The sequence below is a fragment of the Gordonia sp. 'Campus' genome (assembly GCF_022206305.1).
Taxonomy (GTDB): Bacteria; Actinomycetota; Actinomycetes; order Mycobacteriales; family Mycobacteriaceae; genus Gordonia.
In genome coordinates this window covers 1-53,185 of sequence record NZ_JAKOIW010000025.1, presented here as the reverse complement: position 1 = coordinate 53,185, position 53,185 = coordinate 1, and the positions used below count along the sequence as shown (strand labels likewise).

Below are 53,185 nucleotides of genomic sequence, written 5' to 3'. Positions count from 1 at the left end.
AGCTTTCCACCACAGAACATGCATCCCATGGTCATATCCGGTATTAGACCCAGTTTCCCAGGCTTATCCCAGAGTGCAGGGCAGATCACCCACGTGTTACTCACCCGTTCGCCACTCGAGTACCCAGCAAGCTGGGCCTTTCCGTTCGACTTGCATGTGTTAAGCACGCCGCCAGCGTTCGTCCTGAGCCAGGATCAAACTCTCCATGAAAAAATAGCGAAACAAAACCAGCCCCCGAAAGAGCCAGCGTTTCAACACAATCAGGAAAGCAAACCTGACCAAAATAAACCTAGCAAAAACATGTGACACCCAGACGAGGCCGAGCGCCACACAAAACAAACATCAACATCCACAAAATAGATGCTCGATGCCATCAATTGGCATCAGACAATTCATCATCACACTATCGAGTTCTCAAAGAACACACACCCACCAGCTACCCACCCCTTACAGGGCTCTCACCAGCAGACTTGCATGTCAACCTTCCGCGCCACCCCGTCTCCGGGGCAACTCTTCCAGCCTACCAGACCCCATCCGCAGCCCGCAACTCCGAAAAGTTCCGAACTCAAGGGACCCGGCAACCCCAACCACCCAGCCACGACATCAACATGTCCCAACCAAANCGCCACACAAAACAAACATCAACATCCACAAAATAGATGCTCGATGCCATCAATTGGCATCAGACAATTCATCATCACACTATCGAGTTCTCAAAGAACACACACCCACCAGCTACCCACCCCTTACAGGGCTCTCACCAGCAGACTTGCATGTCAACCTTCCGCGCCACCCCGTCTCCGGGGCAACTCTTCCAGCCTACCAGACCCCATCCGCAGCCCGCAACTCCGAAAAGTTCCGAACTCAAGGGACCCGGCAACCCCAACCACCCAGCCACGACATCAACATGTCCCAACCAAAACAATCAGGGGCGGCCAACGACAAACCCGGTCTCCAACTCCCCGCCATCAGACCCTCTCAGGCCCTCCGGGGCGGCGCCGTGGCTCGCTGACTTGAAGAAAGTTACGCAACCGGATCGCCAGGGTCAAATCGCCAGGTCGCCAACACCCGGTTGCGTCATCGCCCCAGGTCACCGACGCGGCGTTGCTCGTGAATACCGCTGCCACGCCTTCGGATCGGGCGAAGTCGCGAGTGTGACGTGCGCCGCAAACCGTCCGTTCGGACAGGCAGTGGCCACCTCTTGGTCAGTTATGCGCAGGTCAGCGAGTTCCTACGGTCGATGCATGACTGCAATCGAGAAGATCTCGGGGTCGGCTCGCCCCGCGACGCCGGCCGGACCCCCGGCGCCCGTGGTGCGCCGATCCTCGCTGGTGCCTTCGGGTTTCGTTCGGTGCGGTCTGCTCTCCTGGCGCGCCGTGGCCGGCGTTGTGCACATCGCCCATCCCTTCGACGAAGGCTCGGTGTCAGACGCAGGTGTCGTCGACGGGCTGGTGTCGCTCGTCGACGCAGGAGTTCTCTCGGGCCAGGAACAGTTCGAAGCCGCCGCCCTGGGGATCATCCACACATCTGCCGCGTCGGCCACCGATGCGTGGTCGGCGTTCTATCGGAACTCGCTTCGCGAATTACGTTGCGGCATATCGGCATTCGCCCCGGTTCACCAGCGCGCGCGTGCTCTGCTCCGAGGACGCAGTGTCCTGGAGGTCGGGTCCTGCTTCGGGTTCTTCGCGCTCGGATGCGCGATGGAGGGGTTCGACGTCTCCGCCTGCGACATCTCGCCGGGCGCGGTGTCGTTGTTGTCCGCGGCCGCCCGTCGGCAGGGTGTGTCGGTCGACGCCACGGTCGGAGACGCCACCGCGCTCCCCTACCCGGACGGCTTCGCCGACACGGTGACGCTCATCCACCTTCTCGAGCATCTCGATGCCTCCGCCGCTCTGACCGCGATCACCGAAGCGCTTCGGGTCGCGCGTCGTCGAGTCGTCGTCGGAGTGCCCTTCGAAGAGCAGCCCAGTCCCCACTTCGGCCACGTGTTGCGGCTTCGGGAGTCCGACCTGTACTCGTGGGCGCGGCAGGTGCCCCACGCCGGCGCCGAGGTGTTGGTCGACCACGGGGGCTGGCTCGTCCTGACCCCGCGCCGCGACGAGCTCAGATGAGTCCGCGCTTGCTCGCGATGTACACCGCGTCGGTGCGCTTGGACACCCCGAGTTTGCGAATGATGTTGCGAATGTGGAACTTCACGGTCGATTCGGAGATGTAGAGCGTTTCACCGATGCGCTTGTTGGACAGACCGTCCGCCAGGAGGCGCAACACCTCACGTTCGCGGTCACTGAGCGCCTCGGACGTGTCGCCCTCTCCGGAGACGGTCCGCAGCACGACGGCGGCGCTGCGTGGGTCGAACGCGCTACCTCCGGTCGACACCGCCTGAATGGCGCGTACGAGTTCGGTGGTGTCCACGTCCTTGACCACGTACCCGCGGGCTCCCGCACGTACCGCCCGGACCACCAGATCGTCGTCGAGGAAGGTCGTGAGCACCAGGGCCGCGACCCCGGGGTGGCGCTGCGCGATCTCTTTGATCAGTCGCAGACCCTCGTACTCGGTACCCGCGGACAGTTTCAGGTCGACGACCACGACATCGGGCCGGCACGCGTTCACCTCGGCCAGCGCCGCGTCGTGTGAACCCGCCTCACCCACCACCTCGACCACTCGGTCGCGTTCCAGCAACGAACGCATTCCCTCGCGCAACAGCGCGTGGTCGTCGACGAGCAGCGTTCTGATCGGGCGTGTGGTGTCGGTGCCGCTCAACCGGACTCCTTGATCGATATCGGTCCGTCCGCGATCGCGGAGGTGTGGAGGTCGGTCGTCGACGACGGTCGCACGGTGGGCAGGACCGCGCCGATCCGGATGCCGCCGAGGCGGGACCGACGGATCCGCAGCTCGCCGCCCAGCTCGGCCGCCCGCGACGACATGTTCGCCAGACCACGATGCCGACCCGCGGTGAGGTCACCCAGCGACGCGGTGCGCAGGACGCGACGCAGGTGGTCCGGGTCACCCACACCGTCGTCGTCGACGGACAGCCCGACCCGGTCCGGCCGGTAGGTCAGCGTCACCGCGACACGGCCGGCGTGAGAATGGATCGCGGCATTGAACAACCCTTCTCCCGCGATCCGCAGCAGCGCGTGCTGCACGTCGTCCGCGAGATCGCGGGCGCGTCCACGCACGTCGACCGACGTGTGCAGGTCGGGGGGCATGTGCAGGGAGCACAGCTCGGTCAGGACCTCGCGAACACTCGGCGAAGGGGCGTTCGTCGCGTTGTTCAGCGCGTAGATGAACGATCGCAGCTGCTCGACCGCCTCCTTGGTGAGGCGTCCGGCCATCTGCAGTCGATCCAGCGCCGGTCCGTCGACGAGGCCGCGGCACAGCTCGATCTGCACGCCCGCCGACAGAACCGACTGGGTCACCGAATCATGCAGCTCGCGCGCGATCCGCGCGCGCTCCTCGTTGAGAACGGTGGCCCGCATCGCCGCGGACAGCTCCCGCTGAGTCCGTTCGAGTTCGCTGTTCCGTTCTGCCAATTCCACTGCGTGCCTGTTGGTCTCGGAGAAGAGCTCGGCGTTGAGCAGCGCCACGATCGCCTGACTGGCGAGGATCCGCAAGACGACGACATCGGTGGGGTCCACGCCGCGGCCCGCGGGGGTCCACGCCGACAGGCCGCCGACGACACTGCCGTCGAGTTCCACCGGGACGTGCACGTGATCCTCCTCCAGGATCGGGCCGTGCAGCAGGGGCGCGTGGCCGCGCAGGATGTCGTTGAGCCGGTTGAGCACCGGATCGGGCAGGTCATCTGGGGCGGAGGCGTTCTGCGAACCCTCGAAGGCGAACAACCGACCGCCGCTCGCGCAGATCAGATGCCTCGGGGCCGACTGTTCGAGCCGGCCGTCGGCGAGCGCGAACACCACCCACTCCGCATCCAGGTGGTCGCGGGCCGCCTCCACGACGGAGGTGACGAGGGCTTCGGGGCCTTCAGCCGTGCGCACCAGAGCACGGGAGATGCGTTCGAGCGCACCGACCACCCGGCTCAGTCGGGCCTCGACCCCGCGCAATGCCGCATAGTGACTGCCCTTCACCGATCGCAGACCGACCAGGCTGTCGAGGTCGGCCTGTTCGGGGCGGACGCCCCGGTCCGGCGCGGGGTCGACCATCACAACGCCTCCGCGTACAGGTCGCGGATTCCGGCGGCCTCCGGGCGGCGCGGGTTGGTCATCATGCAGGAGTCGGCCAGGGCATGGACGGTCAGCTGGTCCAGGTCGACGGTCCGCACGCCGAGCGGGGCCAATGTCGACGGCATCCCCACCCGCTCACCCAGACCGGCGACCGCATCGGCCAGCCGGTCGGCCACCGCCCGTGCGTCGCCGCGGGTGTCCACACCGATGGCATCGGCGAGATCGACGAACCCGTCCGCGCACACGTGTGCGTTGTACCGGATCACATGCGGCAGCAACACCGAGTTGATGGCGCCGTGCGGCGCATCGCAATGGCCGCCGACCGGATGGCTCATGGCATGGGTCGCGCCGAGGATCGCGTTCGTGAACGCCATGCCCGCCCGCAGCGCCGCCAATGACATCTCCTCGGCCGCCACCTCATCCCGCGGGTCGTCGACGAGTCTCTCGAGGTGCGACCAGACACCTCTGATCGATTCCAGCGCAAGCGAATCCGTCAAACGCCCGTGCGCGAGGGACACATAGGCCTCGACGCAGTGGGTCAGTACGTCCATCCCCACCTGCGCGGTGACCTCCGCGGGCGCGGTGGTCAGCAGGGTCGGGTCGCTCACGGTGACGTCGGGCACCAGCGACCGCCCGATGATCGTCACCTTGGTGCGCCGCTCGGCGTCGTTGATGATGCAGAACTGGGAGACGTCGGCACCGCTGCCCGCCGTGGACGGGACCGCGACGAGTGGGGGCAGTGGACGGCGAGCTCGGTCGATCCCCTCGTATTCCAGGATGTGTCCGCCGTTCGACGCGAGCACGGCGACACCCTTGGCGGCGTCGATGACCGACCCCCCGCCGAGCGCTACCAGCCCGTCGGCGTCGTGCGCCTCGTAGGCGACGAACGCGGCCGCGACCTCGGCCGCCCGCGGGTTGGGAGACACGTCGAGATACGACTCGACGGCGAGACCCGCCCGCCGCAACCCGTCGCGCAACTGTGCGAACCACGGCGTCGCCTCCAGGCGGCGATCGCTCACCACGAAGGGCCGGCGCATCCCGAGACCGGCCGTGGCGACCGGGACCTCACCGAATGCGCCCGGTCCGAGGACGATCTCCGGCGCGTGGAACTTGGCGACCAGGCCCGACGACCTCTGACGGTGCGCGCCACCACCATGCATCCGACCTGCCTCCGATCCCTCTGACACCTCGTCGACGACGGTCGCCCGCCCCACCTGCCTGCGCCGGCTCGCCGGTACTCCGACGCTACTCACCTCACCTGAGCGCTGCACCCAACTCGTCACAGTGCGCGACCATCTCGGCCGCATCGCGAACGCTCACGACTCCGTCGCAGAACTCGGCGTAATCGGCCATCGCACATCCGGACTGGCTCCAGTAGCGCTCGGGTTCGGGGGTGATCCACGCGATGCGGTGCGCGCGGCGCGCGATCTCGGCCATCAGATCGACGCGTGGATCCGCGCCGTTGCTGCGGGCGTCCCCGACGACCAGCACGGACGTCCGCCGCCCGACGAGATCCCCGAACTCGCCGAGCATCCCGGCGAACACGCCGCCATAGTCGCTCGTCGCGGCGAGATCCAGACCGTCGGCGGCGAGGACCGCCGTCAGTGCCGCGTCGGCCGTCGCGGCACGAAGGGCGGTGGTCACCCGTACGGGGCGGTCGACGAAGGCGATCACCTCGCACCGGTCGCCGAGACGATGCAGGGTCTGGGCCAATCTCAGGATGAAGCCGGTGACCGGACGGACCGAGAGCGAGACGTCGACGAGCACGAGCATCCGCACCGGACCGGGCCGCAGGCGTCGACGCCACAGCTCGGCGGGCACACCGTCGGTGGCGACCGACGCACGCATCGTCGCCCTGATGTCGAGCGCCCCCCGGTCCACTGGGCGAACAACGCGGCGTGGTGCGCCGCGCATCCGCTGGACCAGCCGATGACAGGCACGGTCGATCTCCCCCTGATCGACATGACCGGTCGTCTCGGTGTGTTCCCCGACCGACCCGGCGAGACCCTCGGCTTCGAGGCGGGCCGCCAGCGCGTCGACGAACGCGTTCAACGCCTGCTCGAGGTCGGCTCGACGCCCCTCGCCGAGCTCATCGGTCCCATCCGTCCCGTACGCCCGGCGCGGATCGAAGGCATCGAGAGCAGCCAGTATCGCCGCGGCACCGTCCAGTCCGAGCGGCCGGCCGCGGACGCGCGCGGCCGCCGAGGTCAGTTCCCCGACCGTGGACGAGTCGGCCGTGTCGATCTCGACGGTGTAGGTCACTCCCCCGCCGGTGGCTCCCTCCTCGGTGTCGACCCCGAGCCGCTCGGCACCGGCGGAGACACTGAAGTCGTTCTCTTCCCGATGCGCGCTCTCTCCGTGCCGTTGCGCCGCATCGGGGTCGTCGGCCATCAGATGCCCGATCTCGTCGGTGTGTTCATCGGCTCCGATGCGGCGGCCGGCGCCGTCGAAATCCTCGTCCCACACCACATCGTCGGGGAGGTCCGCGGCCACACCCCGAGGTCGGGGCAGGCCGTCCGAGTCGCCACCGACCGGCGCCGCACCGAGAAAGAACACATCGAAGGCGATCTCGAAACTCGGTGCCTCATAGGCATATTTGACACAGACCGCGCGTAGTGCCGCGCGCAGCACGGTGGGCTCGCCGCCGCCGACGATGGACATCGCGCGCCGGATCTCGATCACCTCCGCGGGCGAGATCGCGACGCCGGCACCGCGGAGCACGCGCCCGAACGCGACCGCGAGCCGGTCGAGCACCTCCTCGCGGCGCGCCACGACCGGTGCGTGGGTCATCGACCCGCGCGGACACCCGCGGTGCGGGCGCGTCCGGCCCCGAACGCCCGGGCGGTCACCGATCCGATGGGGGTCGTGCCGTCCGATCCGACGGGCGCGCCGCCCTCGTCACCGCCGACCGATGCCAACGCACGCCTGGCCGTGTCGCCGTCGGACCCGAACTTCACCAACAGCGCGAGCAGCGCGCCCTGATGGTCGTCGACGGAACCGCCCGTACCGCCACCGACGCCGAGGTACGACGCCGCCCGCGCGGCGTCGATGACCTCGGCGATGGACGGACTCTTGCGCAACGGCAGGTCTCGCAGGCGGCGCGCGAGGTCGACCACCTCACCGATCACCGCGTCCTCCACCTCGGGGGCGCGGACACCGACGATCGCACGCTCGGTCTCCGAATCCGGATAGTCGACCTGGAAGTGCAGGCACCGGCGTTTCAGGGCGGGCGACAGTTCGCGGGTGTCGTTGGAGGTCAAGATGACCCACGGCGACGACCGTGCGACGAAGGTGCCCAGTTCGGGCACGGTGACCTGACGTTCGGCGAGCACTTCGAGCATCACCGCCTCCATCGCCTCGTCGGTGCGATCGATCTCGTCGACGAGCAGGACCGACGGTGAGGTCGACGTGATGGCGGCCAACAGCGGCCGCGCCACGAGGAAGTCCTCGGTGTACACCCCGACCTCGGCGCGGGCGAGTGCCGAACTCGCCGCCGAGAGGGTCGTCTCGGCAGCGAGTTCGGAACTGATCCGATCGCGCAGCATCTGCACGTGCAACAGCTGACGGGCGTAATCCCACTCGTACAGCGCACGCGACTCGTCGAGGCCCTCGTAGCACTGCAACCGCACGAGCTCTCGCCCCGACGCCGCGGCCAGCGCCTTGGCCAGCTCGGTCTTGCCGACCCCGGCCGGCCCCTCCAACAGCAGCGGCCGGTCGAGGAGCGTCGCCAGATGGACGACGACCGCCAGGTCCGGACCGATCAGATAACCCTGGGAACCCAGAGCCTCCGTCAGCTCCTCGACGGAACCGAAATGGGCGATGTCCTCGGACGGTGCCGGCGGGGCGCAGATGTCGGTCATCGGTGGTGTGACTCCTTGTCGGGGCTCGGTGGCGGGGCCGGTGGTCGGTTCAGTAGCTGCCGGTGAAGGCGTGCGCGACCATCGGGATGAGCGACTCGACGGTGCTCTCGCGCGGATTCCCGGGCGTGCACCAGTCGTCCATCATGTGCTCGGCGATCGCCCGGATCTGCTTGTCCGAGGTGTCCATGGTCTCGCCGCGGCCCTCGTACTTGCCCGTGTTCATCCGGTTCTTGTCATAGCTGGCCGTCGAGAGCTGGCCGAAGTTGTCCGGGATCCCGAGGTCCTTGGACAGCCGGATGGCCTCCTCGACCGCCGCGTCGGCTGCCTGCACCGTGGTCATCTTCGAGGTGTCCACGCCCAGCAGCGCCGCGATCTCGGCGTACCGCTCGAACCGCGCGGGCAGGTTGTACTCCCACACACGCGGCAGCGCGATCGCGTTGTTGAGCCCGTGGTGGCTGTCGTAGAAGGCGCTCACCGCGTGTGACAGCGAGTGCACCAGACCGAGGCCGCCCGAGTTGAACGCCTGCGCGGCGATGTACTGCGCGTGCATCATCCCGGTGCGGGCCTCCAGGTTGCGCGGGTCGTACACCGCTGTGCGCAGGTGATCCCGGATGAGTTCGATCGAGTACTTCGCGTTGCCGAGCGACGGCGCGAAATCCAGTCGCGAGACGTACGGCTCGCTCGCGTGGGCCAGCACGTCGAAGCCGCAGAACGCGGTGAAGTGTTCGGGGCAGGTGTAGTACAGCAGCGGATCGTCCATCGCGAGGTCGACGAGACACGTGTCGTCGAAGGCCACCCACTTGTGCGGCTTGTTCATGTCCGAGGTGTCGGTGATGACGTATGCCCAGGACGTCTCCGAACCCGTTCCGGCCGTGGTGGACACCGCGATGTGCTTCGGGTTCTCCTTGTTCGTGGCCTTGGAGAAGCCCTCGAACTCGTTGATGTTGCGACCGTCGTGCGCGATGACCATCCGCGCGCCCTTCGCGGCGTCGTGGCTCGAGCCGCCGCCCACCGAGATGATGCCATCGCACTTCTCCGACTGGTAGAGAGCCGCGGCGTCCATGCAGTTGTAGTCCTTGGGATTGGACTCCACCTGGTCGAACAGGACGACGTCGACGCCCTGGTACTCGATCTTGCCGATCAATTCCTCGATGATCCCCGACCCGCGCAGACCGGTGGTCATGAGCAACGCGCGGGTCATGCCCAGTTCTTTGGCCTCGACCCCGAGCATGTCGTGCGCGCCGACGCCGAGCTTCGCCTTCGGGAACGGGTGGAACTCCTTGATGGGGAAGTCCCAGATCTGGTTCAGCTCAATGGCCATGGTGGTGAACTCCTTGTGACGGTTGGGTCTGTCACAACGAGAATGTCGCCCAGATCACAACCGCGACAAGGGGTCCTGACCCTACTCGACGGGGATACACCCGCGGGGAGGGGCCGTTGCCTGCCCGATCGGACAGGTTCAGTCGCTCACGCGCTCGATCTCGCCGCCGAGGCTGCGCAGGATTTCCACGAAATGCGGGTAGCCACGGTCGATGTGCTCGACGTCGTGTACCTCGGTCACCCCGTCGGCGACGAGCCCGGCCAGGACCAGCCCGGCGCCGGCGCGGATGTCCGAACACCACACCGGAGCACTCGAGAGTCGTTCGATGCCGCGGATGACCGCATGGTGACCGTCGGTCCGCGCATCAGCACCGAGGCGCACCATCTCCTCGACGAACCGGAACCGAGCCTCGAAGACGTTCTCGGTGATGACCGACATGCCCTCGGAGATCGCGGCAAGACCGATCGCCATCGGTTGCAGGTCGGTGGGAAAACCCGGGAACGGCAGCGTGGACACGTTGACCGCTGTCGGACGGCGGTCGTGCCGGACCCGGAAGCCGTCGTCGAAGGTGTCGACGACGGCACCGGCGTCGACGAGCTTGTTCAGGACCAGCTGGAGATGCGCTGGTTTCACGCCACGTACCGTCACGTCGCCGCGGGTCATCGCGGCCGCGATCCCCCAGGTGGCGCCGACGATACGGTCGCCGACCACTCGATGTGTGGTCGGATGCAGCCGTTCCACCCCCACCACGGTCAGTGTCGACGTCCCGGCGCCCTCGATCTGCGCACCCATCTGCTGCAGCATCTCGCACAGATCGACGATCTCCGGCTCGCGCGCGGCATTGTCGATCGTCGTCTGCCCCTCGGCGAGCACCGCGGCCATCAGGATGTTCTCGGTCGCGCCGACCGACGGGAACTCGAGTGCGATCGGTGCGCCGATCAGCGCATCGGCCTCGGCAACCACACAACCGTGCTCGATCGAACTGGTCGCACCCAGTGCGCGCAAGCCGGCCTGGTGCATGTCGAGCGGCCGCGATCCGATCGCGTCCCCGCCCGGAAGTGCCACCACGGCCCGATGGCAGCGAGCCATCAGCGGACCGAGCACGCACACCGACGCGCGGAACTGGCGAACCGCCGCGAAATCGGCGTGGTATTTGGGTTCGGCCGGCGCGGTGATCGTGACCGTGTCGCCGTTCTGCTCGACGACGGCCCCGAGGCCGCGCAACACGTCGGCCATCAACGGCACATCGGCGATCTCCGGCGCATTGGTCAGCGTCGTCGTCCCTTCGGCGAGCAAGGCGGCGGCCATGAGTTTGAGAACGCTGTTCTTGGCGCCGCCCACCGACACCTCGCCCGACAGACGTGCCCCGCCCGACACCAGAAACCGATCGCTCACGAGTGCCACCTTAACCGCCCCCGTCCGACGTCCCACCGACGCAGTACATTCAACGCATGGCGGTACACCTGACGAGGATCTACACCCGGACCGGCGATGACGGTTCCACCGGACTCAGTGACTTCTCCCGTGTGCCGAAGACGGACCCGCGCGTCGTCGCCTACGCCGACTGCGACGAGGCGAACGCGGTCATCGGTGTGGCCCTCGCCCTGGGCGAGGACGTTCCCGAGGAGATCCGCGTCGTACTGCGCACCGTCCAGAACGACCTGTTCGACGCCGGGGCGGACCTCTCCACGCCGGTCATCGAGGACCCCGAGTACCCGCCGCTGCGGATCGCCCAGGATTACATCGATGCGCTCGAGACGTGGTGCGACCGGTTCGGGGCCGACCTTCCCGCGCTGGACTCGTTCATCCTGCCGGGCGGGACACCGCTGGCCGCTCTTCTCCACCAGGCGCGCACGGTCGTCCGCCGAGCCGAACGGTCGGCGTGGGCAGCCGTGGACGCACACCCGGACAACACCAGCGTGTTGCCGGCGAAATACCTCAACCGGCTGTCCGACCTGCTGTTCATCCTCTCGCGGGTGGCGAATCGCACCGCGCAGGGTTCGCCTGGCGACGTGAAGTGGGTGCCCGGCGGCAACCGAGAACGCCCCGCTCGCTGAACGGCGGCGTCTACGCGCTCTTGCGGCGCTGAGACCGCGAGGACTGACGCGACTCCAGCCACGACTGGAAGGCCGTGACCGCGCCCGGTCCCATGGCGAGTTCGTAATCGTTGTCCGGTTGGCCCGCGGTCTGCACCTGGAGGATCAGCATCCCGTCGAGGATCTCCGCCTCGGTCCCCTCGGGCCCACGACGCCCCGAGATCTCCAGACCCTGACGTGCGAACGTCACCGACGGACCCGGCCGCAGCGACGTGAGGCGGTAGTAGCGCAGCGAGTTGTCGCTGTAGTGAACGGTCCCGTGCCGCCACCCCTCGTCCACCGCCGCCGGAACCGACCGGAGCAGCACCGGGGTGCCTGCCCTGCGCAGCTGAACCAGGCGCGTCGCGAGCAGGACACAGACGACGACCGCAACAGCCAGCAGCACAATGAGCAACACGACCGGCAGCGACATCACCTACTCCTTTGGGCAGTCACCACGGATACGCGAAGGCGTCGAACCCGGTGGGGCTCAAGACGACGACGTGGGCTGCGTAAACCTGGGACGGGGCTGTGCCACAAGCATGCCAGACCATGCACGCGTGACGCGAACGACCTCGGCCGGTCATCGGTGACATCCCGATGACCGGCCGAGGTCGTGTGCATGAACTCACCGCTCGCGCGGCGTGAGCTACTTCGAAAGGTGTTGTGCCGCAGTCAGACGCGCGTGAGCACGGTGGTACTCGGGGGAATCCGGCTCGGCTTCGTCGAGCGCGGTCTTCTCCGCGTTGAGATCGACGTCGTCGGCCCAGTCGGCCGATTCCGCCAGCACCGTGACGGCCTCGCCGGTGACGGAGAGGAACCCGCCCTCGACTGCTGCCGCACGACGCTTGCCACCCTCCTCGACGATGACCACGAAGCCGCCCGGGACGAGCTGTCCCAGAAGCGGTTCGTGGTTGGCCAGGACACCCAGCTCGCCGACGGTCGTCTGCGCGATCAGGAACGTGGCCTCACCCGAGTACAAGCTCTGATCCGCGGAGACAACCTCCACGTGGAAGGACTTCTCAGCCATGGCGAACCGCTACTTTCCGCTGATCTTGGCGGCGGCGGCCTCCACGTCGTCGAGTCCACCGCAGCTGTTGAACGCCTGCTCGGGCAGGTGATCGAACTCGCCCTTGGCGACACGATCGAAGGCCTCGATGGTGTCGGCGAGCGGGACGACCGAGCCCTTCTGGCCGGTGAACTTCTCGGCGACGAGGAAGTTCTGGCCGAGGAACTTCTGGATACGGCGCGCACGCTGCACCGTGACCTTGTCCTCTTCGGAGAGCTCGTCCATACCGAGGATGGCGATGATGTCCTGCAGCTCCTTGTACTTCTGCAGGATGCGCTTGACCTCGTTGGCGACGCGGAAGTGCTCGTCGCCCACGATCGAGGCCTCGAGGATTCGCGAGGTCGACGTCAGCGGATCCACGGCCGGGTAGATACCCAGCTGCGAGATCGGACGCGAGAGCTCGGTGGTCGCATCGAGGTGCGCGAACGTGGTGGCCGGCGCCGGGTCGGTGTAGTCGTCGGCGGGGACGTAGATCGCCTGCAGCGAGGTGATCGAGCGACCCTTGGTCGAGGTGATGCGCTCCTGGAGCTCGCCCATCTCATCGGCCAGGGTCGGCTGGTAACCCACCGCGGACGGCATACGGCCGAGGAGGGTCGAGACCTCCGAGCCGGCCTGCGTGAAGCGGAAGATGTTGTCGATGAACAGCAGCACGTCCTGGTGCTTCACATCGCGGAAGTATTCCGCCATGGTCAGCGCCGACAGAGCCACGCGCATACGAGTGCCCGGCGGCTCATCCATCTGACCGAACACCAAGGCGGTGTCCTGGAGAACGCCCATCTCCTCCATCTCGAGGTGGAGGTCGGTGCCCTCACGGGTGCGCTCGCCGACGCCGGCGAACACCGACGTACCGGAGAACTCACGCGCGATACGGGTGATCATCTCCTGGATGAGGACGGTCTTGCCGACGCCCGCACCACCGAACAGACCGATCTTGCCGCCCTTGACGTACGGGGTCAGCAGGTCGATGACCTTGATACCGGTCTCGAGGATCTCGGTCTTGCCCTCGAGCTCGTCGAAGGCCGGGGGCTTGCGGTGGATGCTCCACTGCTCGCCGTCGCGACCGAGACCCGGGCTGTCGAGGCAGTCGCCGAGCGCGTTGAAGACGTGACCCTTGACCACGTCGCCGACCGGCACGACGATCGACTTGCCGGTGTCGGACACGGAGGCACCGCGCACCAGACCATCGGTCGGCTGCATCGAGATGGTGCGCACCAGGTTGTCACCGAGGTGCTGAGCGACCTCGAGCGTCAGGGTCTTCGCCACCGAGGGAAGGGCGACCTCGGCGTGCAGGGCGTTGAACAGCTCAGGGATCGAGCCCCGCGGGAACTCGACGTCGACCACGGGGCCGATGATGCGGACGACCCGCCCGTCGGCGGAACCCGCCGACTGCGCGGAGGGGGTTTCTACTGCTGCGGTCATGGTGCTTGGGTCACTTCCTCTTTATCGAAGTATGGGTCTCGTCGGGCCGGTGTCGATGGCAGCGCGGGCTAGTTGGCCAGTGCGCTCGAGCCGCCGACGATCTCGCTGATTTCCTGGGTGATCTGGGCCTGGCGGAGCTGGTTCGCCTCGCGTGACAGCGACTTGGACAGTTCCTCGGCGTTGTCGGTCGCGGCCTTCATCGCGGTACGGCGTGCCGCCGATTCCGATGCCGACGAGTCCAGCAGCGCCGCGTAGACCCGCGTCGCCACGTACTTCGGCAGCAGCGCGTCGAGCAGCGCCTCCGCACCCGGCTCGAAGGTGTAGTTGCGCGATGCGGTGTCGTCGGACGAGTCATCGTCTTCGGAGACGACCAGCGGGGCGACCCGCCGGACCTCGGGCACCTGGGCGAGCATCGACTGGAACCGGGTGTAGACCAGGTGCAGTTCGTCGACACCCTCGAGGGTGCCGTCGCCGCCCGGGCGCTCGACCTCGGTCCCCGAACCGGCCTGGAAGAGGTCCACGAGGAAGCTCGTCGCAGTCGCGGCGTCGGAGTACTGCGGCGACTCGGAGAAGCCCGTCCAGGAATCCGAGACCTCGAGGCCGCGGAAGCTGAAGAAGCCCACGCCCTTCCGGCCCATGACGAACAGCACCGCTTCTTTGCCCTCGTCGCGCAGGAGCGCGATGAGTTCGCGGGTCGCCTTCAGCACGTTGGCGTTGTAACCGCCGCACATGCCTCGGTCACTGGTCACGACCAGGATCGCCGCGCGCTTGGGATTCTCCCGCTCGTTGAGCAGCGGGTTGTCCAGTGATCCCGAGTTGCTCGCGAGCTCGGAGAGCACCGCGGTCATCTCCTGCGAGTACGGCTTGGCCGCGGCCACCCGTCCCTGCGCCTTGGTGATGCGCGAGGTCGCGATCAGCTCCTGCGCCTTGGTGATCTTCTTGGTCGACTGGACCGACCGGATGCGTGAGCGCAGCTCACGAATGCTGGCCATGAGCCCTCACCCCTTCCTTATCGCAATGTCCGTTGACGTCGAGATCACTTGCGGATCTTGATCTCTTCGTTCTCGACGTTGTCGGCATCCATCGCCTCGGCCTCGGCCTCGTTGACGACGCGTCGTCCGTCATGGGTGAGGTAGCCGTTCTTGAACTTGTTGGTCTCGGCGACGAGGGCCTCGGCCTGGTCGTCGGCGAGTGCCTTGCCGCCGGCGATCGAGTCGTAGACACCCTTGGCGTTGTGGTGGAGGTGGCTCAGCAGCTGGGTCTCGAAGTTGCGCACGTCGTCGACCGGGACCGAGTCGTAGTGGCCTTCACCGCAGAGGTAGATCGACACGATCTGATCCTCGACCGAGAACGGGCTGTACTGGTCCTGCTTCAGCATCTCGACCCAGCGCGCACCGCGCTCGAGCTGCGCCTTCGACGCATCGTCGAGGTCGGAGGCGAAGGCCGAGAAGGCCTCCAGCTCGCGGAACTGGGCCAGCTCCAGACGCAGCGAGCCCGACACCTTCTTGAGGCCCTTGGTCTGTGCGGCACCACCGACGCGCGACACCGAGGTACCGACGTTGATGGCGGGACGGACGCCCTTGTTGAAGAGGTCCGACTCCAGGAAGACCTGACCGTCGGTGATCGAGATGACGTTGGTCGGGATGAACGCCGAGACGTCGTTGGCCTTGGTCTCGATGATCGGCAGGCCGGTCATCGAACCGCCGCCGAGCTCGTCGGACAGCTTGGCGCAACGCTCCAGCAGACGCGAGTGCAAGTAGAAGACGTCACCGGGGTATGCCTCGCGGCCCGGCGGGCGACGCAGCAGCAGCGAGATCGCGCGGTAGGCCTCGGCCTGCTTGGTCAGGTCGTCGAACACGATGAGGACGTGCTTGCCCTGGTACATCCAGTGCTGACCGATGGCCGAACCGGTGTACGGGGCGAGCCACTTGAAGCCGGCCGAGTCGGAGGCGGGGGCCGCGACGATGGTGGTGTACTCCATCGCGCCGGCCTCTTCGAGTGCCGACTTGACGCCCGCGATGGTCGAACCCTTCTGACCGATCGCCACGTAGATGCAGCGGACCTGCTTGGTCGGGTCGCCGGTCTCCCAGTTGGCCTTCTGGTTCAGGATCGCGTCGATGCAGACCGCGGTCTTGCCGGTCTTGCGGTCGCCGATGACCAGCTGGCGCTGGCCACGGCCGATGGCGGTCATGGCGTCGATGGCCTTGATGCCGGTGGCGAGGGACTCCTCGACCGGCTGGCGCTCGAGCACCGAGGCGGCCTGCAGCTCGAGGACGCGCTGCTCCTCGGCCTCGATGTCGCCCTGGCCGTCGATCGGGGCGCCTAGCGGGTTGACGACGCGTCCGAGGAACGCGTCACCGACGGGCACCGAGAGCACGTCGCCGGTGCGGCTGACCTGCTGGCCCTCTTCCAGCGACTCGTAGTCACCCAGGATGACGGCGCCGATCTCGTCTTCGTCGAGGTTCAGCGCGACGCCGAGGACGCCGCCGGGGAACTCGAGGAGCTCGTTGGCCATCGCGCTCGGGAGGCCGCCGACGTGAGCGATGCCGTCCGAGGTATCGGTGATCACGCCGACCTCGTCACGCGACGCTTCGGCTTCGAACGACGAGACGTACTGCTCGATCGCTCCCTTAATCTCGTCTGGTGAGATCGTCAACTCCGCCATGGGTTCTCGTCTTTCCTTGTGGGCTCTGAGGCTCTGAGGCTCTGTGGTGTTCGGGTGTTCGTGGTGCTGGTCGTCAGCGCGGGAGCGTTTCCGCGGCCTTGGCCAGGCGTGTCGCGACATCGGCGTCGATGACCTCGTCGCCGACGCTGATCCGGAGTCCGCCGAGCAGTTCCGGTGCGACCTCGGTCTGCACCGAGATGGTCCGTCCGTAGATTCCGCCGAGCACGCTCGACAGACGATCGATCTGGGCGTCCGACAGTTCGGAGGCGGACACCACGTGGGCGACCGACTCGCCGCGGCGCGCGGCGGCCAGCTCGGCGAGCTGGTCGATGGCGACGTCGGCTGCCTGACCCTGCAGCAGCCGGATGGTCGACGACAGCAGCGTCCAGGTGTGCGTGTGGACCTTCTCGCCCACCAGCTTCTGCAGCAGATCGACCCGCTTGTCGGCATCCTTGCCGTGCTCCGACAGCAGCGAGGCGAGCTGCGGATTGGCTTCGAGGACGCGGCTCACGCGGAACAGTTCGTCCTCGACCTGCTCGATGACCCCGTCGCGTTCGGCGGCGGTCAGCACGATCAGCGAGTTCTGCCGGCGCAGACCGATCACATAGTCACTCGACGACGACCACCGATGGCTCGACGCGGTCGCGAGGACCTCGACCACGACCGGAGCGACCTTGCCGTCGAACAGGTTGTGGACCAGGGCCTTCTTGCCCTCGGGGTTCTCGTCGTCCTCGACGAGCCGCTTGCGCAGCACCGGGTTGTCGTTGAGGAAGTTGATGGCCGCGGTGAGGTCGCCTGACGCCGCTGCGAGCGCCGATCCGTCGAGATCGCTTGCCGCGGAGTCGAACTGCTCGGACACCGCGAGGGCGGCGTCACGACTCGCCGCACGCATGGCGTGCAGGCCGACGAGCTGCGCGCTCGAGGCGACCGAACTCGCCGAACCCGAGGACATCTGCTCGAGCTCGTCGATGACCCGGTCGACGCTGGCCGCCTGGGCCGAGTCGTCGGCGAGGTGGTTACGGACGATCTCGCCCGCCTTGTCGACCGCGGTGAGACCGAGGTCGGTGCGCAGCTGTCGCACGAGGTTGGCCCGCACCAGCGCGACCTGATTGCGGCCGTGCTCGGAGATGCGCTTGACCTCGTGGTCGGCCTGGGCGCGGATATCGGAGGTGATCGCCTCGGCATCAGCCTCGGCGTCCTTCTTCATCTGCTCGGCCTCGGCACGGGCCTCGGCCACGGCCTTCTCGCGTGCCTTCTTGCCGTCGGCGACACGTTTGGCAGCGGCCTCGCTGTCGGCGAGTTGCTGGCGCACGGTCTCCTGTCGATCGCGCATCATCTTCTGCACGGGCGGGCGGACGTACTTCCAGAGCAGGAAGAGGATGACCGCGAAGCCGAAGAGCTGAGCGATGAAGATCGCAGGGTCGAACGCAGCACCGATGTCGTGCAGCCAGGTGCCGATGGGCCCCTGGCCGGATTCGGTCTCAGTGTTGGCAGCCATGGTCAGTTCACCGCTCCGCTCGTCGATCGGGTTTCGGAAAGAGAGGCCGAGTCGACACCGAGCACACGCGCCGCGAGGGTCTTGGCGAGTGCGTCCACATCAGCTGCAGCCGTCGAGGCGGCCTGCTCACCCTGCGTCGACAGCTCGGAGCTGGTCGATTGCAGGGCGGCGTCGGCCTCGGCGGACGCTGCTTGCTTCATCTCGTTCAGCTGTTCACGGCCCTGGGCGCGAGCTTCGTCGCGCTTGGCGGTGGCCTCACCGCGCGCCTCCTTGAGGAGCGAACGGAACTGAACGTCCGCATCCTCGAATTCGGCGGCGGCAGTCCGATTGTCCTCCGCGGTGCGGTGGATCATCTCGTCCCGCTCCTCGAGGACCTGCTGAATCGGCGGAACCACGAACTTGCGGATGACCAGCAGCAAAATCACGAAGATGAGCAGGACAACGAAGAACGTTCCATTCGGAAGCAGGAAGTTCTCTGCAGCAAGCGTCATTGTGGTGAGGTGTCGTTTCTACTCGGCGACAAAAGGGAGAGCGACGATCAGCCGGCGCTGATCGGGGTGGCGAACACGAAGAGCGCCATGAAGGCCAGGTTGATGAAGTAGGCCGCCTCGACCAGACCGACGGTGATGAAGAACGGGGTGAACAGGCGACCCTGTGCCTCCGGCTGACGGGCGATACCGGCGATCAGCTGGCTACCGGCGAGACCGTTACCGATACCGGCACCGACGGCGCCACCGGCCATGATCAGGCCGCCACCGATGAGTGCGCCGAGGCCAATCATTGGATCCATTGTGATATTTCCCTTTCGGTTGCTGACATCTGGTGTGTCAGGTCTGTGTTTGCGTCGACAGGTGCCGGCGCAGGTCGTGATGTTCGGTTGTGTACGCGGCCGGTCGGCGCACCGCGCGTGATGCCCGTGGCCGGGCGATCAGTGGTCTTCGGTCTCCATCGACTGCGAGAAGTACAGGATCGTCAGCAGCGCGAAGATGAAGGCCTGGATGAGGCCGACGAACAGCTCGAACGACTTCCAGATCGCGTTCGGCGCCCACATGATGTAGGGCGGGAAGAGAGCGATCAGTGCGACCATCATGCTGCCGGCGAACACGTTGCCGAAGAGTCGCAGCGACAGCGAGATCGGCTTGGTGAACTCCTCGATGACGTTGATCGGTGCGAGGAATGCCACGTGGCCCTTGATGATCCGCTTGGGGTGACCCAGGAGGCCGCGGGCCCGGAAGCCGGCGATCTGGTACCAGACGAACACGAACACGGCGAGGGCGTAGGCGAAGTTCACGTCCGCGGCCGGCGGCTTGAGGATCTCGTGGTGGCCGACCTGGACCGGCAGGATCGACAGCCAGTTGGAGATCAGGATGAAGGTGAACAGCGAGACGGCGAGCGGCAGGACGTACGGGGCGATCTTCATGCCGATGGCACTCTCGACCTGGCCGCGCATCTGGATGGTGATGGCCTCCCAGAACAGCTGCACACCCGACGGCACACCGGTCGAGGTGACCTTCGACTTCAGGTAGAAGGCCAACGCGAGCAAGATCGCCGCGGCCAGCGCCGTCGCGATGATGGTCTCCAGGTTGAAGGTCAGTCCGAACAGCTCGAACTTGGTGTAATGACCCACCTGGATGGCTGGTTCGCCATCCTCTGCGGCAAGGTTGAAGGCGGTCGTCATGGTTGGCTACGAAGTCCTTTCATCACCGGAATGACCGTGTTCAGCACCAAGACCACTTGGCCGATGGCGAGTCCGAACATTGCGCCCAACCCGTCGGGTTGGACCAGGAAGGCCGCCAGCAACGCGAGCGCCGTGATGGCGCCGAGCCGCATGGCGGAGTTGAGAGCAAGTGCGGTCTTGCGCGGGTTCTCGTCGGCGACCACGACGTCGACGGCGCGGCGGACGAGGATCGCGTTGACGAAGATCCCGGCGACACCGAGAAGGAAGAACACCGCGAACAAGGGGTGCCCGACGGCGAGCGAGACGGCCGCGACGACCACGATGAACCCGGCCGCGATGAGTGCGGGGCGGCGGAGTCCGGTCGGCGCCTGCGGATAGACGGGGGCCGAATCAGGGGCAGATGCGGTCATGTCCCTCCTCAGCTCTCCTACTCCATACCGACGGCACGGGGCACCCGCGTACGTGCAGCAGCGCATGGCCGCTGGGCGTCAGCTCGCGTGTGATGTGACCCTACCAACACTCGTCCGGGTGTCTCACCGGGGGGTATTCGTCGCAAGAGACGGAACCGGGGCTTTGTGTCCGGGACAGTGCTCTCGCCGACTACTACGGCCGATAGTACACGAGTTTTTACGGTTTCCTTACCTAAGGGTTCGGTCCATCGGTTCAGCGGTATGCCCTGGTCGCGGTTCGCAGTTCGGCGAACCGTCGGTGCAGCCTCGGCGCCATCGTCACCAGCATCGCGACCACCAGTCCGGCGCCGAAGGCGGGCGCCACGACCGAGAGCGGGAACAGCGTGCTCGCCGCGGCGGAGAAGGCCAGGACCCCCACCCACAGATAGATGATGAGCGCCACCCGACGCTGCGAATGACCGAGCTCGAGCAGTCGATGATGCAGGTGCATCTTGTCCGGGGTGTAGAAACCCACTCCCGCGCGGGTACGCCGGATGACGGCGAGGAGCATGTCGAGCATCGGGATGAACACCACGGCCGCCACCAGGATGAGCGGTGACAGCAACGTGAAGATGTCGGCCGGCCCGTATGCGTTGACGGCGATCCGTCCCGACGCGCTCGTCGAGGCAGCGGCGAGGAGCAGACCGATCAACATCGCCCCCGAATCACCCATGAAGATCCGGGCCGGGGAGAAGTTGTGCGGGAGGAATCCCAGGCACGCCCCCGCCAGTGCCACCGAGATGAGCGCCGGCGGGTAATAACTGACGTCGCCCCCCTGGTCGCGCAGCAGGCCGAGCGAGAACATGCAGATCGCCGCCGCGGCGATGAGCCCGAGTCCGGCGGCGAGCCCGTCGAGGCCGTCGACGAAGTTGATCGCGTTGATGGTCGCCACGGTGATCGCCACGGTCAGCAGGCCCGCCTGCAACGGGTCGAGCACCAGGGTCCCGATCTCGGCGAAGGGGATGTAGAGCTGCAGCCAGCTGATGCCCAGGAGCACGAGCACGCCGGCGGCGGTCAGTTGTCCGACGAATTTCGTCAGCGCATCGAGACCCCATCGGTCGTCGACGACACCCACCAGGACGATCACCGTGCCGGCGGCGATCACCGCGGTCATGTCGGTGGTGTAGGCGAACCCGCGGTTGAGTGCGGGCAGGTTGGCCGCCAGTGCGATGCCCGCGACGACCCCGCCGAACATCCCGAGCCCACCGAGTCGTGGCGTGGGTATCACGTGGACGTCGCGCACCCGGGGCACCGCGACCGCACCGGCGCGGATCGCGAAGACCCGCACCGCTGACGTCAACAGATAGGTCATCGCGGCAGCGGTGAGTCCCACGAGGAGCAGCTCGCGCAGCGGGACACCGGTCCCTCCCCCGTCCGAGGCCGCGGCGAGCAGCACCGGACCGGCACCGGTCATCGGATCACCACCGGCGCCCCGCGATCAGAGGACTCGAGCACGCCGACCACGCTACCCGCATGCCGTATCCGCGATCTCGCGACGGATCCGATCGTGTGTCTCACGATCCGGGGTCGACATCGCGGCGACCATCGCGTCGGCGACAGCGGGAATCGAGTCGGTACCGAGCCCTCGGACAGTGGCAACCGGGGTGCCGATCCGGATCGCCGAACCCACGGTGACCGGCCGAGGGTCGAACGGGAGCACGGCTTTGTCGACGACGATGCCCGCCGCGGCGAGGCGATACTGCGCCTCGACTCCCGTCACCCCGAAACCGGTCACGTCGATGACGGCGAAGTGGAGGTCGGTGCCCCCGGACACCACCCGGCCACCCCGCGCGGCCAGTGCCGCGGCCAGGTCCCGGGCGTTGTCGACGGTCCGACGCACGTGTCCGGCGAACTCCGCGGTGCCCGACTCGACGAGGGCCACCGCCTTGGCCGCGATCGAGTTCATCGCCGGGCCGCCCTGGACGAAGGGGAAGACGGCCTTGCGCAGAGCTTCTCGATGCTCACCACGGGCGAGGACGACGCCGCCCCGCGGCCCGCGGATCACCTTGTTGGTCGACAGGGTGACGATGTCCGCGTGCGGAACCGGCGAGGGCTGCAGGCCCGCGGCGACATGACCGGCGAGATGCGCGGCGTCGACCCACAGGATGCACTCGGCCTCGTCGGCGATCGCACGCAACCGTTCGAAATCGAAGGTCCGTGCGTACGCCGCGGCTCCGGCCACGAGAATCCGGGGCCGGTGCACCAGGGCCAGATCCCGGATGCGGTCGTAGTCGAGGAGTTCGTCCTCGCGTCCCACCTCGTAGTGCAGGGGCGAGAACCAGCGCCCGGAGAAGTTCGCGCGCGAGCCGTGGGTCTGGTGGCCGCCGTGTTCGAGCTTGAGGGCGAGAACCGGGTCGCCCGGCTGCGCGAAGGCCGCATAGACCGCGAGATTGGCCGCGCTCCCCGACAACGGCTGCACATTGACGTACTCGGCACCGAACAGGTCCCGGGCGCGGGCGATCGCGAGCTCTTCGAGTTCGTCGGCCACCTCGCACCCGCCGTGGAAACGGGAGCCCGGGTACCCCTCGGCGTACTTGGCGTCGAAGACCGACGCCATCGCGGCACGAACACCGGCGGTCGGTTCGGTCTCGCTCGCGAGGAGTTGCAACTCCGATCCGCGCCGTCGTGACTCGCGGGCGATCAGGGCATCGACCACGGGGTCCCCGGTCGCGAGGTCACCGGACCCCGACCCACCCGCGCCGGACTGCCCGGGGACCGGGCTCATCGCTCAGGGAGGAGCGAACTCGGGTCCACGTCGAGGACCTCGGCGACCGCAGCCGTGGACACCGCGCCCTCACGGAGGACGCGGGGTGACACCCCGGAGAGGTCGACGATGGTGGATGCCTGCGCCGCCGGCGCCGGCCCGCCGTCGAGGTAGACCGACACCTCGTCACCGAGCTGCTCGCGCGCCTCGTCGGCCGTCGTCGCCGGGGGTTGTCCGGACACATTGGCACTCGAGACCGCCATCGGTCCCACCTCCCGCAGCACGTCGATCGCCACCGGGTGCAGCGGCATCCGCAGCATGACGGTGCCGTCGGTGTCGCCGAGATCCCATGCCAGTGAAGGAGCCTGTCGGACAACGAGACTCAGGCCACCCGGCCAAAAGGACTCGATGAGGTCGCGCGCCGGTTGGGGCACCGAGAGAACGAGTCCGTCGATCGCGTTCCACGACCCCACCAATACGGGCACCGGCATGTCGCGTCCGCGGTGTTTGGCGGCCAGCAACGCGCCGACGGCATCGGAATCGAAGGCGTCGCAACCGACTCCGTAGAGCGTGTCGGTGGGCATGACGACAAGGCGTCCGGCCTTCGCAGCCCCGACGGCCGCCCGGATCCCCGACGAGCGGTTCTGCGGATCGTTGCAGTCGAAAACAATGCTCACCCGAATATCCTCGCACGGCCCGCCCGCGAGACGGGCGCCCCGTCAGCCTCGTGTCCGTCGTGCCGTGACGAACCTCGGCCGCCCGGCGAGGTCTCGCCGCGGGGTCACGTCCTCGAAGGAACCGCTCGCGCGCAGGCATTCGGTCACCGGCGCCGCGGTCGTGTCGTCGTGCTCGATGCCCACCAACCCGCCGGGTTCCAGCATCTCGGCGATGACGGGCACCATGGGCACGATCACCGACATGCCGTCCGCTCCCCCGAACACCGCGCGGGCGGGGTCGTGTGCGACCTCGGGTCCGACCTCGGCGTCGAGCGGTACATACGGTGGGTTGGCGACCACGAGAGAAACGCTCGCAGACCCCACGAGCCCCGCCATCAGGGTGGCGTCCGTGACGTCGGCGTCGGCGACCTCGACGCGCGATCCCGGTGCGCATCGAGCGTCGGCCGCGTTCCGGCGCAACCACTGCAACGCGGCGCCGTCGGCCTCGACGGCCAGCACCCGGGTCTCGGGGACCATCGTCGCGATCGCGATGGCCAGTGCCCCGCTGCCACTGCACAGGTCGGTGACGACGTGTGGTCCCGGCGACGAACCGAGATGACCGACGGCCCATTCCAGGAGATATTCGGTTTCGGGGCGCGGGATGAAGACTCCGGGACCGACCGCGAGGTCGACCGGGCCGAATGCAGCCGTACCCACTATGTGCTGCAACGGAATCCGCTGCGCGCGCTGCTCCACGGCGTCGCGGAAGGCACCTAGGCCGGGCTCGTCGATCCCGTCGACCATCACCAGACGACCCACATCGACGCCGAGGACGTGCGCCAGCAACCACTCGGCGTCCCGGCGTGGGGTGTCGATCCCCGACTCCGCGAGTCGTGTTGCGGCCGAGCGTAGTTCGTCGACCGGCCGGGCCGGCACCCCGGACATGGCGCCTATTCGGCTTCCATGCGGGCCTGCCGGTCCGCGGCCACGAGTGCGTCGAGCAGGTTGTCCATGTCACCGGCGAGCACGGCGTCGAGATTGCTCGCCTTGTATCCGATCCGGTGGTCGGTGATGCGGTTCTCGGGGAAGTTGTAGGTGCGGATCCGCTCCGAACGGTCGACGGTGCGGATCTGCGCCGCCCGGCCCTCGGCCGCGGCGGCGTCGGCCTCTTCTTCTGCGGCGGACTGCAGACGCGCCGCCAGCACCTGCATCGCCCGCGCCTTGTTCTGCAACTGCGACCGCTCGTTCTGGCACGTCACGACGATGCCGGTCGGCAGGTGGGTGAGGCGGACGGCCGAGTCGGTGGTGTTCACGCCCTGCCCACCCTTCCCGGAGGAGCGGTAGACGTCGACGCGGAGATCCGATTCGTCGATCACCACCTCCGCGACCTCTTCGGGTTCGGGGTAGATCAACACACCGGCGGCCGAGGTGTGGATGCGTCCCTGCGACTCGGTGACGGGCACGCGCTGGACGCGGTGCACACCGCCCTCGAACTTCAGCCGCGACCAGACACCGTCGCGCACCGTCTCCTTGGACTTGATGGAGATGGTGGCTTCCTTGTAGCCGCCGAGATCGGATTCGGTCATGCCCAGGATCTGGGCTTTCCACCCATGCCGCTCACAGTATTTGAGGTACATGCGGGCGAGATCGGAGGCGAACAGCGCGGACTCCTCGCCACCGGCCCCGGACTTGATCTCCAACACCACGTCGTCGCCGTCGTGGGGGTCGCGGGGGGCGAGCAGATCGGTGAGGGCGGCGTCGAGTTCGGCGACCGCCTCCTCGAGCGCGGGGATCTCCGCGGCGAACGACGCGTCGTCCGAGGCGAGTTCGCGGGCGGCCTCCAGGTCGTCGCGGGCCGCCTTCAGCCTCGCGTACGTCGACATCACGGGTGCGAGTTCGGCGAACCGTTTGCCCACCCGCCGGGCGGCGGTCGGGTCGTCGTGCAGCGCCGGATCCGCCAACTGGCGTTCGAGGCCGGAGTGTTCGGCCAGGATGTCGTCGATGGCCGAGGGACTCTGCGTACTCATGGAGGCGTCCTCACTTGTCGACCGGCGCTGACCCAGAACCGGATTCCGATGGTGACCAAAACACAACGACGCCCGTCCCGACTGATCGTCGGGCGGGCGTCGCAGCGTGGTCTACTTGGCGCGCTTGCCGTAGCGCTTCTCGAACCGGGCGACACGGCCACCGGTGTCGAGGATCTTCTGCTTGCCCGTGTAGAACGGGTGGCACTGCGAGCAGACCTCGACGTTGATCCGACCGTTCGCAGCGGTGCTGCGGGTCTCGAAGGTGTTGCCGCAGCCGCAGACGACGGTGGTCGTCGCGTACTCGGGGTGGATTCCCTGCTTCATGGTGGCTGTCCCTTTCTGTGGTCGCCGGGTCACCGTCGCGTGTCGATGGTGTGAACCGGAACCGGACTCGACCGCTCAGTATGCCATGTGCTGCATCACCAGCAAAAATCCCGGTCACGCGGTCGCAGATGCATCAACAGCAGACCGGACCGATGCATTCCCGCCGCTCCCGGCGAGATACGCGTCACGCCTCGGCCGTGAGGGGTGATAAGGGTTGCCTAAGTGTAGTACCGTGGCGGCGCCCGCCCGTGCAGACTCGTCGCGTGCCGGCCAGGTGAGCGCGATCCCCCCGGATCCCAGTGGTCCCCGGATCCCTGTGCTCACCGACAGCATGGATCACCGAACGTCGATCACGAAGGATGCCTCGATGTACGACGCCGCATCGGCCGGCAGCGCCCTGGCACTCGACACCGCCGCCGCCCCTGCTCCCGCTCGCCGCACCGGCAGGACCGCACGGTCGCCGTGGAACCGGCGCAATCCGTACCCGGCCACGATCCTCACCAACGAGGTGCTGTCCGGACCCGGCTCGGCCAAAGAGGTCCGGCACATCGAGATCGATCTCGGCGACAGCGGGATCACCTACGAGGTGGGCGACGGCATCGGTATCGCGCCGCTCAACGATCCGGATCTCGTCGACCTGCTACTCGATCGCCTCGGCGCCGTGGGCGACGAGATCATCGCCGATCGGAAGGCCACCTACACACTGCGCGAGGCCCTGACGCGCCGGTACGAGATCGCGACCCCGTCGAAGTACCTCGCCAAGGTGGTCGCCGACCGCACCGGGGACCCCGAACTCACCCGCCTCGTCGAGGCGGGCGACGCCCTCGCACTCGATGCGTGGCTCTCGGGGCGCGACGTCCTCGACCTGCTGAACATCGACCCGGCCCTGACGCTGACCGCCGAGGAACTCCTCGAGGAGCTCAGCCCCCTCGCCCACCGCGAGTACTCCATCTCGTCGAGCCCCCGGGTCCATGGGGGCACCGTGCACATCACGATGGCAACGGTGCGCTACACCCTGGACGGCAGGTCCCGGGGCGGGGTGTGTTCGACCCACCTCGCCGACCGCTGTGCCCCGGGTGACACCGTGAGCGTCTTCATCACACCGAACAAGAACTTCCGGCTCCCCGCCGACGACGCCCCGGCGATCATGATCGGCCCCGGCACCGGCGTCGCGCCGTTCCGCGCCTTTCTCCACGAACGCGCCGCCGCGGGCGCCACCGGAGCCAACTGGCTGTTCTTCGGCGACCAGCATCGCGCGTGCGACCACCTGTACGCGCGCGAGCTCGAACAGTTCATCACCGATGGCACCCTCGACCGCTTGGACCTCGCGTTCTCGCGCGATCAGGACCACAAGGTCTACGTGCAGGACCGGATGCGCGAACACGGCGCGGAACTGTTCTCCTGGCTCGAGGCGGGTGCGCGCGTCTATGTGTGCGGCGACGCCACGACGATGGCCGACGACGTCGACGCGGCATTGCACGAGATCATCGGCGAGTGCGGTCGGATGGGTCCGGACGCCGCGCGTGACTACGTCGACCAGCTGCGGTCGGACAACCGATACCTGCGCGACGTCTACTGACATGACCGGGTCCGCCGAGGAATACCCGCCCGCCCACAGCGATCTCGAGATATTGCTGCGCACAGCGGGTTTCGGTGATTCCTCGGTCATCGGCGACGTGGGCGGGGTGACCGCGCACCTCCCGTCGCTCGGACAGGTCGTCGGGGTGACCGTGGCGGGGCCGGTCATCATGAACGCGGTGGGCGTGCACGCGGCACCGGTTTCCGTCGGAGGTCCGATCCGCGCCGAGTCCGATCGGATCACGTTGCGGCTCAGCTCGTCCCGACTGTCCTCGACCCTCCTCAGCGATCCCGCCGCCCATGTCCCGCCCACCCTGAGGCTGTTCGACGACCGCGGGAACACATCGCACGCCACCTACCTGACCGAGAATTCCGACCGGCTCGCATTCGAGTCGCTCTCGCTCGGACACGGGCCAGCACGTCCTCGACCGTTCCCGGTCGGACCGGGAATCCCCGAAGACACCGCGCCGCCACACCACCACGACGACCAGATCGCGCAACTCGATTCGATTCTCGCCGACGGCGGTTCGGCGCGTCATGCCTCGCTGGCCGCGTCCGCATCCTCGCGTGCGACTCGCGTGAACACCCGTCGGGTGATCGCAGCCCTCGAGCACGCGGCCCTTCTGGGGATGACGGTGACCCTGGCCGCCACGGCGCCGGGGTGCGTGCAGATGCGCCAGGATCGGCTCGACGGCGGGCGCGAACATCGCGGTCAGATGGTGCTCGCGTCCGGGAATGCCCGGGTGATGGTGAACTTCAACCTCGTCGGCGACTGCTGGGTGACCTGGCCCCAGGGCGTGTGGGGTCCGATCGGGTCGCTCGAGATCTACAACCGGACTGCGCAGTGCTGTCTGGTGGTCACCCAGACCGGAGTCGTCGCACCCGAGGTCGTCCAGGCCTGGGACCAGCTGATGGCCGATCTGATCTCCTGATCGAGCGACAACGGAGAACGGCCCCGATCCGCGTCACCGCGGTCGGGGCCGTTCTCGTCGGCGCCGTTCTAGTCTCCGACTGGGTCAGTCGTCGTTGTTCGCGCCCGGCGCGGTCTTCTGCACCGACATCAGGAACTCGATGTTCGTCTTGGTCTTCTTGAGCTGACTGATGAGCAGGTCGATGGCCTGCTGCGAGTCGAGACCCGAGAGCAGACGACGCAGCTTGTGCACGATGGAGAACTCCTCCGGCGACAGCAGCAGCTCGTCCTTACGCGTGCTGGACAGGTTGACGTCCACTGCCGGGAAGACGCGGCGCTCGGAGATCTTGCGGTCGAGTTTGAGCTCGGCGTTACCGGTGCCCTTGAACTCTTCGAAGATCACGGTGTCACCGGTGGAGCCGGTCTCGACGAGGGCCGAGGCGATGATCGTCAGGGAGCCGCCGTTCTCGATGTTGCGAGCCGCGCCGAGGAAGCGCTTGGGCGGGTAGAGCGCGGTGGAATCGACACCGCCGGAGAGGATTCGACCCGATGCCGGCGACGCGTTGTTGTACGCACGACCCAGGCGGGTGATCGAGTCGAGCAGCACCACGACGTCTTTGCCGCTCTCGACCAGACGCTTGGCGCGCTCGATCGCGAGTTCGGACACCGACGTGTGGTCTGACGGCGGGCGGTCGAAGGTCGAGGCGATGACCTCGCCCTTCACCGAACGCTGCATGTCGGTGACCTCTTCGGGACGCTCGTCGACCAACACGACCATGAGGTGGCATTCGGGGTTGTTGGTGGCGATGGCGTTGGCGATGTCCTGCAGGATCGTCGTCTTACCGGCCTTCGGCGGCGACACGATCAGCGCACGCTGCCCCTTGCCGATCGGCATGATCAGGTCGATGACCCGCGTGTCGAGACGCTCGGGGGTCGTCTCCAGGCGCAGCCGCTGATTCGGGTAGAGCGGGGTCAGCTTGTTGAACTCGGGACGACGCTTGGCCGCCTCCACGTCCCCACCGTTGACCGTGTCGAGGCGCACCAGCGGATTGAACTTCTGACGCTGGTTCTGCTGATCCCCGTCGCGCGCGACCTTGACCGCACCGGTGATCGCGTCGCCGCGTCGGAGCCCGTTCTTGCGGACGAGGTTCATCGAGACATAGACGTCGTTCGGACCGGCGAGGTATCCGGAGGTCCGCACGAAGGCGTAGTTGTCGAGGACGTCGAGGATGCCGGCGACCGGCTGCAACACGTCGTCCTCGGAGACCTGGGGCTCGTTCGGGGTGTCGCGGTTCTGGCCACGACGACGCTCGCGGAAACGACGGCCACGGCGACGGCCGCCGCCCTCTCCGTCATCGTCACGGTTGTCGCGGTTCTGGCCCCCGTCCCGGTTCTGGCCGCCATCCCGGTTCTGGCCGCCATCCCGGTTCTGGTTGTCCCGGTTCTGGTTGTCCCGGTTCTGGCCGCCGTCGCGGTTCTGGTTGTCGCGGTTCTGACCCCCGTCGCGGTTCTGGTTGTCCCGGTTCTGGTTGCGGTTCCGGCGGGTGCGCTGCTCACCGCCGTCGGCGTCGCCGGACGACTCGGCCGCACCGTCGCGGCGCGGGCGTCGTTCGCGGCCGCCACCGGCCTCGGAATCCGACGCACCCTCCCGCTGGCCGCCGTCGCCGGGCGCGGTGTCGGCGTTCTCGGTGGTGGCCTTCTCGGCGGGAGCCCTGTCCTTGGGCGCCTCGTCCTGGGCACCGTTGTCGGGCGTCACGTTCTGGTCGGCGCTTGTCTCGGCGGTCTTGCGACCGGCGGACCTCGACGCCCGCCCGGCGCCCTTGGGCGCGTCGGCCTTCGGCGCGTCGGTGGAGGCATCCCCCGACGGGGAGTCGGCGATCGTGAGTTGGTCGTCGGTGGTCGGGGCGGCCTTCGCGGCGCTCTTGGCCCGGGTCGGGGCGCTCTTGGGAGCCGCGGCGGCGCCGCCTCCGGCCTGGCGCTCCTTGATGGCGGCGATCAGGTCGCCCTTGCGCATTCCCGAGGTGCCCTTGATGCCGAGTTCACCGGCGACCGTCCGGAGTTCGCTCAGCACCATGCCGGAAAGACCGGTGCGTGCACGTGTCTTGGTGGCCGGTTGTCCCGAATCGGGGGCGGCCGAACCCGCGGATTCCTGCTCGGCAGGTGCGGTGATCAGGTCCGTATCGGTCACGGAAGTCCTTTCGTTCCTCCCGCAGACGAAAACTGCGTGAGGTCTACGTTTCCCTGCTTCTGTGCGCTAGGGAGTCCGTCCGCGGTGGACGGTAGAGAAATATGCGGTCCCGCTGCGAGCGTGCTCGGAGAGTACCTACGCTTCGGCCCTGTCGACTCCGTCGACAGACACCCACGACCACGGCAGGTTCGACAGCCGGTGTGCTCCGGTCGGTGATGAATGAGAAGCGGCAGGACAAGCCCGCGCGGCTAGACCAGAATATGGTAACCCCGTTCGCATGATAGGGGCAACACGCCGAATGCGCCAAACGAGCAGGGCCCCGCTCCGGGCCCGGGGACGCGAATCAGCCGACGCTGATCTCGACGCCGCCGGCAATGGCGACCGAGCGGGTGGTGAAGCCGAGTCCCTGCGCGATCTGACGGATGTCGGCGGGGACCGGGGCAGTGCCGAGCACGAGGACGGTCGGACCCGCACCGGAGACGGTGGCGGCGTATCCCCAGGCACGCAGCGCGGCGACCAGATCGCTGGTGGGCGCCATCGCCGACGCGCGATACGGCTGATGCAGGCGGTCCTCGGACGCCGCCATCAGATTCCGGGGCTCGGCGGTGAGCGCCACGACCGCGAGCGCGGAACGACTCAGGTTGAATACCGCATCGCCTCGCGGGACCGAATCCGGCAGGAGGCCCCGGGTGAAGCTGGTCGAGGACTCCGTGTCCGGAACGAACACGGTCGCACAGATGTCGGGGTGCACGGCCAAGCGGTGCGCGCGGTACGTCGGCACCCCGTCCGCGGAGTCGGTCCAGGTGACGACGGCCGAGCCGAGCACGCTGGCGGCGGCGTTGTCAGGGTGTCCCTCGAACTCGCTGGAGAGCTGCACCAGCTCGTCAGTCGACAGCCCGGCGCCCAGGCCGGCGGCCGAGATCAGCCCCGATGCCGCCGCGAGACCCGACACGGCGGCGGCCGCCGACGATCCCAGGCCGCGCGAATGCGGGATCTGATTGACACAGCGGAGGGTCAGGCCGGGAGCGCGGAACCCGGCGTGCGCCAGGCCGCGGGCCAGCGCCCGGACGACGAGATGCGACTCGTCCCGTGGGACGTCGGCTGCACCCTCACCCTCGACATCGAGGGTCACCCCGGAGTCGACGGTCTCCACGATCACTTCGTCGTGGATTCCGAGAGCCATTCCCAGACAGTCGAATCCGGGACCGAGGTTGGCGCTCGACGCGGGCACGCGGACCCGTGTGGAGATGCCGACGGGCAGGTCACGGACCGTCGGTGACGAGCCGACGGTCGAGTTGTGGGCGCCCGGCTGGACATCGACCGGACGCCCGGCCCCGTCAGCCGACACCGAGAGCATTCGCGACTGCCACCGGGTCGACCGGGATGGCTTCGACCTCGGGAATACCCGCCAGTGCGGTGTCGGGGTCCTTGAGGCCATTGCCGGTGACGGTGCACACCACGGTCGATCCCGGTGTGATCCAACCGTCGGCACTGGCTGCGAGGAGGCCGGCAACACTGGCCGCCGAGGCGGGTTCGACGAACACGCCTTCCTTGCCGGCCACGAGGCGGTAGGCCTCCAGCAGCTTCTCGTCGGTCGCGGCGCGGAACTGCCCGTTCGACTCGTCCTTGGCGGCGACGGCCTGATTCCAGCTGGCGGGCGACCCGATGCGGATGGCGGTGGCGATGGTCTCCGGCTCTCGCACCGGGGCGCCGTTCACCAGCGGGGCCGCGCCCGCGGCCTGGACCCCGAGCATCCGGGGCACGGACGACGAGACGCCGTCGGCGTGGTACTCGGTGTATCCCTTCCAGTACGCGGTGATGTTGCCCGCGTTGCCGACCGGCAGGGCGTGGACGTCGGGCGCGCGACCCAGAACGTCGACGATCTCGAAGGCCGCGGTCTTCTGCCCCTCGATACGCGCCGGGTTGACCGAGTTCACGAGCTCGATCTCGGTGAACTCGGAGGTCGCCTTGCGGGCGAGTTCGAGGCAGTCGTCGAAATTGCCCTCGACCTGGATGATCTTGGCGCCGTGCATGACCGCCTGGGCGAGCTTGCCCATCGCGATCTTGCCCTGCGGGATCAGCACGGCGCAGGTGATACCCGCCCGGGTGGCGTAGGCGGCGGCGGACGCGGACGTGTTGCCGGTCGATGCGCAGAGCACCGCGGTCTTGCCGTTGTTGACCGCGTTGCTCACGGCCATCGTCATGCCACGGTCCTTGAACGAACCGGTGGGGTTGAGCCCCTCGACCTTGAGGTAAACCTCGCAGCCAGTCAGCGACGACAGATGCGGCGCGCTGATCAGCGGGGTGCCACCCTCGAGGAGCGTGACGACCTTCCAGTCGTCGGCGACGGGGAGCCGCGACCGGTAGGCCTCGATCAGGCCCGGCCACGCGCGGTGCACAGGCGTAGAAGTCGCTTCAGTCATCGGTACCTTCCAATCGCAACACACTCGACACCTTGATGACGGCGTCCATGTCTTCGAGCGCCGCAACACAATCCGATTGCGCACGGTCGGGTGCGCGGTGGGTCACCAGGATCAGGCGGGCATCGTCGCCCGCGCCCTCCTGGCGCACGGCGGCGATGCTGACCGACCGCTTGGAGAACTCCCCCGCGACCTGCGCCAGCACACCGGGCTTGTCGGCCACCCGCATCGAGACGTAGTACCGCGTGAACACGTCGTCGATCGGTGCGACCGGCAGCGACGCGTAGGTCGACTCCAGCGGTCCGCGACCACCGTGCACCCGGTTGCGCGCGGCCATGACCATGTCGCCGAGCACCGCCGACGCGGTCGGCGAACCGCCTGCGCCCTGGCCGTAGAACATCAACCGGCCGGCGTTCTCGGCCTCCACGACCACCGCGTTGAACGCCCCGTTTACCGTGGCCAACGGGTGGGTCAGCGGGATCAGTGCGGGATAGACGCGAGCCGAGATGCGTTGCGAGCCACCGGCGTCGCGCACACGTTCGCAGATGGAGAGCAGCTTGATGGTGCAGTCGAACTTCTTGGCCGCCACCAGGTCCGACGCGGTGACCGACGAGATGCCCTCACGGTGCACATCGGCCGCGGTCACCCGTGTGTGGAAGGCGATCGAGGCCAGGATCGCGGCCTTCGCGGCGGCGTCGTACCCCTCCACATCGGCCGTCGGATCGGCTTCGGCGTATCCGAGGCGTCCCGCCTCGGCGAGGGTGTCGGCATAGTCGGCGCCGGTCTCGTCCATCGCCGACAGGATGAAGTTCGTGGTGCCGTTGACGATTCCCGCCACCCGCTCGACGGTGTCGCCCGCCAGCGACTGCATCAGCGGACGGATCACCGGGATCGCACCGGCGACGGCCGCCTCGAAATACAGATCGACCTTGGCCTCGGCTGCGGCGGTGGCGAGCTCGCCGGTGTACTCGGCCAGCAGGGCCTTGTTGGCGGTCACGACCGACTTGCCGCTCTCCAGCGCCGAGCGGATCAGACCGCGAGCGGGGTCGATGCCGCCCATCAGCTCGACGACGATGTCGACGTCATCGCGCGCGACGAGCGCCGCGGCGTCGTCGGTGAGCAGGTCCTGTCCGATCTTGCGCGGGCGACCGAGGTCGCGGACCGCGACGCCACGGATCTCGACGGGGGCTCCGACGCGGGCGCGGAGGTCGGCGGCGTTGTCGGTGATGATGCGCACCACCTCGGCCCCGACGTTGCCCATGCCGAGGACCGCGACACCGATGGTGCGCGGGTTCGACTCGCTTGCGCCGCTTGTGTTCTCGACTGATCCGGTCACGGGCTCACCTCCAGGCTGAGAAAGTCTTCGATGGTCTCCCGACGAAGCAGCAGCCGGGCGTTGCCCTCGGCCACCGCCACCACGGGCGGTCTCATGGTCATGTTGTATCGGCTCGACATCGAGTAGCAGTAGGCGCCGGTGGCCGCCACCGCGATCAGATCACCCGGTCCGAGGTCGTCGGGCAACCAGCAGTCCTTGATGACGATGTCGCCGCTCTCACAGTGCTTGCCGACGACGCGGCAGACCACCGCACGTGCCTCCGACACCCGCGACACCAGTCGCACATCGTATTCGGCGTCGTAGAGCACCGTGCGGATGTTGTCGCTCATCCCGCCGTCGACGGAGATGTAGCGACGGACGGCACCGCCGCCCAGCTCGACGTCCTTCACGGTGCCGACGCGGTAGAGCGTCACGGTACCGGGTCCGGCGATCGCGCGGCCGGGTTCGACCGCGATGGTCGGCATGGGCAGGCCCACGGCGGCCGACTCGCGCTCGACGATGGCGGCCAGGGTCTCCGCCACCTTCTCGACCGGGAGCGGCCGCTCCTCGGGGAGGTACGAGATACCCAGTCCCCCACCGAGATCGACGATCGACATCTGGGACGTCTTCTCGACGCCGAACTCGTCGACGACGTCGTGCAGCAGCCCGAGGACCCGATGGGCGGCGAGCTCGAACCCGTCCATGTCGAAGATCTGTGAACCGATGTGGCTGTGCAGACCGACGAGCCGGAGATTGCCTGTGGCGAAGACCTTCCGGATGGCCTCCATCGCGACGCCCCCGGCGAGCGAGAACCCGAACTTCTGGTCTTCGTGGGCGGTGGAGATGAACTCGTGGGTGTGGGCCTCGACGCCCACGGTCACACGGACGAGGACGTCGGCGACGACACCGCGCTCGCGGGCGACCGCGTCGAGGCGTTCGATCTCGACCATCGAATCGAGGACGACGTGACCGATCCCCGCCTCGACCGCCGCGCGTAACTCGTCGACGCTCTTGTTGTTGCCGTGCAGGGCGATCCGCTCCGGCGGGAAACCGGCGCGCAATGCTATGGCCAGTTCACCGCCACTGCACACATCGAGAGACAGACCCTCGTCGTCGACCCAGCGGGCGATCTCACTGCACAGGAACGCCTTCGACGCGTAGTGCACGCGACCGTGAGGTCCGAACGCGGCCATCATGTCGCGGCAGCGGGACCGGAAGTCGGCTTCGTCGATGAAGAAGGCCGGCGTACCGAACTCGGCGGCGAGCTCGCTCACCGGTACCCCGGCGATGCGCAGTTCCCCCGAGTCGTCGCGCGCAGCGTTGCGTGGCCACACCTGCGCGGGGATGGCCGCGAGGACGGCCGGGTCGTTCGGACGCTCCGCGAGATGCGGTGCGGCCAGCAGCTCGGCGTGCCGGGGCCCGGCCGGATGCGCGCTCACATCTGCTCCGGTGCGGTGACGCCGACCAGGTTCAGACCGTTGGCCAGGACCTGGCGGGTGGCCTCGCACAGCGCGAGACGTGCCCGGTGGATGTCGGCGACGTCCTCGTCACCCTGCGGCAGCACCCGGCACTTCGCGTAGAAGCGGTGGTACGTACCGGCGAGGACCTCGAGGTACCGGCACACCCGATGCGGTTCGCGCAGGGTGGCGGCGGTGGCCACGACCTCGTCGAAATCGCCGATGGTGCGGATCAATTCACCCTCGGCGGGGTCATCGAGCAGGTCGAGGTGGTCGAGCGAGGACACGACCCCCAGATCAGCGGCGTTGCGTGCGAGAGCCGACATCCGGGCGTGCGCGTACTGCACGTAGTACACCGGGTTGTCGTTGGACTGCTTGGTCAGCAGGTCGAGATCGATGTCGATGTTGACGTCGACCGACGAACGGATCAGCGAGTAGCGCGCGCCGTCGACCCCCACCGCGTCGACGAGGTCGTCCAGCGTGATCACCGTTCCCGCACGCTTGCTCATGCGCACCGGCTTGCCGTCGCGCACGAGGTTCACCATCTGGCCGATCAGCACCTCGACGGTCGCCGGGTCGTCACCGAGCGCCGCGGCGGCGGCCTTGAGCCGGCTGATGTAGCCGTGGTGGTCGGCGCCGAGCATGTAGATGCAGAGGTTGAAGCCGCGGTTGCGCTTGTCGCGGTAGTAGGCGATGTCGCCGGCGATGTAGGCGGCGTTGCCGTCACTCTTGAGGACGACGCGGTCCTTGTCGTCGCCGAAGTCGGTGGACTTCAGCCACCAGGCGCCGTCCTTCTCGTACAGGTTCCCATTGGCCTTGAGTTCACCGATGCACTCGTCGACGAGGCCGGTGGCGAACATCTTGTCCTCGTGGGTGAAGACGTCGAAATCGGTTCCGAAGTCGTGCAGGCTCTGCTTGATGTGGGTGAACATCAGGTCCACCCCGACCGAGCGGAAGGTCTCGAGGCGTTCGGACTCCGGCTGCGACAGCACGTCGGGGGCCTTCTCGACGACCTTCGCCGCGATGTCGGCGATGTAGTCACCCGCGTACCCGTCCTCGGGTGTCGGGTTGCCCAGGGCGGCGGCCTCGAGCGACCGCGCGAACCGGTCGATCTGGGCGCCGTGATCGTTGAAGTAGTACTCGCGCGTCACCTCGCCGCCACGGGCGGACAGGACGCGACCGAGTGCGTCGCCGACTGCCGCCCAGCGGGTTCCGCCGAGGTGGATGGGGCCGGTCGGGTTGGCCGACACGAATTCGAGGTTGATGACCGAACCGGCGAGTTCGTCTCCGCGGCCGTAGTTCCCTCCCTGCTCCAGCACCGACGCGACGACCGTGTTCTGTGCGGCCGCACCGAGCCAGATGTTCACGAACCCGGGGCCGGCGATGTCGGTCTTGTCGATGCCCTCGGCGGCCGCGAAGGCCTCGGCCAGCCAGCCCGCGAGTTCGCGCGGCTTCACGCCGAGACGCTTGCCCATCTGGAGGGCGACATTGGTGGAGTAATCGCCGTGGTCAGCGTGACGGGGGCGCTCGACGACGATCGAGTCGGGCACCAGATTCTCGTCCAGTCCGCGGTCGCGGACCACGGTCAGGGTCACGGCGCGCAGCAGCGCGGCCAGGTCGGCGGGAGTCACAGGACACCATCCTATTGGCCGATGCCTGATCACCGACAATCGCACCCTGCTCGGCCCACTCCGTCGCACCGGGGTCGGGGCGAGCACACCCACCAGTACACTCGTGGGCGCCGAGCGAGCGCCGGGCCCAGGGCCCGCCCGCGCGGGGACCGGAGTCGGATGAGGAAAGAAGTCGATGGCGCGCAAACCCGGGGCGAACGTCCCCAAGTCTCCCAAGAGAGCAGGATCGGTTCCCTCCGCGACGGGACGCCAGGTCGACTGGATGCTCGTGGGCGCCGTAGTCGTGGTCATCGGTCTTGTCGCGGGGCTCGCGATCTACCTCATCCCCAAGTTCAACGAGCAGCGCGCCGAGCAGAAGGATGATGTCGCCGTGCAGTCGGTGTCGGAGTTCGTGCCATCGCCGCAGAACCCCGACCCCTCGGCCGCCATCCCCGGCGTGACCAAGCGGTACTACGAGGCCGGACGCCACGTCACCGCGACGCAGCGCGTCGCCTACGACCAGTCGCCTCCCTTCGGCGGCCCGCACGACGAGATCTGGGCGACCTGTACCGGCGTCGTCTACCCGAACCCGCTGCGTTCGGAGAACGCCGTCCACGCACTCGAACACGGCGCGGTGTGGATCACCTACAACCCCGAGACCGTCACGCCCGAGGATCTCGACCACCTCAAGCAGCTCGTCCGAGGCGAGCAGTACCTGTTCCTCTCGCCGTACCCGGGCCTGGACAAGCCGGTGTCGCTGCAGAGCTGGGGTCACCAGCTCAAACTGGACTCCGCTCGCGATCCCCGCGTCGACCAGTTCATCACCGCGCTTCGCCGCAACATGATGCCCGGCGTCTACCAGGAGAACCCACAGACCTCGGCCTACCCGGAAACCCAGGCGACCTGTGCCGCGATCCCCGGCTTCGACCCGTCGAATCCCCCGCCCGCCGACGAGGGTGAGCCCGGCCCGGATGCCGTCCCGATGAACGGCGCTGCCCCGGCGCCCGCAGGCTGACCCGGTTCGGGACCCACGACCAGCGGCGGTCCGGGCACCAGGACCCCGGCGAACGATCCGGCCGAGACGACCGGCGAGATGACGAGGAACCAGCGATGAGCGACAGCAGCGATCGTCCCGAGACCCCGCGCACACCCGACACCGTGGGCGCGCCCACGTCCACCGACGCCGAATCCGATGCGCCGCACCAGAACCGAGCGCTCCTCGCGCTGGTCGGTGTCGCCGTGCTCCTCCTCGGAGTCGGCCTCGGGTTGCTCATCCAGGCGAGCCTCGCCGACGATCCCGTCGACGACGATGCACCCGCGGCGAACTCCGCGGCGGTCGGCTTCGCACAGGACATGACCCGTCACCACGAACAGGGCGTGGAACTGGCGGCGATCGAACTCGAGCACGGGACCGATCCCGCGGTCCGCAACATGGCCTTCGACATCCTCACCGCGCAGAGCAACGAGATCGGGCAGATGCAGTCGTGGCTGTCGCGGTGGGGGCAACCCGTCACCAACCCCGGCGACACCATGGCCTGGATGGGACACAGCGGTTCCGCCGACGGCCACGATCACTCCGATCCGGCCGATCATGCCGACGGGGGTCACGATCACGGCAGCATGGACCACGGGGACATGGATCACGGGGACATGGATCACGGGGACATGTCGATGCCGGAGTCCGGCGCACCTGCGTCGGGTGAGGCTTCGTCGGACGTCGAGCAGCCGGCGATGCCGGGCATGGCGACCTCGACGGAGATGGAGCAGTTCCGCGCGATGCGGGGTCCCCAGGTGGACACCACCTTCCTGCAGTTGATGCTGCGCCACCACGAAGGCGGACTGCACATGATGGAGTACGCCGCCGATCCGGCCAACGTCGAGCAGGAGTATGTGCGCGACCTGGCGTCGAGCATGAAGCGCACGCAGGACAAGGAAATCGGGATCATCACCCAGATGCTGGCGGCCCGCAACGCGCAGCCTCTTCCGATGAACTGAGCAGTCTCCGCACAATCGCCACTTCGTTCGCAGTTCACTCGCTGCAGCTCGCGAATCTGCGTTCGAGGTGGCGATTGTGCGCTGTGGTGAGGTGACCCAGGTGCGGGGACCGGGCCGGCATGCTCCTCGTCGACGGCGGTGATCCGTGGCGACGCATCGAGCTACCGCTCCTGTGAGGACGCTGGATTCAGCCGTGGGTGAGTGCGCGCCGGACGGCGTCACATTGCCGACCGAAGAAGTCCTGCGCGATGGCTGTTCTGGGCGCCACGATGTCGAACCCGTGGAATGCACCTTCTATCTCGTCCACATGGCACCCGACGCCGGCCGCTCGGAGCCGTTCCCCATAGTCGCGATTCTCGGCCGCGAACAGATCGAGAGTGCCGACTCCGATCCAGGCCGGGGCCAAGCCCTCGAGGTCCGCTCGGCGTGCCGGGACGGCCGTATCCGGCTCTGCGCCACCGAGATAGCTGGCCCATCCGAAGACATTCGCCGACGCGTTCCACAACCGGTGCCGCGGATCGGCTTCGCGTGTGCGGTCGTCGAGCATGGGGTAGGTCAAGAGCTGCAGTCGCACATCGATCCCCGCGTCTCGGGCCCGGTAGGCCAGTGCTGCGGCCAGTCCCCCGCCGGCACTGTTGCCGCCGATCGCGATCCGGCCCGTGTCGATGTCGGGCTGATCGGTCATCCAACGCAGCGCGTCGAGGCAGTCGTCCAGAGCAGCCGGGTATGGGTGTTCGGGCGCCAGCCGATAGTCGACGGACACCACCTGGACGCCGGCCCGTTCGGACATCGCGCGGGCCCAGCGATCGTCCTGAGCCGCACTCCCCGTGACGTATCCCCCGCCATGGATCCACAGGAGCCCGGGCAGCCGCCCCGACGAATGCGCCGGACGGAACAACCGCACGTCGACGCCGCCGCCCGTGGTCACCGTGGTGACGGGATCCCGGCCGTTGCGGACCCGGTACGCGCGCCGCACGACCGGAAGCGTCCGACGGGATATCAGCTGGGAAGGGGCGAGCAGGGCGATTACACGTAGGTCCGGCGCGAAGTCGTTGCGTTGTCTCCAGCGATTCAGCACACGACGAGACTAGTGGCCGAACCGTACCGACCGGGCCCGATTGTGGCCATCCCGAGAAGACTGTGGCAAGCTCTGCCCCAGCGTCGCGTGCCGGTGGCGGACCGCGTCAGGCATGGAGGCGCCGGGACGAAAGTTTCGTCATGGCAGTCAGTTTCAATCACATCATCATCGGCGCGCACGATCCGCAGGCGTCCGCCGACTTCTATCGGGACGTGCTCGGCGCGCGGCCCGCACCCGGTTGGGGTCCGTTCATCAACATCCTCCTCGACGACGACACCCTTTTACAATTCGCGCCGGCACCGGTCGCGGAGCCGGTCCACATGGCGTTTCTGATGGACGACGCCGACTTCGACCGCGGCTACCAAGCATTGCTTCGACGTGGCGTCGAACACTGGGCCGATCCGCAGATGCGGCGGCCGAACGAGATCGCCACCGAGGAGGGCCGGCGCGTCTACTTCAAGGACCCGTCCGGGCAGTTGCTGGAGATGCTCACGCAGCCATACGTGTGAGGATGAACGCAGAAGCGCCACTTGCGTGCACGAGCGCCGGTTGTAACAGGCGCTTCTGCTCCCAAGTGGCGCTTCTGGTGAAATGGTGCCCCCGGCAGGATTCGAACCTGCGGCCTTCTGCTCCGGAGGCAGACGCTCTATCCCCTGAGCTACGGGGGCTCATCGGGCGGGACCCAGCCTAGCGCACCATCACCGGGACGACCCAATCGGCCGGCTCACGACACGCCGACCGGACTCTGCAACCGGATCGACGACCCGTGCTCGCCACGCAGGACGTGCAGCTGGGCCGGGATTCGCGCCCGGAGTTCATCCACGTGACTCACGACGCCGACGACGCGCCCGCCCGCGCGGAGCTCGTCGAGAACCCCCATGACGAGGTCGAGGGCCTCGGGGTCGAGGGTGCCGAATCCCTCGTCGATGAAGATCGTGTCGAGCACTCGCCCGCCGGATTCCGCGGACACGACGTCGGCGAGCCCGAGGGCCAGCGCGAGGGAGGCGAAGAAGGTCTCCCCGCCGGAGAGCGTCGTCGTCGCGCGCAGTGCGCCGGTGTACTCGTCGCGGACCTCGATGCCCAGGCCACCTCGCCGGCCGCGCACCCCGGCGGCATCGGAGTGCACGAATTCGTATCGGCCCGAGGACATCTCGCGAAGACGACCGGACGCGGCGACGAGCACTTCGTCGAGGCGCGCCGCCAGGACATACGATCGCAGCGACATGCGGCGAGAGTTCTGTCCTCGCCCGCTGACCAGTTCGGCCAGCCCCTGGAGCTCGGCCTGGCGTTCCTGCATCGGCGCCAGGGCGTCGAGGGCGGCCCAGAACTGCACGACGTACTCGTCGAGCCCGGAGAGGCGTTGTGCCGCCACGGCGTGCGCGGTGGCGGCGGCGTCGCGGCGTGCGCGCGCGGAACTCACCTCGGCACCCAATTGTTCGAGGTTCGGGTCGGGTGCGTCCAGAGCCGACCGCACGTCCGGATCGGCGAGTGTCTCCTCCGCCGCGGCTCGCAGGCGGGCGGCCTCCTGCACCATGGACTCCCAAGCCGCGATCTGCCGCGCGGGAGCGAATGCTTTCCGGACGTCGGCGACCGACTCGAAGCCCGCGTCGGCGCATGCCTCGGACAACCGCTGCGACGCCTCGTCCGACCGCTCACGCGCGCGTCGGACCTCCCCGCAGGCGTCCCGGAGACGACGTGCCCGTCGCACGAGTTCGGCGAGCTCGCGCCGTCGTTCGGCGATCCCCACCCGCCCCCCGGTGGCCTCGAGGAGGTCGGCGTCGAGCTCAGCCAGGTTGCGGCGCAACGACTTCAACCGTTCGCGCCGCGTCGCCTGCGCCGACTCGATCTCGGCCACCGCGGCCCGCCACCCGGCGACCTCGGCGTCGATCCGTTCGACGTCCGATCGCAGTGCCGGCAGCCGGGCGGCAGCGCGTTCAGCGGTACGGAGTTCAGCGGTGACCCGGGTGTGGTCGGCCGCCGCGACATCGGGGTCGGCCCCGGCGATGATCTCGTCGAGGTGGGCGCGGCGTTCGGCGAGGGCTGTCACCGCGGTCTGGGCGGACGTCTTCGCCGCGCCCGCGCGTTCCTCGGCGGCCGTCGCCTCGTCTTCTTCGGCCGCGGCCGCACCGACCCCGGAGCCGGTGCCCCCGGTGGCCGGCTGTGGGTGTTCGAGCGATCCACACACGACGCAGGCCTCGCCGTCGACGAGCCCGCCGGCCAACTCCGCGGCCATTCCGGCGAGACGCCGTTCCCGCACGTCGAGCACGTGCTCGCGTGCGGCGGCATGGGCGTCGCGCGCGTCGAGCAGGGCCTTCTCGGCAGCATCGAGCCGACCGAGCACATCCGTTCGGTCGGTCACCGCTGCGAGGACCGAACCGAGCCGGTCGCGCTCGGCCTGCAGTCCGGGCACCCGTCCTCGCAACTCGTCAGCGGCGTGCAGAGCCGCGGCGGCGACATCACGACGAGCAGGCGCGGCGTCCAGCGCAGTTGTCGTCCGTGCGATCTCGCGGTCAGCCTCGGCGACCGCGGACTTGAGTTCGGCGATCTCGGCGACCGACGCCGGACGCTGCGCCGCCCGTTCGGCGAGCGGCTCCCACCGCCCCGATTCCTCGGTCCATCGATCGATCGCGGAGTCCAGCCTCGCGGCGAGGGCGTCGTCGATCTCGTTCCCACGCTCGATCTCATACCCGCACAGGGACTCCCCTTCGGCGAACTCGACCAGGGCGGTGCGGGCACGCGTGACGCCCTTCCCGGCGGTCTCGAGTTCGGCCGCGGCCCGGTCGTGGTCGTCGGCGAGCGGAAGGATCGGCGCCGCGCGCAGCGCCAACCGACGTGCCTGGGTTGCTGCTGCCAGTGCGGGTTCGTCCGCCGCCAGCTGTGCGAGGCGTTCGGTGGCCTGGCGACCGCGGCGCCGCTGTTCGGCCACGCGAGCACCCGCCTCGTACGCCGCCTGCGCCTGATCGGCCGCAGCCTGCGCGGCACCGGCCTCCGCGAACGCGCGCCCCGCTGCCTCCCGGGCGGCATCCAAACACCCCTGCGCCCAGTCGAAGTCGGCGTCGGCGGTCGGTTCGGCGCCACCGATCGCGACGATCTGACCAGCGATTCGGTCGAGCACGGCAGTGTGTTCGGTCAGCGTCGCGCCGCTGTCGCGGGCACGCTGGCGCAGCCATTCTTCGAGGTCGCCGAAACGTTCGGTGTCGAAGAGACGCTCCAGCAACGCCTCTCGCTCGTCGGAATGCGCGCGTAGGAAACGGGCGAAATCTCCCTGCGGCAGCAACACGACCTGGAAGAACTGATCGGCACTCATCCCGAGCAGACGAACGACCGCATCGCCGATCTCGGGAAGACGCGTGAGATCGGGACCCGATCCGTCGACCCACACCAGGGTCGCCTTCGCGTTCACCTTGCGGGTGCCGTCGCCGCGTTTCTTGGGCCGCTCGTGCTCGGGCGACCTGGTGATCCGCAGGCGTCGCGACGCGATGGTGGCCTCGAGTTCGACCTCCGGGATCTCATGCGGCGCAGCATGATCGGAATGCAGACGACGGTTCGTGTCACGCACCCCCGGCACCCGGCCGAACAGCGCGAACGCGACCGCGTCGAGAACGGTCGTCTTGCCCGCGCCGGTCTGACCGTGCAGAAGAAACAGACCGTCGCCACCGAGGTCGTCGAAGTCGACGGTGATCTCGTCGGCGAACGGACCGAAGGCCCGGACACGCAACCGGTGAAGCCTCACGCCGACTCCGCGACGATCGCCTCGATGTCGAACAGCGTGAGTTCGGCGGCGTCGGACTCGGGCTCGCCGACCACGGCACGCAGCGCACGCTCGATGAGGACCCGTTCTCCCTTGGTGGGCGCGTCCCGGACGTCCTCGATGAAGGAGGCGACGATCTCGGCGTCACTGCGTCCGCGAACCCGCGACCGATAGTCGACACCGGAACCGCTGTGGGGACGATCCCACTGCACATGCACGGCGAACGGGAAGCGTTCCCGGAGGCGGCGCATGGCGTCGGTCGGGCGCACCGCGTCGGTGAGCGTGACCTCGACGTAGTGATCCTGGGCCGACCCGAACCGTTCCTCGGTCAGCAGATCGGCCAGAGTCCCGGTGAGAGAACTGAGTTCGCGGACGACCGGCATCTCGTGCGCCCGTACCTGGGCGACCCCGGACGCATCGAGATCGACGATCAGCACCGCCTTGCGGTGGGTGCGTTCGCCGAACGAGTACGGCAGGAGTGATCCGCTGTAACGCACGGACTCGGCCACCCGCTGCGGCGAGTGCAGATGCCCGAGCGCCACATAATCGGCGCCCGAGAAGGTCTCGGCCGGAACGGTCTCCACTCCCCCGACGCTGATGGAACGCTCCGACCCCGTTGCCGCCGCCCCGCTCACGAACGCGTGCGCCACCACCACCGAACGCGACTGCCGCACGGCCAGATCCGCTCGTATACGCACCATCGCGGCATCCAGCACGGCCGTGTGACCACAGGGTGAGGGCACGTCCAGATGGTGCCGGGCGGTGTCCGGCTCGAGGTACGGGATGCCGTAGAAGGCCACCTCACCGTGCGCGTCGGAGAGGAGAACCGGGCGGTCGATGTCGGTGATCGAGGTCCGCAGGTGCAGGCCGCCCGCGGCCGCGAACCCGGACCCGGCACCGAGGCGCGTCGGCGAATCGTGGTTACCCGACGTGACGACGATCTGCGCTCCGGCGGCGGCGATCTCGGCGAGCCCCTCGTCGTAGACCCGCACCGCGTCTGCGGACGGGACCGACCGATCGTAGACATCACCGGCGACGATCACCACGTCGGCCGACTCCGCGGCGACGACGGCCGCGAGATGCGATAGTGCGCGCCGCTGATCGGCGAGCAGCTCGACTCCGTGGAACGTCCGGCCCAGATGCCAGTCGGAGGTGTGCACGATCCGCATGGGCGCAACTTTACGGTCGGGCCCCGACAGATCGTGGGACGCGCGCTCAGGCGCCGGGCACCCCCACGGTGTGAGTCGTGCTACCCGGTGTCTGCGGGTCGACGACCTGCGGCGGAAGAGTCTGATGCGCGGGCCGCACGAAGAAGAAGGTCGCGACGACGCCGACCAGCAGGGCCGCGGCCGGCAGGTACAGGGACTGGCCCATGGCGGTCGCGAAGCCCTCCCGGAGGAACTCCGGGAGTTGCCCGCTCCCCCCGTCCTGGGCGGCGGCGTCATCGATGCCGGGCAGCTCGGCCGCCAATCGGGTCTGCAGGAGCGCGCCGATCATCGCCGCGCCCAGCACGGAACCGATCACGCGCAGCGTGTTGTAGACACCAGCACCGGCTCCCGCCTGATGCCACGGCAGGTTGCGTGTCGCGGTCGCGGCGAGGGGTGCCCAGATGCCTGCCGAGGCGACACCCATCAGACAGAGCGGGACGACGATCAACCAGACCGGTGTGTCGGGCCGGGCCACCACGCCGAGCCAGCCGATCGCCACCGCGTTCAACAGCAACGCCGAGGACACGATCGTGCGCGGGTGGACGCGGTCGACGATTCGTCCGACGATCGGGGCGAGAACACCGGTGAGCACCGCCATCGGGACGAGTACGACCGCCGACTCGGTCGGCGACATCCCGCCGACGAGCTGCAGGAAGAACGTCAACGGGATCATCATCGCCGACACCGCGAACCCCATCGACGCGATGCCGATGGTCGCCAGCGAGAAGTTGCGATCGCGGAACAACGACAGCGGCACCAGTGGTTCGGTGCGAATCCTGGACTGCCAGTATACGAATGCCGCGAGCACGGCGAGGCCGCCGAGGATCAGCACCCAGATCCAGGCGCTCCAGGCGAATTTCTCGCCCTCCTGGATGCCGAAGACGAGCGCGGAGAGTCCGACCGCCGACAATGCGACGCCGATCCAGTCGAACTGGTGGTCGTTGGTCCCGACGCGCGGGACGAGGATCGCGGCCAGGACGAGTCCGACGACACCGACCGGGAGATTGATGAAGAAGATCCACTCCCACCCGAACGCATCGGTCAGCACCCCGCCCAGCAGCGGTCCCACCAGCGTCGCGACGCCGGCGACCGTGCCCCAGACGCCCATGGCGGCGCCGCGCTTCTCCGCCGGGAAGATCCGGGTGATCAGGGCCATCGTCTGCGGGGTGATCAGCGCCGCCCCCACGCCCTGCAGGGCGCGCGCCGCGATGAGTTCACCGATCGACGACGACAGGCCACACCACAGACTCGCGACGGTGAACACCGCCAGACCGATCTGGTAGATCGTCTTCGGCCCGAACTTGTCGCCGAGCCTGCCGGTGATCAGCAGCGGCACTGCGTAGGTGAGCAGATACGCACTGGTGACCCAGACGACCCCGTTGACGTCGGTGCCGAGATCGGACTGGATGCGCGGTTGGGCGACCGCCACGATCGTCATGTCGACGAGGATCATGAAGAAACCGATGCAGAGCGCCAACATCGCCGCCCAGGGCCGGGTGGTGACGGTCTCTTCGGGTGCCCTGACCTCGCCGTGGGGGGCGTCGCTGGATCGCATCTGCCCGATGCTAGACCTGTCCGATTCACTCCCGTCGCGCTCGACCGCGGGACGGCGGGCGGCCGATCCCAGCCAGGGGATGCCGGACGCGTCCGGCGCCTCGTGTCGCCCCGGATCATTACTGTGGAGAGCATGAGCACCGAGTCCGAGCAGACCACCGCCTCCGAGCAGACCGGCGCCGCCGGAGACGAACAGGGTTCGTACGTGATGACCGGCCAGGAATTCGTGCGCGACACGAAGTACATCGAGACCCGTATCACGGCCGATGGTCGCGACGGATACCCGGTCGAGGCGGGGCGGTACCGCCTCGTCGCGGCGCGCGCCTGCCCGTGGGCGAACCGCACCCTGATCGTCCGCAGACTTCTCGGTCTCGAGGATGCGATCTCACTCGGCCTGTGCGGACCCACCCACGACAAGAACTCGTGGACATTCGATCTGGATCCCGGGGGTCTCGATCCGGTCCTGCAGATCCCCCGACTCAAGGACGCCTACGAGAAGCGGATCCCGGGTTACCCCAAGGGCATCACGGTTCCCGCGATCGTCGACATCCCGACCGGCGAAGTCGTCACCAACGACTTCCCACAGATCACCATCGACTTCTCGCTGGAGTGGACCGCCTTCCACCGCGACGGCGCGCCCGAGCTCTACCCCGAACGTCTGCGGGACGAGATCGACGAGGTCAGCCACGGCATCTACACCGAGGTCAACAACGGTGTGTACCGATGCGGTTTCGCCGGCAGCCAGGAGGGCTACGACGCCGCCTACGACCGGTTGTTCACCAAGCTGGACGAGCTGTCCGAGCGGCTCGCCACCCAGCGGTTCCTGGTGGGCGACACCATCACCGAGGCCGACGTCCGCCTCTTCACCACCCTCGCCCGCTTCGACGCGGTCTACCACGGCCACTTCAAGTGCAACCGGAGCAAGTTGAGCGAGATGCCCGTGCTGTGGGGGTACGCCCGCGACCTCTTCCAGACCCCGGGGTTCGGCGACACCACCGACTTCACCCAGATCAAGCAGCACTACTACATCGTCCACACGGATGTGAACCCCACCCAGATCGTGCCGAAGGGCCCCGATCTGCGGAACTGGCTCACCCCGCACCACCGGGAGGAGCTCGGCGGCCGTCCGTTCGGTGACGGCACGCCCCCCGGCCCGCCACCGCCCTCCGAGGTCGTGCCCGACGAGGACGGGGCCCCGACCTCATGAGAGACAAGACGCCCCACGGGACTTCGACCGAGAAGGGCCGCACGCCCCCGGGCAAGGCGGTCGAGGTGACCGGCGGGCTCCTCGATCGAGCCCAACGCCTCCAGGCGCCCGCGGTGAAGAAATATGTGGACTCGCTGCGCCGCAAGTACCCCGACGACTCGCCGGCGCAGATCGTCGAGCGTCTGGAGAAGCGCTACCTCAACGCGGTCACCGGCTCGGGCGGCGCGGTCGGGGCGGCCGCCGCGGTACCCGGCGTCGGGACCGTCACCGCCTTCGGTGCGATGACCGGCGACACCGCCTTCTTCCTCGAGGCGTCCGCTCTCCTGGCGCTGTCCATCGCGGAGGTGCACGGCATCCCGGTCCACGAGTCCGAGCGTCGCAAGGCACTGGTCATGACCGTCGCGCTCGGTGAGGAAGGCGTACTCGCCCTCGGACGCGTCGTCGGCACAGGCGGCGGTGCCCTGCGCCGGCTCGGCGGCGCCGCGCTGCCGTCCGGCGCGATCACCAAACTCAACAAGACACTGGTGAACAAACTGGTCCGCAAGTACGCGATCCGCCGCGCGCCGCTGATCTTCGGAAAACTGATGCCCGCAGGCATCGGCGCCGTCATCGGCGGAGCGGGCAGTCGGGCGCTGGGACGCAAGGTCGTCCACAACGCACGGCAGGCGTTCGGCCCGGCACCCCGGACGTGGGTGATCGACGTCGACTTCGTCGAGTCGCCGACTCCGGACCCGCTCCCGCCCGGTTCGTGGTGACGGCGGGGCCTCCTCCGCGAACTCCGTCCGAGACCGCCACCCCCGCGGCGGCCCCGGCCGAATCCGCCTCCGGCACATCGGGCTGGATCCGCAAACTGGTCCGCGAGTCGTGGCGATACCGCCGCATCGTCATCGTGACGATGAGCGTCACGATGATCGCGGTCGGCGTGGATGTCGGGGTCCCACTCCTGGCGAAGGCGGCGATCGACCACGCCACCGGCGTCGTCGACGACGATCTCTCGCTGAACACGATCATCGCCGCGCTCGTCGTGCTCGCCGTCATCCGTTACGCCTGCCACGTCGGACGCCGCGTCTTCGCCGGGCGCCTCGCGATCAACGTCCAGAACACACTGCGGGTCCGGCTGCTCGACACGCTGCTGCACCTCGACGGCCGGAGCCAGCACCAGATACGCACCGGGCAGATCGTGTCCCGATCCATCTCCGACATCCAGGTGGTGCAGAGCCTTCTCGCCATGGCGCCGCTGTCGATGGGCGCGGCGGTGCAGATGATTGTCGCGCTGGGCATCATGGCCTACCTGTCGCCGCTGCTGACGGCCGTCGCCCTGGTCATCGTCCCCCTGATCGCCGTCGAGGTGCTACGCACCCGGCGTCGTCTGTTCGCGGCCACCTGGTCGGCGCAGCAGTCCGCGGCCGACGTCGCCCAGCACGTCGAGGAGACCGTCACCGGAGTGCGGGTCGTGAAGGGATTCGGCCAGGAGGACCGCGCGGTCGACGGGCTGGTCGACCGCTGCCGGACAGTGTACGCCCGCCGCCTGCGTGCCGCCCGCATCAACGCCCGCTTCGCCCCCACGCTGGCCGCGATCCCGCAGCTGGGCATGGTGGGGGTGATCGTCGTCGGCGGGTACCTCACGATGACCGACCGGATCACGGCCGGCACGTTCCTGGCGTTCAGCACCTATGTCGCCACCATGACCGGGATCGCCCGCCTGCTCACGAACCTCATCGTCAACGCACAACTCGCGCGCGCCGCCGTCGAACGTGTCTACGACGTCATCGACCACCCGCAGGACCCCGGCAACACCGCATCCGGCGCCCTACCCGAGGGGCCGCTCGGGCTGAACCTCTCGGGTGTCGAGTTCGCCCATCACACCCACGACGCCGACGACCCGCCCGCCGTCCTCGCGGGCATCGACCTCCGGATCAACCCTGGCGAGTGCGTGGCCGTCGTCGGCCCGCCCGGCTCGGGGAAATCGACCATCGCGGATCTGGTGAGCCGGTTCGAGCGGCCGGACGCCGGCGTGATCTCGATCATCGGCGACGACGCGGGCGGCGGCGACCTGTACGCCCTCGACGACATCGCCCCGGGGACGCTTCACCGCGCGATGGCCATCGTCTTCGACGAGCCGTTCCTGTTCTCCGACACCATCACCGCGAACATCGCGATGGGTCCTGCCGCGACGGGCGCCGACGTCGTAGACCGGGTGCGCGCGGCCGCGGCGGCCGCCGATGCCGAGGAGTTCATCGAGGCACTGCCCGACGGATACGACACGGTCATCGGCGAGCGCGGCCTCACCCTGTCCGGGGGCCAGCGTCAACGCATCGCCCTCGCGCGCGCACTGTTCGCCGACCCACGCATCCTCGTGCTCGACGACGCCACCTCCGCGGTGGACGCGACCACCGAGTCACGCATCCTGGCCCGACTCCGCCGCGGAGATCGCACGATGCTCGTCCTCGCGCATCGACGGTCGACCCTCGTTCTCGCCGACCGCATCGCGGTGCTCGACGACGGCCGGATCACCGCGCTCGGGACGCTCGCCGAACTGGAGGCGACCTCGCCCCGGTTCCGGGAGCTGATGACGAGCGCCGGTCCCGATCCCGCCGACGGTCCCCCGTCAGCCCCGGCGCGCGATCAGGATTTGCCGTACGACATCGACACGCTCTGGCCCCCGGTCCGATCCGATGACCCCGGGACGCCGGTGACGCGTGCGGGCGCCGGCGCGGGGAGCCGGACAGGTCGTGGCGGCGGAGTCGCCAGCGCCCTGGGGTCGATGCCCGCCACGCCGGAGCTGCGGGCGAGCGTGGACGCGCTGCCCCCGGCCGACGAGGACCCGGACGTCGACGTCGATGCGGCGCGCCGCGAGAACCCGGTCTTCAGCCTGCGGGGCCTCCTTCGTCCGGTGCGCCTGCTGCTCGCGGCCGCGCTGGTGGCGATCGCGATCGACACCCTCGTCGGCCTCGCCTTCCCGAGCATCGCCCGCGCGGTCATCGACGCCGCGGGCCGATCCGACCGATCCACGCTGTGGGAGGCCACGCTCGCCGGGGCCGTCCTGGTCGGCATCGGATGGGCCGCCGCGTCGGCGATGGTCATCACCTCGACCCGCGCGGGTGAACGCGTGCTCTTCGGACTTCGCATACGCAGCTACGCCCACATCCAGCGACTGGGCCTGGACTACTACGAGCGCGAGCTCTCCGGCCGCATCATGACGCGGATGACCACCGACATCGACGCGCTGTCGACCTTCTTGCAGACGGGCCTCACCTCCGCGATCGTCGCTGTGCTGACCCTGCTCGGCGTCATCGTCGCGCTGCTCATCACCGGCCCCCTCCTCGCCCTGCTCGTACTGCCGGTGTTCCCTCTCCTCATAGTCGCGACCGTGGTGTTCCGGCGGGTGGCGAGCCGCGCCTATACCCGGTCCCGGGAACTCATCAGCACGGTCAACGCCGATTTCCAGGAGAACATCGCGGGCATCAAGACCACGCAGTCCTATCTGCGGACCGACGCCGCACAGGTCCGGTTCGCGGGGCGATCGGCGGAGTGGGTCGAGGCGCGGATGGTCTCGCAGCGGGCCATCGCCACGTACTTCCCGCTGATCCAGCTCATGTCCGACATCGCGACCGCCGTCGCCCTCGGGGTGGGTGCAGGTCAGGTCGCCTCCGGCTCCCTGTCGGCGGGAACCCTCGTGGCATTCGTCCTCTACCTCACGATGTTGTTCGGTCCCGTCCAGCAGTTGTCCCAGGTGTTCGACGGATATCAGCAGGCATCGGTCGGCCTGCGTCGCATCGCCGACCTGCTGCAGACCCCGAGCTCCCTGCGCACCTCCACGCGGTCGCTGGCTCCGCCGACCGGCGGCTTCGAGGGCGAGGTGGACTTCCGGCGGGTCGGGTTCCGCTACTCGGGGTCATCGACCGATGCCCTCGCCGACGTCGACCTGCACATCCCGCCCGGATCGTCGCTGGCTCTGGTGGGACGCACCGGTGCCGGCAAGTCGACCATCGTCAAACTCCTCGCCAGGTTCTACGACCCCACCTCCGGGTGCGTGCGTGTCGACGGCACCGACATCGGCGACTTCGAACTCACCCGCTATCGACAACGACTCGGACTGGTCCCGCAGGAGCCGCACCTGTTCACCGGGACCGTGGCGGACAACATCGCCTACGGCAGACCCGGGGCGGCCCGCGCGGAGATCGCCGCAGCCGCGGCCGCGGTCGGGGCGCTGCCGATGATCTCGGCACTGCCCGGCCGCATGAACCACCCGATCGGCGAGCGGGGGCAGGGACTCAGCTCAGGGCAACGGCAGTTGATCGCGCTGGCACGTGCCGAGCTCGTCGACCCCGACCTGCTCCTTCTCGACGAGGCGACGGCCACCCTCGACCAGGCGACCGAGGCGCAGGTCCTCGCGGCCGGCCGCGCGGTGACGCGCAGGCGCACATCGGTCATCGTCGCGCATCGACTCGCGACCGCGGCGCGCGCCGACGCGATCGCGGTGGTCGACGGCGGACGCATCGTCGAGCTCGGAACACACGACGAGCTGTTGACGTTGGGACAGAGGTATCGCGGGTTCTGGGATGCAGGTGTCGATCCCGACGACTCGGTGGTACCCGACCCGTTCGCACCCACTCCCACCAGCGCAGGTGCAGCCCCGGCGCCGTCCACCCGGAGCGCGTCGGAACTGACTCCGTAGTAGTAGGTCGGTAGGTGTGACCGAGTCGACGACGCGTAGCATCGGCAGATGGTTCACCGATAGTCTTCACGAGAGACGACAGCGTGGCAGAAAACCCGGCACCTTCAGGGAATTGAGGCGAGATACCGCTGTGAGCAGCAGTTCGATTTCGGATTTCGGACAGAACACGTGGCTGGTCGAGGAAATGTACCAGCAGTTCAAAGAAGACCCGAACTCGGTGGATCCGAGTTGGCATGAACTTCTGAAGAACTACGAACCCGGAGAGAACGGTGGCTCCGCCCCGTCCGACTCCCCTCCCGCCGCCCCCGCGAAG

Annotated in this window: 44 protein-coding genes, 1 tRNA gene and 1 rRNA gene; 11 read left to right on the top strand and 35 right to left on the bottom strand. The window is 68.2% G+C overall.

Going from position 1 to position 53,185, the window contains the following annotated elements:
- A 16S ribosomal RNA gene (locus tag MAY35_RS20920) occupies positions 1-210 on the bottom strand; the annotation flags it as partial.
- 1,034 nt (positions 211-1,244) lie between these two features.
- Here MAY35_RS20920 and mftM point away from each other — a divergent pair.
- The gene (mftM, locus tag MAY35_RS20915) at positions 1,245-2,111 is read left to right on the top strand and encodes a mycofactocin oligosaccharide methyltransferase MftM (RefSeq protein ID WP_238423208.1); all 867 of its coding nucleotides are present in this window, start codon (positions 1,245-1,247) and stop codon (positions 2,109-2,111) included.
- On the opposite strand, the gene MAY35_RS20910 is transcribed toward mftM, so the two are convergent.
- The 7 genes from MAY35_RS20910 to murA all read right to left on the bottom strand — a co-directional run bounded on the left by MAY35_RS20910 (position 2,104) and on the right by murA (position 10,754).
- Positions 2,104-2,760 (bottom strand): response regulator transcription factor, encoded by a 657-nt coding sequence (locus MAY35_RS20910; protein ID WP_281063161.1) that lies wholly within the window; start codon positions 2,758-2,760, stop codon positions 2,104-2,106. The genes mftM and MAY35_RS20910 overlap by 8 nt on opposite strands.
- Entirely contained in the window at positions 2,757-4,157 is a 1,401-nt protein-coding gene (locus MAY35_RS20905; RefSeq protein ID WP_238423207.1) for a sensor histidine kinase, read from the bottom strand. Before MAY35_RS20905 ends, MAY35_RS20910 begins: the two co-directional genes overlap by 4 nt.
- Positions 4,157-5,338, bottom strand: a complete 1,182-nt coding sequence (locus MAY35_RS20900) for an iron-containing alcohol dehydrogenase (RefSeq protein WP_238423210.1) — start codon at positions 5,336-5,338, stop codon at positions 4,157-4,159. The genes MAY35_RS20905 and MAY35_RS20900 overlap by 1 nt, the downstream gene beginning before the upstream one ends.
- Positions 5,339-5,432: 94 nt before the next feature.
- Positions 5,433-6,968: a VWA domain-containing protein gene (locus MAY35_RS20895; RefSeq protein ID WP_238423206.1), complete on the bottom strand. Its 1,536-nt coding sequence runs from the start codon at positions 6,966-6,968 to the stop codon at positions 5,433-5,435.
- Complete coding sequence (locus MAY35_RS20890) at positions 6,965-8,038, bottom strand: MoxR family ATPase (protein ID WP_238423205.1); 1,074 nt, start codon at positions 8,036-8,038, stop codon at positions 6,965-6,967. Before MAY35_RS20890 ends, MAY35_RS20895 begins: the two co-directional genes overlap by 4 nt.
- Before the next feature lie 49 nt (positions 8,039-8,087).
- Positions 8,088-9,359 carry an NDMA-dependent methanol dehydrogenase gene (gene mdo / locus MAY35_RS20885; RefSeq protein ID WP_238423204.1) on the bottom strand — a complete coding sequence of 424 codons (1,272 nt, stop codon included), beginning with the start codon at positions 9,357-9,359 and terminating at the stop codon, positions 8,088-8,090.
- A 138-nt stretch (positions 9,360-9,497) separates the two neighbouring features.
- Positions 9,498-10,754, bottom strand: coding sequence for a UDP-N-acetylglucosamine 1-carboxyvinyltransferase (murA, locus tag MAY35_RS20880; RefSeq protein ID WP_238423203.1), 1,257 nt, complete (start codon positions 10,752-10,754; stop codon positions 9,498-9,500).
- A 56-nt stretch (positions 10,755-10,810) separates the two neighbouring features.
- Between murA and MAY35_RS20875 the strand changes: the two genes are divergently transcribed.
- On the top strand, positions 10,811-11,416 hold the full coding sequence (locus tag MAY35_RS20875; RefSeq protein ID WP_238423202.1) for a cob(I)yrinic acid a,c-diamide adenosyltransferase: 606 nt from the start codon (positions 10,811-10,813) through the stop codon (positions 11,414-11,416).
- A 10-nt stretch (positions 11,417-11,426) separates the two neighbouring features.
- On the opposite strand, the gene MAY35_RS20870 is transcribed toward MAY35_RS20875, so the two are convergent.
- From MAY35_RS20870 to rpmE, 16 genes are all read right to left on the bottom strand, one after another.
- On the bottom strand, positions 11,427-11,867 hold the full coding sequence (locus MAY35_RS20870; protein WP_238423201.1) for a DUF2550 domain-containing protein: 441 nt from the start codon (positions 11,865-11,867) through the stop codon (positions 11,427-11,429).
- Between the two features lie 216 nt (positions 11,868-12,083).
- Complete coding sequence (locus MAY35_RS20865; RefSeq protein WP_238423200.1) at positions 12,084-12,464, bottom strand: F0F1 ATP synthase subunit epsilon; 381 nt, start codon at positions 12,462-12,464, stop codon at positions 12,084-12,086.
- 9 nt (positions 12,465-12,473) lie between these two features.
- A complete protein-coding gene (gene atpD / locus MAY35_RS20860) occupies positions 12,474-13,922 on the bottom strand; it encodes a F0F1 ATP synthase subunit beta (RefSeq protein ID WP_238423199.1) in 1,449 nt (482 codons plus the stop codon).
- Between the two features lie 68 nt (positions 13,923-13,990).
- The gene (locus MAY35_RS20855; protein ID WP_238423198.1) at positions 13,991-14,914 is read right to left on the bottom strand and encodes a F0F1 ATP synthase subunit gamma; all 924 of its coding nucleotides are present in this window, start codon (positions 14,912-14,914) and stop codon (positions 13,991-13,993) included.
- Positions 14,915-14,958: 44 nt separating this feature from the next.
- Positions 14,959-16,587 carry a F0F1 ATP synthase subunit alpha gene (atpA, locus tag MAY35_RS20850; RefSeq protein ID WP_238423197.1) on the bottom strand — a complete coding sequence of 543 codons (1,629 nt, stop codon included), beginning with the start codon at positions 16,585-16,587 and terminating at the stop codon, positions 14,959-14,961.
- Between the two features lie 73 nt (positions 16,588-16,660).
- On the bottom strand, positions 16,661-18,085 hold the full coding sequence (locus MAY35_RS20845; protein WP_238423196.1) for a F0F1 ATP synthase subunit B/delta: 1,425 nt from the start codon (positions 18,083-18,085) through the stop codon (positions 16,661-16,663).
- Positions 18,086-18,087: 2 nt separating this feature from the next.
- Positions 18,088-18,576, bottom strand: coding sequence for a F0F1 ATP synthase subunit B (locus tag MAY35_RS20840; protein WP_238423195.1), 489 nt, complete (start codon positions 18,574-18,576; stop codon positions 18,088-18,090).
- A gap of 47 nt (positions 18,577-18,623) precedes the next feature.
- A complete protein-coding gene (locus tag MAY35_RS20835; protein ID WP_004021252.1) occupies positions 18,624-18,875 on the bottom strand; it encodes a F0F1 ATP synthase subunit C in 252 nt (83 codons plus the stop codon).
- A 138-nt stretch (positions 18,876-19,013) separates the two neighbouring features.
- A complete protein-coding gene (atpB, locus tag MAY35_RS20830; RefSeq protein WP_238423194.1) occupies positions 19,014-19,763 on the bottom strand; it encodes a F0F1 ATP synthase subunit A in 750 nt (249 codons plus the stop codon).
- The gene (locus tag MAY35_RS20825) at positions 19,760-20,173 is read right to left on the bottom strand and encodes a hypothetical protein (RefSeq protein WP_238423193.1); all 414 of its coding nucleotides are present in this window, start codon (positions 20,171-20,173) and stop codon (positions 19,760-19,762) included. The genes atpB and MAY35_RS20825 overlap by 4 nt, the downstream gene beginning before the upstream one ends.
- A gap of 253 nt (positions 20,174-20,426) precedes the next feature.
- The gene (locus MAY35_RS20820) at positions 20,427-21,626 is read right to left on the bottom strand and encodes a glycosyltransferase family 4 protein (RefSeq protein ID WP_238423192.1); all 1,200 of its coding nucleotides are present in this window, start codon (positions 21,624-21,626) and stop codon (positions 20,427-20,429) included.
- A 51-nt stretch (positions 21,627-21,677) separates the two neighbouring features.
- The gene (gene glyA, locus MAY35_RS20815; RefSeq protein ID WP_238423191.1) at positions 21,678-22,937 is read right to left on the bottom strand and encodes a serine hydroxymethyltransferase; all 1,260 of its coding nucleotides are present in this window, start codon (positions 22,935-22,937) and stop codon (positions 21,678-21,680) included.
- Positions 22,934-23,593: an L-threonylcarbamoyladenylate synthase gene (locus tag MAY35_RS20810; protein ID WP_238423190.1), complete on the bottom strand. Its 660-nt coding sequence runs from the start codon at positions 23,591-23,593 to the stop codon at positions 22,934-22,936. The genes glyA and MAY35_RS20810 overlap by 4 nt, the downstream gene beginning before the upstream one ends.
- Positions 23,594-23,635: 42 nt before the next feature.
- Positions 23,636-24,517 (bottom strand): peptide chain release factor N(5)-glutamine methyltransferase, encoded by an 882-nt coding sequence (prmC, locus tag MAY35_RS20805; RefSeq protein ID WP_238423189.1) that lies wholly within the window; start codon positions 24,515-24,517, stop codon positions 23,636-23,638.
- Positions 24,518-24,522: 5 nt separating this feature from the next.
- Positions 24,523-25,599: a peptide chain release factor 1 gene (gene prfA, locus MAY35_RS20800; protein ID WP_238423188.1), complete on the bottom strand. Its 1,077-nt coding sequence runs from the start codon at positions 25,597-25,599 to the stop codon at positions 24,523-24,525.
- Positions 25,600-25,710: 111 nt separating this feature from the next.
- Entirely contained in the window at positions 25,711-25,923 is a 213-nt protein-coding gene (gene rpmE, locus MAY35_RS20795; RefSeq protein WP_010842972.1) for a 50S ribosomal protein L31, read from the bottom strand.
- A 367-nt stretch (positions 25,924-26,290) separates the two neighbouring features.
- On the opposite strand from rpmE, the gene MAY35_RS20790 reads away from it, so the two are divergent.
- Together MAY35_RS20790 and MAY35_RS20785 are read left to right on the top strand one after the other, a co-directional pair.
- The gene (locus tag MAY35_RS20790) at positions 26,291-27,502 is read left to right on the top strand and encodes a sulfite reductase subunit alpha (RefSeq protein ID WP_238423187.1); all 1,212 of its coding nucleotides are present in this window, start codon (positions 26,291-26,293) and stop codon (positions 27,500-27,502) included.
- Between the two features lies 1 nt (position 27,503).
- Positions 27,504-28,433, top strand: a complete 930-nt coding sequence (locus MAY35_RS20785) for a heme transporter (protein WP_238423186.1) — start codon at positions 27,504-27,506, stop codon at positions 28,431-28,433.
- An 84-nt stretch (positions 28,434-28,517) separates the two neighbouring features.
- Here MAY35_RS20785 and rho read toward each other — a convergent pair whose 3' ends face one another.
- From rho to argS, 6 genes are all read right to left on the bottom strand, one after another.
- Positions 28,518-30,599, bottom strand: a complete 2,082-nt coding sequence (rho, locus tag MAY35_RS20780; RefSeq protein ID WP_238423185.1) for a transcription termination factor Rho — start codon at positions 30,597-30,599, stop codon at positions 28,518-28,520.
- A 343-nt stretch (positions 30,600-30,942) separates the two neighbouring features.
- Positions 30,943-31,956 carry a homoserine kinase gene (gene thrB, locus MAY35_RS20775; protein WP_238423184.1) on the bottom strand — a complete coding sequence of 338 codons (1,014 nt, stop codon included), beginning with the start codon at positions 31,954-31,956 and terminating at the stop codon, positions 30,943-30,945.
- The gene (gene thrC / locus MAY35_RS20770; RefSeq protein WP_238423183.1) at positions 31,937-33,022 is read right to left on the bottom strand and encodes a threonine synthase; all 1,086 of its coding nucleotides are present in this window, start codon (positions 33,020-33,022) and stop codon (positions 31,937-31,939) included. The genes thrB and thrC overlap by 20 nt, the downstream gene beginning before the upstream one ends.
- Positions 33,015-34,355, bottom strand: coding sequence for a homoserine dehydrogenase (locus tag MAY35_RS20765; protein WP_238423182.1), 1,341 nt, complete (start codon positions 34,353-34,355; stop codon positions 33,015-33,017). Before MAY35_RS20765 ends, thrC begins: the two co-directional genes overlap by 8 nt.
- Entirely contained in the window at positions 34,352-35,773 is a 1,422-nt protein-coding gene (lysA, locus tag MAY35_RS20760) for a diaminopimelate decarboxylase (RefSeq protein ID WP_238423181.1), read from the bottom strand. Before lysA ends, MAY35_RS20765 begins: the two co-directional genes overlap by 4 nt.
- The gene (argS, locus tag MAY35_RS20755; RefSeq protein ID WP_238423180.1) at positions 35,770-37,422 is read right to left on the bottom strand and encodes an arginine--tRNA ligase; all 1,653 of its coding nucleotides are present in this window, start codon (positions 37,420-37,422) and stop codon (positions 35,770-35,772) included. The genes lysA and argS overlap by 4 nt, the downstream gene beginning before the upstream one ends.
- Positions 37,423-37,597: 175 nt before the next feature.
- Here argS and MAY35_RS20750 point away from each other — a divergent pair, with 175 nt between their 5' ends.
- Positions 37,598-38,416 carry a DUF3105 domain-containing protein gene (locus MAY35_RS20750; protein ID WP_238423179.1) on the top strand — a complete coding sequence of 273 codons (819 nt, stop codon included), beginning with the start codon at positions 37,598-37,600 and terminating at the stop codon, positions 38,414-38,416.
- Between the two features lie 95 nt (positions 38,417-38,511).
- Entirely contained in the window at positions 38,512-39,396 is an 885-nt protein-coding gene (locus MAY35_RS20745; RefSeq protein WP_238423178.1) for a DUF305 domain-containing protein, read from the top strand.
- A gap of 187 nt (positions 39,397-39,583) precedes the next feature.
- Here the strand turns inward: MAY35_RS20745 and MAY35_RS20740 are convergent, their stop codons facing one another.
- Positions 39,584-40,471 carry an alpha/beta hydrolase gene (locus MAY35_RS20740; RefSeq protein WP_245404350.1) on the bottom strand — a complete coding sequence of 296 codons (888 nt, stop codon included), beginning with the start codon at positions 40,469-40,471 and terminating at the stop codon, positions 39,584-39,586.
- Positions 40,472-40,614: 143 nt separating this feature from the next.
- Between MAY35_RS20740 and MAY35_RS20735 the strand changes: the two genes are divergently transcribed.
- Entirely contained in the window at positions 40,615-40,983 is a 369-nt protein-coding gene (locus MAY35_RS20735; protein ID WP_238423176.1) for a VOC family protein, read from the top strand.
- 83 nt (positions 40,984-41,066) lie between these two features.
- Here MAY35_RS20735 and MAY35_RS20730 read toward each other — a convergent pair.
- The 4 genes from MAY35_RS20730 to MAY35_RS20715 all read right to left on the bottom strand — a co-directional run bounded on the left by MAY35_RS20730 (position 41,067) and on the right by MAY35_RS20715 (position 46,988).
- Positions 41,067-41,142 (bottom strand) — tRNA-Arg (locus MAY35_RS20730).
- Between the two features lie 56 nt (positions 41,143-41,198).
- Positions 41,199-44,207, bottom strand: a complete 3,009-nt coding sequence (locus MAY35_RS20725; RefSeq protein WP_238423175.1) for an AAA family ATPase — start codon at positions 44,205-44,207, stop codon at positions 41,199-41,201.
- Complete coding sequence (locus MAY35_RS20720; RefSeq protein WP_238423174.1) at positions 44,204-45,394, bottom strand: exonuclease SbcCD subunit D; 1,191 nt, start codon at positions 45,392-45,394, stop codon at positions 44,204-44,206. Before MAY35_RS20720 ends, MAY35_RS20725 begins: the two co-directional genes overlap by 4 nt.
- 46 nt (positions 45,395-45,440) lie before the next feature.
- Positions 45,441-46,988: an MFS transporter gene (locus MAY35_RS20715; RefSeq protein ID WP_238423173.1), complete on the bottom strand. Its 1,548-nt coding sequence runs from the start codon at positions 46,986-46,988 to the stop codon at positions 45,441-45,443.
- A gap of 132 nt (positions 46,989-47,120) precedes the next feature.
- Between MAY35_RS20715 and MAY35_RS20710 the strand changes: the two genes are divergently transcribed.
- The 4 genes from MAY35_RS20710 to MAY35_RS23290 form a co-directional block, all read left to right on the top strand.
- Positions 47,121-48,194 (top strand): glutathione S-transferase family protein, encoded by a 1,074-nt coding sequence (locus tag MAY35_RS20710; RefSeq protein ID WP_238423172.1) that lies wholly within the window; start codon positions 47,121-47,123, stop codon positions 48,192-48,194.
- A complete protein-coding gene (locus tag MAY35_RS20705) occupies positions 48,191-48,949 on the top strand; it encodes a hypothetical protein (protein ID WP_238423171.1) in 759 nt (252 codons plus the stop codon). Before MAY35_RS20710 ends, MAY35_RS20705 begins: the two co-directional genes overlap by 4 nt.
- Positions 48,943-52,872, top strand: coding sequence for an ABC transporter transmembrane domain-containing protein (locus MAY35_RS20700; protein WP_374237991.1), 3,930 nt, complete (start codon positions 48,943-48,945; stop codon positions 52,870-52,872). Before MAY35_RS20705 ends, MAY35_RS20700 begins: the two co-directional genes overlap by 7 nt.
- A gap of 130 nt (positions 52,873-53,002) precedes the next feature.
- Positions 53,003-53,185 (top strand): hypothetical protein (locus MAY35_RS23290; protein WP_238423170.1); only part of this gene is annotated, 183 nt, incomplete at its 3' end.

Coding starts and splice junctions, on each gene's coding strand:
- MAY35_RS20820 (WP_238423192.1), bottom strand. CDS start 21,626: ATGACCGGTGCCGGTCCGGTGCTGCTCGCCGCGGCCTCGGACGGGGGA.
- atpB (WP_238423194.1), bottom strand. CDS start 19,763: ATGACGACCGCCTTCAACCTTGCCGCAGAGGATGGCGAACCAGCCATC.
- MAY35_RS20875 (WP_238423202.1), top strand. CDS start 10,811: ATGGCGGTACACCTGACGAGGATCTACACCCGGACCGGCGATGACGGT.
- MAY35_RS20865 (WP_238423200.1), bottom strand. CDS start 12,464: ATGGCTGAGAAGTCCTTCCACGTGGAGGTTGTCTCCGCGGATCAGAGC.
- MAY35_RS20715 (WP_238423173.1), bottom strand. CDS start 46,988: ATGCGATCCAGCGACGCCCCCCACGGCGAGGTCAGGGCACCCGAAGAG.
- MAY35_RS20890 (WP_238423205.1), bottom strand. CDS start 8,038: ATGACCGACATCTGCGCCCCGCCGGCACCGTCCGAGGACATCGCCCAT.
- atpA (WP_238423197.1), bottom strand. CDS start 16,587: ATGGCGGAGTTGACGATCTCACCAGACGAGATTAAGGGAGCGATCGAG.
- atpD (WP_238423199.1), bottom strand. CDS start 13,922: ATGACCGCAGCAGTAGAAACCCCCTCCGCGCAGTCGGCGGGTTCCGCC.
- MAY35_RS20720 (WP_238423174.1), bottom strand. CDS start 45,394: ATGCGGATCGTGCACACCTCCGACTGGCATCTGGGCCGGACGTTCCAC.
- MAY35_RS20855 (WP_238423198.1), bottom strand. CDS start 14,914: ATGGCCAGCATTCGTGAGCTGCGCTCACGCATCCGGTCGGTCCAGTCG.
- MAY35_RS20870 (WP_238423201.1), bottom strand. CDS start 11,867: ATGTCGCTGCCGGTCGTGTTGCTCATTGTGCTGCTGGCTGTTGCGGTC.
- MAY35_RS20840 (WP_238423195.1), bottom strand. CDS start 18,576: ATGACGCTTGCTGCAGAGAACTTCCTGCTTCCGAATGGAACGTTCTTC.
- MAY35_RS20835 (WP_004021252.1), bottom strand. CDS start 18,875: ATGGATCCAATGATTGGCCTCGGCGCACTCATCGGTGGCGGCCTGATC.
- mdo (WP_238423204.1), bottom strand. CDS start 9,359: ATGGCCATTGAGCTGAACCAGATCTGGGACTTCCCCATCAAGGAGTTC.
- prfA (WP_238423188.1), bottom strand. CDS start 25,599: ATGAGTACGCAGAGTCCCTCGGCCATCGACGACATCCTGGCCGAACAC.
- MAY35_RS20845 (WP_238423196.1), bottom strand. CDS start 18,085: ATGGCTGCCAACACTGAGACCGAATCCGGCCAGGGGCCCATCGGCACC.
- MAY35_RS20705 (WP_238423171.1), top strand. CDS start 48,191: ATGAGAGACAAGACGCCCCACGGGACTTCGACCGAGAAGGGCCGCACG.
- MAY35_RS20790 (WP_238423187.1), top strand. CDS start 26,291: ATGTACGACGCCGCATCGGCCGGCAGCGCCCTGGCACTCGACACCGCC.
- MAY35_RS20905 (WP_238423207.1), bottom strand. CDS start 4,157: ATGGTCGACCCCGCGCCGGACCGGGGCGTCCGCCCCGAACAGGCCGAC.
- MAY35_RS20735 (WP_238423176.1), top strand. CDS start 40,615: ATGGCAGTCAGTTTCAATCACATCATCATCGGCGCGCACGATCCGCAG.
- prmC (WP_238423189.1), bottom strand. CDS start 24,517: ATGTCCGGGGTGCCGGCCCGGCCGGTCGACGAACTACGCTCGGCCGCA.
- MAY35_RS20895 (WP_238423206.1), bottom strand. CDS start 6,968: ATGACCCACGCACCGGTCGTGGCGCGCCGCGAGGAGGTGCTCGACCGG.
- mftM (WP_238423208.1), top strand. CDS start 1,245: ATGACTGCAATCGAGAAGATCTCGGGGTCGGCTCGCCCCGCGACGCCG.
- MAY35_RS20900 (WP_238423210.1), bottom strand. CDS start 5,338: ATGCATGGTGGTGGCGCGCACCGTCAGAGGTCGTCGGGCCTGGTCGCC.
- rpmE (WP_010842972.1), bottom strand. CDS start 25,923: ATGAAGCAGGGAATCCACCCCGAGTACGCGACGACCACCGTCGTCTGC.
- glyA (WP_238423191.1), bottom strand. CDS start 22,937: ATGAGCCCGGTCCCCGGGCAGTCCGGCGCGGGTGGGTCGGGGTCCGGT.
- thrC (WP_238423183.1), bottom strand. CDS start 33,022: ATGACTGAAGCGACTTCTACGCCTGTGCACCGCGCGTGGCCGGGCCTG.
- MAY35_RS20750 (WP_238423179.1), top strand. CDS start 37,598: ATGGCGCGCAAACCCGGGGCGAACGTCCCCAAGTCTCCCAAGAGAGCA.
- MAY35_RS20785 (WP_238423186.1), top strand. CDS start 27,504: ATGACCGGGTCCGCCGAGGAATACCCGCCCGCCCACAGCGATCTCGAG.
- MAY35_RS20710 (WP_238423172.1), top strand. CDS start 47,121: ATGAGCACCGAGTCCGAGCAGACCACCGCCTCCGAGCAGACCGGCGCC.
- thrB (WP_238423184.1), bottom strand. CDS start 31,956: ATGCTCTCGGTGTCGGCTGACGGGGCCGGGCGTCCGGTCGATGTCCAG.
- MAY35_RS20745 (WP_238423178.1), top strand. CDS start 38,512: ATGAGCGACAGCAGCGATCGTCCCGAGACCCCGCGCACACCCGACACC.
- MAY35_RS20825 (WP_238423193.1), bottom strand. CDS start 20,173: ATGACCGCATCTGCCCCTGATTCGGCCCCCGTCTATCCGCAGGCGCCG.